Raw genomic sequence first — 54,247 nt, 5'->3', positions numbered from 1 at the left:
TCGCGCTTTGCGTCCGCCGTGAGCGCTGCCGACAGATTCACGGTGTATGGACCAGCGGCGATACCCAAACGCGTTTCCTCATTGCGCAGCGCAGCGTAGGCGCTTTGATACAACTTATGGTCAGGGTGTCCGGCATCGGTGATCGGAACCGGTAGCGCGGCATCCCGAGAACGATCGCCGTTGGCCGCACGGCTTTCCCCAACGGATTGTTGTTCCGGCACCTTGCGAAGCGCCTCCAGGGTCTTGGTTCCCACCACGCCATCGTCGTCTAGGCCATGCGCTTTCTGGAACTCCTTCACAGCGTGGCGAGTACCCGGACCGAAGTCACCGTCTTCGGTCAATGGACGGTCCTTGGCGTCGTGGAATCCATGCTTGTTCAGAAGTTCCTGTACTTCCTTGATCTCCTTGCCTTTTTCTCCCTGCTTCAGCAAACCATCATCGGTCGCCGAGTGCGAGCGTTTACCGCGGTGCAGTGCCTTTAGCGAATCCTGGATATCGTTGTCGCTGCTTTCCTGCGATGGATCGTAGGATGCGCTCATGACTTTCTTGTGCGCTCGCTCCAAGGCGTCGCCCCGTTCGGGCTTGTTGAAATTGTCTTCGTAAATGCCAGCGAGTTTTCCAGCATGGCCGGCGGCGAAGTAGGGGCGCTTGGCCTTGATCGCATTCACCGAATCCATGAACTGCTCATAGTCGCCGCCGTCGGCGAGCGTCTTTTCCAGCGTCGGCAGCTTTCCGGGTAGCTGATTCGCGGTCTTTGCCAGCATGCAGACGACTTCGAAGCGCTTGTCTTCGGGAATGTTCTGCCGATGCTTCTCGACGATATCGACGGCCTGTGCCGTCGCGTTGCGGACTTGCGGCAAGTCGATGTTCTGGTGAATCCACTGCTTGCCTTCCTTGGAAGACGCCCATTGATTGATCGCGTCGCGGGTATCGGTATCGATAAAGCGCAGATTCGGGCCGTGAGTCAGCAGGTCTTTGCGCAGTTGCGCCTGATCTTCGCTAAAGGGCAGGTTGTTCGCCTTGGCGTACGCCGCCGCGGCGTCCACTACGGCGTCTACATAGGTTTTTTCACCCGGCTGCAGTTTGCGGCCCTCGATGGCGCCCAGTGGCCAAGTGCCACGTTGGCCGAAATCGACTTGGACCGTGCCCAGGGAATATCCGCTTTGCGCGATAACGTTGTCGACATCGCCCCATCCGGGATCGGTGGCTTTCGAGGCGTTGGTGACGCCGGTTATGGACAGGTGATACGAGGAATTTCCGCCCTCGGTTCCCCGGCCCATAGCGAAATAAACAGCGCCGGTTACTTGATCGGGGTCCTTGAGGTCAATGTTCTTCCCTGACATGGCTTGTCCTGTTGAATCAGTCGCGAATGAGGTCTAGGTATTTCTTTAGTTGGTCGGCGCGCTCGGACAGTCGATATAGCGTGTATTCGCCGATCTGAAGATTGCTGGCTTGATCGGAGCCATAAAGGGAACCTTGCAGTACACCTTCTTTGGCGTGATAGGCCAGCCATGCCCGTTGTGCGGCGATGAGAGTCTGTTTCTGGCTGGTGCTCAGCGCCTTGGTGAGAGCTTGATAGTTCTCGTTGAGGCGCTTGTCCTGGTATTTCTTTTCTTCGGAGATGCAGTAACCGATCTCCAGCGTCGCACCCTCATGCTTCCTGGTGCATTCGACATAAGATTGACGAATGCCGGAGTGGCCTTGCGACGCGGCAACGCCTGTTCGCGTCTGTGCCATCACGGAAGAGTGAAACGCAGCCAGAAAAATCAGAGCGAGGATCGGCTTCGGTTTCATCATGGGTTCTCTGGTTTGAGGAGCGATGACGTGCCGCGGATTCAATCACGGAGTATGAGTTCGTGCTATCGGAAAAATCTGACCCGGATTAAGTCTGCTTGGAACGTGTTCTTGTTGTGGATGGGACGCTTATGTCCGTTGCGTAATGCATGGTTTTTGTTGAGAGCGCCCACAATTTCCAGCGAGCACGACGATGCTCCAACAAATTGTCGCGCGCCGCATACGAGCGCAACGGCAGCGCTCGCGGCTCGTCCGAAGGTCGATGTTTTCGGTTGTTCGGCCTGATTCGATCGCCCGGCCGTGGGCGGTTAAGATGGCTGCTATTCCTGCTTTTGGCCGCCGCCGAACAACTTGTTGGCGTTGCCCCAGCGGATTTTCTGCTTCTCTTCCGCGGTCAGATCGAGCTTTTCCAAGGCATCGCTGGCCTGCTTGAGCGAGAGCTGCGGATAGTCCGAGCCGAGCATCACGTTGTCGATGCCGACATTGCGGATCGTCCACACGAACTCCGGCTCGACCGGCGAATCGGCCACCAGCACCGCGGTGGCCGAGATGTCGAAGTGGATGTTGTCGAAGAAGAAATCCTTCGCCGTGCGGGCCAGGAACAGGCTGTTCCAGAAGCGGAAATCCAGGCCGCCCATGTGGGCGAAGATAAATTGCGTCTTGGGCAGTCCCACCGCCAGGTTGAACAGGTTCTGGCTGTCGCCCGGGACGATGTTGAAGTTGTCGAACAACACCGCCACGCCCAGTTCGCCGGCCAGTTTGCACAGCGCGCGCACTTGCGGGTCGGTGATGTCGAAGTGCTGCGTGTGCGGGTGTAGCTTGATCGCTTTCACGCCCAGTCCGGCCAGCCGTTTCAGCTCGTCGATGGCGATCTGTCCGTCCAGCGGATGCACCGAGGCGATCGGCATCAGCTTGGGGTAGCGCTTGGATAGCGCGATCAGCTCGTCGTTCTTGCGCCGGTTCTCTTGCGTTTCGCCCTTGATCGCCATGTAGATGCCGCTGTGGCGGGTGACCGGCTGGTGATCGGCTTCCAGTTGCGCGTAGTACTCCTTAAGCGACTTCTCGCCATGCCAGACGTGGACGTGGACGTCGAATACTTCGTCCTGGGCCAGGGCGAGCGGGGACAGGCAGGACAGCATCAAACCCAGGATGGCGTGCTTGATCATGGGGCGGGCCTCGTCGGATAGGCGCAGCGGTGGGCCGATGTCGCGGGCGGCAGCGAACCTTGCGGCGCGCGGGAGCGAGTCGGGCTGCGAGCCATATCGCATGTCTTTTCGCCCAAGGCAAATCCGATGCTGCGATGCGGCGCGAACGGGCCTGCATCTTGAATGCACGACGCCCCGCCGACCGGCCTGCCTGCGCGCGCTGACCGCACCCGGCCGTCTTCACATCATCGATGCGTTCGCGTTTGAACCAGTGCGTGCGGCGCGGCATTCGATGCGCCGGAGCGGGCGGGCCGCTCGACACGGCGCTAACCGCTACGTCGGCGAATCCTCGCCGCACGCACTCGTCCTTGAACGCCACAGCCGCAGGCCTCGCTGCTCCGCGCATCCCCCGCGAGGCCGCATCCCCTCCGAACCCGATCGCATCGGCTCCCGCCAGGGAGCGCAGAAGGAGTTTCGACATGCCTATCAATTTGTACCGCGGCGACAGCCGGCCCCCCGCCGACATCCAGGCCGCGGGCGGCTTCACCGCCTGGGTTCCGCTGACTCAGCCGCTGGCCGTGGCGCTGGTCAATCGCTGCATGGGCCAGCCGCCGCCGTACGCGCCGGTGGCGCTGCCGCCGCCGGCCGACACCACGCCGCTGCAGGCGGCGCTCAACAGCAACAACCCGATCAACCTGCTGACCTTGATGGCCGAGATCAAGAAAGGCAAAAGCCACGACACCGTGCACATCTCCACCGACGTCAGTCCGGCCGCGGGCGGCTACGGCACCAGTTACGTCTATCGAATGACCATGACCTTGAACTATCAGCGCAACGGACGCGGCGCGGTGATCCCGGTCGGCAACAATTCCGCGGTGCTGGCCTCGGCGGTAAGCACCAATCTGGTCTTCGACGGCGCCACCATGCCGGCCTCGCAGCTGATCGCCCTGACCGGCGTCGGCGCGGTCGGGCTGACCGAGGTGGCGTTCCTGACTTCGATTCCCTACGCGTACATCACCGACTATCAGGCGCCGGGCGGCAACGTGTGGTTGCCCATGCCGTAACGATGCGGTTCAGCGGTGGCGCCGGGCCGTTCCCATGGGCGATGGGAGCGGCCCGATGTCGCGCAGCCGGTTCGCTAGTTCTTCCCGTCCTCGCCCGTCACCCGCACCTCGCGCACCTCATCCGCGTTCGCATCGCGCGCCACGCCGCCGGCGGGCGTGGTGACCAGGCGGATGCGCACGCGCGTGCCGCGGATCGCTTCGGCGGGCAGGGGAACGGTGTAGGTGCCGGCGTCGCGTCCGGCGCGGATCGCGTGTGGCGAGATCACGCCCAGACTGCGGCCATCGTCGCCGAGCACTTCGATTTCCTGTCCGCCCGCCAACGCGCCCAGGTGCACTTCGAGATAAACGGCTTCGCCCGCGCGCGGCGGATGCGCGAGCGTCAGCGTGCGATAGCCGCCGGCGGCCGCGCACCCGCTCTGCGCGATCAACACCGCGAGAGCGAGAACGACGGCGCGCCGCGGCATGTCCGCTCAGCCGCCGGAGGTGATCGACACCGCGTGCACCGGCACCGGGTCGGCCGGTTGCATACCCGACGGCACCAGCCGGATATTCAGGCGCGTGCCGGCGTTTTCCGCGTTCGAGCTTGAGAACGCCTGCAAGGTCTTGCGCAGCGGGACGGCGAAGGTGGCCGAATGCGACATCGCCATGTTGGGCATGGTCGGGCCGAAGAACGCGATGGTGCCGGCGTAGTACGGGCTGCTGGCATCGACATGGCTGACGCCGGCCGGTGCGTTGACCAGCACGTCGAACTCGCGCGTTACCGCCAGGCCTTCGGGCCGGTCCATGGTGACTTCGGCGATCAGCGGCGCCGCCAGCGCGTCGCTGAGGTGGCGCTTGACCAGGGCCGAAGGCAGCACGACCGAAGCGGCATCGGCTTCGATGTTGCCCTTGATCGCGCCATAGCGGTTCGCGGACGAAGTCGATTTGATCCGCGGAATGATCGGCATGTCGCTGCCGAAGCCCGGACCATAGTCGTAGTCGAACGCGCTGGTGCTGACGTAGTCGCCGGCCTTGCTCGGGCCGACGAATCCGCCTTCGCCATCGACGTAGAACAGGAACGGCTCGTTCATGAAGGTCGCCAGATCGTCGCCGGTCGGCAGGATCGGTTGCCCGGCGGCGAGCTGTTTCTTCGTCCACAGATCCCACAGCCGGTCCATGTTGGAGTGGTGCAGATAGAAGATCGGGTCCACCGGCGAGAGGAAGTTGGTCATGTTGCCGTAGGGGCCCGGATCGATCGCGCCGACGCCGCCGATGTAGTTGTGCACCTTGTTGTGCGGAAAGCCTTCCAGGATCGAGAAGTTGGTCGAGCCGTCGGGCTGCACCAGATGGGTCGCGGTCTTGGAACTGGCGAAGCTGTTGCTGATGCTGGGATCGTAGAACAAGGTCGGCATCAGCCCGGAGCTGACGATATGCGGCGAGACGTCGTAGGTGGTCTTCGCGTCGAGCTTGGGATTGGAGCGCGACAGATAGCGCGCGCCGCAGGTGATGGCGTAGCTCTGGTTGCCCGACAGGCCGGCCTTGTGCGCGACGCTGTAGCCGGTGACATCGTTCCAGACATCGTCGAAGGTGGGGTAGCCGCGCGTTTGCAGCTGCGCGCGCTGCGCGCTGCTGAGCGAGTTCCAGTACTTCAGCATCGCCGGTTTGACGAATTCGGTGAACTTGAACAGATTGCCGGTGTAGGGCGCATAGGCGCTGTCGGTCGGCGTGAGCACGCCGTCGAACATGCCGGAGGGAATCTCCGGATGCCGGGTCCAGTCCCAGAACGGCATGGCGAAGCTGGCGTCGCCGCTGAGCTTGCGGATGGTGCGTTCGAAGTAGCCCACATAACCGCGATGCCAGACGTAGAACCACCAGTTGCCGTGCGGGCAATCCAGGAAGTGGGTGAAGGCGTTGCGGAACCAGTTGTGCGGGTGTTCGGCCGGGAGCGCGAGCATGGCCTGGACGCCGCGCGCGTAGCTGGCGAGCATGCGCTGGCCTTCGACGCTGGCGACATCGTGGCGGCGATAGCGCGCGGTCGGGTCCGAGCCTTTGGGGCCGGAGCCGGGACCGGCGGCCAGCAATGAGCCGAACGGCAGCAGCGAACCGCCCACGGCGGTGGTGGCGGTGCTCAGAAATTCGCGGCGTGTGTAGCGCATCGGGCTCTCCTTTGGGTACGTGGCGATCCTCAATCCCTTGCACGGACGGCGGGGCGCATGGTCCGCGTCGCCGCCTTGAGTGCAGGGCGGCGGCTGGATTCGTTGCGCGATCGAGCCCAGGCGAGCGCGCCGGTGGTGGTGAGCGCGCGTGAGCCAGATCTTCTATCCCCGTCGATCCGGATCGAGCGTTCTATGTGTGAACGGGTCGGCAGCCCGGTTTCGGACAGCCGCGGCGAGATAGATCCGGATTTGCAATTGAGGTCACACAATGCAGCGATGCACGCGGGCGCGAACACGGCAAGCGCTTCGTCGATGCGGACGGTGTCGGCGGGCGCTTCGACGCCGAAGCCCGCGCAAGCCTTACGCGCCGCGCACCGCGGTAGGTATGATCGTGCGCAAGGACCGGGCCGAGCGCCCGAAGGAGCGTCCGGGCCGGCCCGCCGAATGCGCGCCGGGTTCGGCATCGATGGATCAGGAGAAAGACCGCATGGATTCGAAACTGCAACAACTGATGGCCCGCAGCAATCTCCACGAGCTGATCGCGCCGCCCTCGCGCGAAGTCGATCTGAATCAGCCGGTGCAGCTGGCCGAACCGGTGGGCCTGGAGGTCGCGCGCTCCACCTCCGATCCGCTGCAGATCCATTTCGCCAGCGCCGACATCGTCGGCAAGCTGCAAGAGCCCGGCGTGCGCGGCGGTATGCGGCTGGTCGCGCTGCTGTGTTTCGGCGGGCCGATGCTGATGGTCGGGCTCGGGTTCTTGTACCTGACCTGGCTGACTCCGGAGCTCGGCTTGCGGATGCCGCACACGCTGACCGACGTGCTGCGTTCGCTGTTCGGCACCTTGGCCGCGGTCGCGACCGCCGGCTTCTGGCCGTATCTCATCTATCGCCGCCGCGCCGCGTAATCGCGGCGCCCATAACCCGTTTCGTGCCGGACAGGCCGCGGCCTGCCCGGCGCCTTGTCATGCCCGGCGCGGCTCAGGTGCCGCAGATCTGCGGCGTGCCTGCATAACCGCAGCACAGCGTGCCGTTGCTGTTGACCAGATTGCGGCCGCCGAAAGGATCGGAATAGCACTGGCCGAACTTGCTCATGTCGAAGGTGGCTTTGCGCCAGTTGCCGTTGGCCATGCGGCAGCTCGCCTGCAGGGTGCAGCCGTTCATGGTCACGTCGTTGCACGACTGCCAGAACGAGTACTGGGTGGTCTTCGGCGGCAGCGCGCAGGTGGTCGCGGTGGCTTTCGGAAACGCGTCGGTCAACTTCGCCGGCGCCTTGGACGGCGGTTCGGCGGCCGCGGCGATGCCGGCAAGGATCAACGGCAGCGATGCGAGGATCAGGGACAATCGGTTCATGGCGATTTCCTTGTAGGCGTGGAAACGAGCGCAGGCGACCATCGCTTGCGCTTGCTCGTGCGGCGCCCGCGCCGCGCGACTTGCGTGGCACGCTCGCGATCGCCGGCGCCGGTCGCTTGCGGCGAGCGGCTCTTGTGGCAACGGTGTATGGCGATCGCGAAGGACACGGCAGCGGCGCCATCGCGCGTGGATTGCCAACCTCGTCACAGGCCGAAGGCCGGCCGGTGCCGCGGCTGCGCTGCGCTTCACCAAGTCGCTGGGGCCGGGGGCGGGGCGGCTCGTCCGCGCCGGCGCGTGGTCGCGACGAACCGATCGCGATTTTTTTCCGACATCGTGTCGATCCGGCCGCCGCCCGTTCGTCGTCAAGACAGGAGCGGGGTTTACGCGCCGGCGCTGTCCGGCGGCCCGCGTTCCCCTTTCATGCCACCAGGAGACCACCGATGCGCTTTCTTTCGCTGATCCGGATCAACGAGGCCACCAGCCAGCCGCCCACCGAGCGCTTGCTCGCCGACATGGGCAAGCTGATGGAGCAGATGACCCGCGAGGGCGTGCTGATCGAGACCGCCGGGCTCAAGCCCAGCGCCGAAGGCGTGCTGCTGCGCCTGCGCGGCGGCAAGGTCTCCGCCACCGACGGCCCCTTCACCGAGGCCAAGGAAGTGATCGGCGGCTACGCCATGCTGGAAGCGAAGACCAAGGAAGAAGCGATCGCGCACACGCGGCGGTTCCTGGAAGTCCACGGCGAGGAATGGGACATCGAATGCGAACTGCGGCCCTTGCAGGACTACGGCCGCTGCGGCGAAGAAGCGGCGGCGGCCAACTGAATCGCCGCTGCGGCACGGGTCAGCGATTCGTCGCCGGCCCGTTGACTCCGGCGTATCCGTTCGCGCAGCCGGTGGTGCAGGTCGTCGCCAGCATGTTGTAGACGATGCGTCCGGCGTTGGTCTTTGAGCGGAAATGGCCGACGCCGTTGCTGGTGTCGCCGCCGCCGGCGTTGTACGGGCTGCCGTCGCTCCAGTCCCAGTCGTAGGCATAGGCGCTGCTGCCGGCGCCGATGTCCACCTGCGCCTTGAGGTTGCTCGCGGCGTTGAACAGCGCGCCGTTGGCGCATCCGGCCGAGTAGCTGGTGGTGAAGCACTGCACCTGATCGTAGGCGCCGGCGGTGATGCTGTAGAAGGCGATGGTGCTGTACATCGTCGGCATCGCGCGCAGGCTGTTGCTGCCGCTGCCGGTCCAGCGGTTGTAGCCGTAGTAGGCGACCCCGCTGCTGGGATACAGGCCGAAGGTGTAGTAGTCGTAAGGGAAGACGTAGGCCTCGGCGTTGCAGGTCGGCGCGTATGCCGACTGATAACCGGTGCTCAGACAGGTCTGTAACCCGCGCAGGCCGCCGCCGATGTTGACGAAGCGGCGCACGCTGGCCTGGTAGCCGTAGTACTTCACCATCGCCAGGCTCATCGACGAGCCCAGCGAGTGCGAGACGATGTCCACCTGGCTGCGGCCGGTGTAGGTTTTGACCTTGTCGATGAAGGTCTTGAGGATCTGGTACTTGGCCGGCTGGTGATAGTTGTATTGCGGCGAGCCGCGTTCGTCCGCGTCCAGGTAAGTGATGCCGAACAGTTCGCAATCGTTGTAGCCGCGCGACTTGAGTTCGTCGTAGACCGAGTACGCCGGCGTGGTGTAGCCGCTGACCGCCCCGGGCGGCATGTCGAAACTGATCGCGATGTCGCCGTTGCCGGCGACGAACACCACCGGCGTGCGCGTGGCGATGCAATCGCCGCCGCCGAATCCGCCGCTGCCCACGCCGGGATTGAAGCCGCCGGCATACTGGCTGGCGGCGCCCTGGCAGGTGTAGCCGTTGTTGGCGCCGCAATCCAGCGCCTGCGCGGTGGACGGCGCCAGCAGCGCGCCGCCGCCGGCCAGCGGCAACAGCGCGGCCAGCAGCGCGGCCGATGCGCGGCCGGCGCTGGCTTGCGGATTCGAAAGCGCGAGTGAAACCAACTTCAGCGTGTTGCGGAACATGAGTGCCTCCCCTGAGTGCCCGTTCGACGACAACGAAAGCCGGATCGGGCCGATGCTGGACCGGCCTGTCGCGCTTGGGTATTGCACCTATGGGCGATGGGGAAACGGTCGGCCGCCGTCACCCATCGCGATGTCCGCAGCGGTTTTCGCGCCCGCCTTATCCTCCCGCGTTCTTCAACGAAGCGCAGCCGCACGCTGAAGTGGCGGTGGCCGGAAGCAGGTCGAGCAGGGCGCGATGGATTTCCGCCTTGCATTCGAAGGCGACGTCCGACGGCGGCGCCTGGCCATCGGCGTAACACACCACGATCGAATCCTGCGTCGTGCATTCGGCCAGGTCCGGCATGCCGGTGTCGTATTGATGGAAGGATTGGTAACCGCCCGAGCGCTGGCCCAGGACTTCCGTCTCGCAGGTGAACGGCGGCGGAAACGCCGCGATCGGCGCGCTGCAACTCTCGCTCAGGCCCAGCACCACGGTCGCGGTGACCACGGTTCTCTGATTGACGATGGCGACATTGCAGGTGGCGGCCGCGCCGGCCGGAACCATCGCCCCGGCCAGCAGCAAGGCGATCGGCAACGCACGCAGGCGCGTGGAAAACAGCGAGGTGTTGACCCGTTTCATCGCAACTCTCCTTGGGGGCGCTCTTGCGAGCGGAGGAAGCGTGGTTGGTGGGCGGACGGCGAGCGCGGACGGGTCGCGCATGGAACGGGGAAGCGCCGCCGGATAAGCCCAGCCTATGCCCGGCCATACGCGCAAACACGTATCCAGTTATCGGTTTGAACATCGGTTGGATCGGCGCGGGTTAGCGTGGCCATACGTCGCGCCGATCGATGCGATGGATTCGATGAAGGCCGATTCCGGCGCGTTCATATCGGCGCCGTCGGCGCAAGGACGCCGGCCGCGCACCCGGGTGCGCGACCGGCGTCTAAGGTCGGATGGTTTCGACCCGATCGCTTGCTCAGGAATCGATCGCGCTGGCGCCGAACAACACGCCGTTGGCGCCGCCCGGCAGCGTGCACAGCACCGTGGTGTAGCCCCAATAGCTGACCGTCGGCAGCGAGGTGTAGTTGCTGTAGGTCGCGTCGCTGCGGGTGAAGCTGGTCGAGCTCAGGTAGGTGCCGTTGTAGTCATAGGCCGAGACGGTGCAGGTGGTGGATGCGCCGGCGTAGTTGCTGCCGTCCACGTAGTAGGCCTGGCCGGGACCTGTGACCGGATGACGCGCGATCGGGCAGATGACCGAGCGCGGACTGGCGTTGAGGTTGCGCACGCCGCTGGTGAGATAATCGATGTCCAACGCCTCCGACGCGTTGTAGTTCTTGCAGGCGGTGCCACTGATGTTGATGTTCTGCGCGGTGGCCGCCTGCGCGCTTGCCGGAACGGCGCTGCCCAGCGCGCCCACAACCAGGCTGAGGCCGAGAATCATTGCATTGGCTTTCATGTGTAACTCCGTGAGTTGAGTAGACGTTTCCCTGTCCTTCATCGCCGGCGTCGGTTCAGGGGGGCCGGCGCCGGGTTGAAGCTCGGTGCTGCGCGGCGATCGCGCTCAGCCGCGCGGGCCGCGCGCGGCGGCCGGGTCGGGCGCCATCAGATACAGCACGGTTTCGGTCTGGCCGCGGGCGTTGACCACGCTTTGCCCGACCATGCGCGGCAGCAGATCGCTTACCTGCTGCGACCACAGCGGAAGATTCTTGTTGACGCTGCCGCTGCCGTCGTCGCTGACCTGCACGCGGCAGGTAGTCGCGCGGCATTCCACGTTGCGCATCGCGCCGCGCATGGTGTCGTCATGGTTGATCGCGTCCCACAGCCGCGAGGTGGCGGCGGGCGCCCAGCGCGGATCGACCCGTTCCTGGCCGAATGCGGATTGCAGGCCGGCGACATAGGCGGCGTGGCGCCGGCTGTCTTCCTCGATCGCGCGCTTTTGATCGACCGGCGATGCATCGCCGTTCAAGCGCTGCGCGGCGCTCTGCGTGCGCAGCTTGTCGATCTGCGCCTGCAAGGCGGCGATCTGATCGGCCGTGCCGGGCGATTGCGCGGGATCGGCCGCCTGGGTTTGCGCGGGAGCCGCGGGGCCCGATTGCGATACGGCCTGACGGCTATCGGAATCGAGGTAAAGGAAAATCGCGAGGCCGCCCAATCCGAGCAGCGCGCCACCGATCCATGTGGGCGGAATAGTTTTCATGGATGACGATGTACCAGATCGTCGCCGCGAAGGCATGTCGCTTAAACAACGACACCGCCGACGCTGCGCAGCGCTTCGCTCCAGATCTTGGCGATCAGCTTGCGCCGCGAGTTCAGCCCGGTCTTGTGATAGATGCGCTGCCACAGCGTGCGCACGGTGGAGATCGAACATTCCAGCGATGCGGCGATCTGCTTGTCTTCGGCGCCGCGCGCGGCCGCGATGAGCACCGATTGTTCCATCGGGCTCAGCAGGCGGTAGGTAGTGCGGGCGACCTCGCGTAGCAGGTCGTCCCGGACCGTGTCGGGGTAGTGCGCAGAAGCCGATGACATCCGATGTCGGAAAACGCTGCGTGGGAGATGAAGCGAACGCAAGTTTCCGCGCAGGCAGGCCAATTCAAGGGGTTTCGCGTTTAGACGCGGTTAAAAAGCATGAAGGAGACGGCGCGCCGTCTCCTTCATGTTTTGCCGGGAGCCTTGCGGTGCAACGCATGCGGCGGCGTTTGAATGGCTTGCGCCCGATGAATCCACCGGCGTGGCCGGCCGTTCGATTTCGTTACGTTGCGCGTGCGAATCCGTCGACGCGCCGAGCCTGAACTTTGCCGATATTGGCGTTGGAATCGCGAGGGCTTCAGCGGCCGCGCCGCGGTTCAGGGTTTCGGCTGCGGTTTATCCACGGCCAGCGGCCGTACGTACTGCACCAGGCTGAGCAGCACCTTGCCCGGCTCTTCCCACTGGATCATGTGCGAGGAATGCTCGAACCACACGCCGTGCTTGTACGGCGCCTTGACCTGCTTGAGCCAGGCCTCGGTCGGCTGCGACGGCGTGGTGTAGTCGTGGCGGCCCATGAACATCACCACCGGGATCGGAAATTCGCGCACCCGGCTCATGTCCACGGCGAGGAACTCCGGCAGGATGCGGCCCAGCGAGAACACATTGCCTTCGTCCACCGCGGCGCGATCGCAATCCTCATACTCCGGCGACAGCGACGGCGCGCGATAGAAGTAGGTGGAATCGTCGCGATACGCGCTCAGGCCGCCGTAGTACTGCGCCCACTTGCGGGCGATGATGATGCGCTCGCGGGTGATCGGCTGGTCGCCGGGGTAGGGCGCGATGGTCTGCATTTCCTTGACCGCCTCGGTGTTGCCGTGCGCCTTGGCCTGCTCCATGCCGTAGTCGAAGCTGATGCGCTCGTTCTCGCGCACGTTGATGGCCTGGCCGATGCCGACATAGGCGTAGAACAGGTCAGGACGCTTCAGCGCGGCCTTCATGCCGACGATGGTGCCCCAGCTGTGGCCGGCCAGCACGACCTTGCGCTTGCCGTAGCGCTTGCGCACGTACTCGGCGATTTCGATGGCGTCATCGACGTAGCGGTCGATGTGGATGGTGTCGGCGTAGCTGTTCGGGTCCTGCCGGGTGTAGGTCCTGCCGGCGCCGCGCTGGTCCCAGTTGACGACGGTGAAGTATTCCTCGATCGGGCGCTGGAACTGCCACATAGTGGGGATCAGCGGCGATGCGGGGCCGCCGTGCGCCATCAACAGGATCGGATTGGCCTTGTCCTGGCCGCGCACGTTGATCCACTGGTCGATGCCGCCGATGCGCGCGGCATAGGCTTCCTGCACGCCGTCGGGCGCGAGGATGCGGCCCAGGTCGTTGACGATGGCGCGCGCGTCGGCGTACTTCGAGGTGTCCTTGCATTCGGCGGCGATGGCGGTGGAGCTGACGGACAGCAGCAGGGCGAGCAGGAGGTGAGCGGTCTTCATGGATTGGATCCCGAGCGAAAGGCCAGTTGCCGATGGCGGCGATGATACGGTCCGCCGGGCGGGCCCGGCATCGCGGATCATGTGGCAACTGATGCGTCGCAGGCGACGGCGGTTGCACCGGATGCGGGCCTGGATCGGAATTTTTTTCTGTGCTGTCGGAGCGGCGCCGCGCGCTCAGCGCACGCGAGTGAACTGCATGACCCAGTTGGTCGCCCAGGTTTTGCCCGCGTCGGCCGAGTAGGCCTGCTCCCAGTGCGCGGAGCGCGGCGTGATCCGCGACCAGGTGTAGCGGGTGCGGATCGGTTTGCCGTTGAGGGTGTCGTCGGAGTAAAACCGGCCGACGCCGTCTTCGAAGCGGCCGCGCACCGGCGGGTCCAGCGGCCCGGTCGGGCTGCGGCCGTCGAGCCACCAGATCGACCATTGCCTGCTGGCGCGATCGTAGGAACGCAGGCCGACGGCGCGGTAGCGCCCGCTGGGGGCGTCGAAGGCGTTGTCTTCAACGTTGCCGGCGCCGCCCATGACCTTGCGCGTGTTGCAGGTGCCTTCGAACTCCACCCAATGGTCGCTGCCGGGCTTGAGCACGCGGTGATGGACGCGCCATTCGCCGACCTGGAAGTCGAAATCGTGCAGGGCGGGGTCGTCGGTATCGGCGGGTTGCGCGCGCGGCGGGTCTTGCGAGGCCTGCGCGGTGGCAGCGAAGGCGAGCGCGAGCACGGCTCCGGCGGCGATGCGGCGGCGGATGCGGTTCATGCGGTGCTCCTATGGGCGCTGCGGCGACAGGGCGGGCGGTGAGGCTTGGAGGCTTTCCGTGTAACCGGTATTTATACGATCACAGGTTAAAATAACTGTCAACCTGTAAACATGTTTTTGCCGGTTTGGCCGACGCCCGGCCGGTTCCGCCGCCGAAAACGGGAAAGGCGGCCAATGGCCGCCTTTCCGTACACATACCCGGGAAGCAGATGCTTACGGCAACTTGGTGCCCTGGTCGGCGATGCCGAGCCATTTGAATCCGTCGTGGGTGTAGGTGACGCCGGTCAGGGCTTTCTGCCGATAGCCGATACGCGGAATCTCGTAGACGGTTTCGTACAGGATGTAAGCCGAGCGGCAGCCGTCGACGACGCGATAGCGCTCGGTCCAGCTCCACTTGGCTTCGCGGTTGGTGAAGTGGCTAGCCAGCGCGGTCATGATCGCGTCGATGCCGATGCGCGTGCCGCCGCTGTCGAACACGGTGATGGCGCGTTCGTCGTGGATGGCGCGGAAGGTCGCCGCGTCGTAGTCGCGGAAGGATTCCATATCGGTCTTCTGCGCGATTTCGAACTGGCGCGCGCAGATGCGATGCAGGATGTTCTGGCCCTGGTTCTGGCCCTGGTTCAGGCCTTGCGCCGATGCGTCGGCGACAGCTTCGCTGGCGACGGCGCCGCCGCTGGCGCATACGGCGAGGATCGAGCACACCAGCGGAAGCAGCGCACGCGCGCTGCGGGAATGTTTGGTAGTCATGGCCGTTCCTTGTTCACTGCGGAGGGTGTGCGCACGGTAGCCAAGGGCCATGCGCGGTGTTGTCCCCGAATCGCGGGGCCGGATGCTCGCCGGCGACAATTGGACTTATGCGCTGCGCAGGGCGCGCGTAAGCGCAAGCGCAGGCAAACGCGGGCGCGCGTTCGGCGGCCCGACGCGTAACCGGCGCGGCGAACGCGCGCCGGATCCGCGCCGCCGCGCGTGTTGCACGCGGCCGATCCGCCGCCGCCCGATTACGCAAAACCCGATGCTCACCGCTCAGCCGAGCGCCCGCCGAACCCGACTTTTATCGCGACCCGCATCACAACTCAGTCGCGGGATGACAGCCTCCACTATTGAGCCATGACGGCCCATGGCATTACCTGCGCAGCCCAGGCACGCGCCGGGACCGGAGCGGGGAGCGCTTCGGATCGCGCCCACCGGCGGCCGTCATGGCCGCCGCGGCGAGGATCGCTTCGCGTGCGCGGCTACACCTTTCATATCGCCACCATCCACGGGGATTTCGCAGTGGCCATCGACCGACGTAAACCGTTGTCCGTATTCCATCGCAGGCTGCGCGGGCTGTGCCTGCCGGCCGTTTTCTTGAGTTGCACCCTGATGCCGCTGGCCGTGTCGGCGCAGGCGCGGATCGGCGGCGAAGGCCAGGCCCACACCGGCCTGCTGTGGCCGGCCGAAGCGCCCGCCAATTACTGCAGCGCCGGCGTCATGCCGACGGGCCCTGCGACCTTGCCCGAAGGGGCGATCCTAGTACCGGCCGGCGACAACAGCCATTTCGATTTCAACCGCAGCGGCGTGACGTTCTGGTTCGAAACCGGCGAGCACACCTTCGGCGAGGACATCTACGGCCAGATCATCGCCCGCGCGGGCAACACCTATCTGGGCGCGCCGGGCGCGATCCTGGACGGCAAGAACAAGAATCTGTACGCCTTCACCAACGCGGTCGATAACGTTGTCATCCGCTATCTGACCATCCGCAATTTCGGCCGCGACCGCGACAACTTCGATCAGGGCGTGGTCAATCACGATGCCGGCGACCACTGGACCATCGAATACAACAACATCGTCAACAACGACGGCGCCGGCGTGTTTCTCGGCAGCGACAACCATGTGCGCTACAACTGCCTGAAGGACAACGGCCAGTACGGCTTCAGCATGTACAAGAAGCCGCTGCCCAGCGTCGAGCCGACCCCGGACAATCCGGTGCCGGGCCGCTCGGCCATCGTCGGCATCGAGCTGAGCTACAACGAGATCGCCGGCAACAACACCGACGACTGGGAAACCTCGACCAAGTGCGGCTGCACCGGCGGCGGCAAGTTCTGGGACGTGCGCGGGGCGAAGGTGGTCGGCAACTACGTCCACAACAACCGCGGCACCGGCTTGTGGGCCGACACGAACAACATCGACTTCCTGTTCGAGAACAATTACATCAAGGACAACGACGGCGTCGGCATCTGGTATGAGATCAGCTACAACGCCACCATCCGCAGCAACACCTTCATCAACAACGCCTGGGTGTCGGGCGGCTCCGACCGCGGCTCGCCGGCGCCGGCGATCTACCTGTCCGAGTCCGGCGGCGACTCGCGCCTGCAGTCGCAGATCAGCGGCTCCACCTCGCTGCGCATCTACGACAACTACTTCGAGAATAATTTCTCCGGCGTGTCGATCTACGAGAATGCCAACCGCTTCTGCAATTCCAACGGCAATACCAGCTCGGTGTACTGCACCCCGTTCGTGCATCCGGCGTTGATCGCCCGGCCCGATCCGGACCATCCGACCAAATACCCCGATCCGGTCAGCAACCTGCATCCGTGCTACACCCAGATCGGCACCGACCCGGTCCTGCAGCGCGATTGCCGCTGGCATGCGAAGAACATCGAAGTGACCAACAACGAGTTCTACTTCGATCCGGCCGTGGTGCCGTGCAACAGCTCCAGCTACTGCGGCGCGCAGGCGCTGTACGCGACCGGCGAAAACAACATGACCTGGTCGCCGTACACCGTGCAGCAGGTTCAGAGCGATGTGATGTTCAACAACAACAATCGCTTCGCGAACAATCACTACTACGGCCCGTGGCGCTTCGCCAAGCGCTACGGCGAGGCGATCAGCTTCAGCGCCTGGCAGGCCGCGCCGTATCATCAGGACGCCGGCAGCACCACCGACGGCTCGCCGTTCAATTTGCTCGATCCGCCGACCGCCACGCTGGAGTCATCGGCCGGCCTGTGGAACGCGTGGTACGGCAGCAGCATCGCCCGCGCCGATCAGGGCCACACCGGTACCCACAGCCTGCAGGTAGTCAGCAGYGGCTATTGGGGCGTGCAGGTCGCCAATCATCCCGGTTATCTCGCCGACAACGGCGCCAAGCGGGTGAGCCTGTGGGTCAAGCATGCGGCCGGCACTGCGTCGCTGCCGGGCAACTCGCGCCTGCGTCTGCGCTGGCTCAAGGAAGACGGTACGCCGGCCACCGGCGATGAGGACACCTCCTTCAGCGACGTGATGTTCGGCGCGGTCGGCGACGATTGGTCGCAGGTGACCGGCACCGTGCAGCCGCCGCCGCTGACCGCGAGCGTGTGGATCATGCTGCTGGGATCGTCCGACTCCGGCCATGAGGACGCGACCTTCTACGTGGACGATGTCGTGGTCGAAGACGCGCCGCAGTAAGCGCCGCGAAGGCGCCGCCCGCGCAGTCAGCTTGCGCGGGCGAGGGCGGATCGCCCGCGCCGGCAGGATCGATCTCGAAGACGGAGCAGCGGTTCGCGCGCTGCTCCTTTTTTTGTCCTGAAGCCCGTGCGTTTGACGTACTAACGAATGCCGCGTGCGAACCGGACCGGCCGCAACCGGCCGTGTCCCGCCGCAATCAGGCAACGCGCGTCACATTGCCTATCGCACGTTCTGCGTCGCATCGCGACGCCGGACGCGCTTGCCGCGCGCGACGTCATTCCGTTAACCCACGACGAGGCGAACCATGAGCCCGAGCAACGCGATGGCCCAACAACCGACTGCCGATGCGCAGCCGGTGTCCAATCCCACTCTCGATGCAACCTTGACCCTGGCCCTGGCGGCCGCGTCCAAGGCCGCCTACGACTATTACCAGGGCGTGCCGTATCAGGCGCCCGCCGGTTACACCCAGGTCGGCGCCTGGACCGGCTGGGATGCGATCTTGTTCACCGGTTCGGAAGAAAAATACGGGCTGGTGTTCCAGTCCGACAGCGACCCGGGCACCTGCATCTTCGCCTTCCGCGGCACCGACTCGGACCTGGACGCGTACGAGGACGTGCATTTCATTCCGACCGATTTCGTTCCCACCAGCGGCAGCATCAGCCCGACGCCGCGGGTGTCGTCGGGCTTCTACGGCATCTACGACGGCACCGGCGGCGGCATGACCCAGTCGATGCGGCAGCAGTTGTTCGCCCTGCTGCGGCAGTTCCCGACCACGCAGCTGTACGTGACCGGCCACAGCCTGGGCGCGGCCTTGAGCCAGTTGTTCTCGCTGGACGTCGCCATCAGCCAACCCACCACGGCGTTGAATATCAATTTCTCCAGCCCGATGGTCGGCACCGACGACTGGGCCACCGCATACGCCAGCAAGATCGCCGACAGCGACAGCGTGCGCGTCTACAACTACTGGGACTACGTGCCCTCGCTGCCGCCGTCGGCGTTCGACTACAACGCGGTCGGCAGCGGATTCCGCACCGCGTTCTATGTCGATCGCGAGTGGTTCCCGCATCTGCTGTCGCGCCACTCGCTGATGAATCTGAGCACGGTGCTGACCAACGCCCTGCCGGCGACGCCGCAGCAGTGGGCCGGCACGTTCCCGGATTACGTCGACGCGTCGCTGACCATGATCAGCACCGATCCGCCGGCCGGCGCGGACGTGCGTTGGGCCGATCAGGCCCAGGCGCAGATGGCGTTCGAGAACAGCGCGGCCGCGCGCGGCTGACCGCCGCGACGGCTACGCGGCAAGACGGGCGTCGCGCGCGGCCATCGCGCGCGGCGTCCTTCACTTCGGCGTGAACCGGAAAAACCCTATAGTGGCGGCCGTTTCCCGGGAGGTCCCGATCATGAACCAACGCGCTGTGTCGCCGCTGCTGTCGCTCGCCATGCTGGCCCTGGCCGCCTGCAGCACCCCCTCGGGCCCGACCGCGGACAACACCGCTCCGGCCCGACCGACCGCGATCGGCATGGCCAATCCGGCCTCGGTGCATTGCCAGAAAGTCGGCGGCAAACTCGAAATCCGCACCGGCAAGGACGGCGGCCAGTACGGCCTGTGCACGCTGCCCGATGGGCGCGTGTGCGAAGAATGGGCGCTGTTCCGCGACGGCAAGTGCGAGAAGCCGGCGGAGTAAGGCGTCCGGCGCGCGCTCGGGCGTGATGCGTTTGCAGGCGCGCGTGCGCGGCGAAACTTACGCCAGCGCCGCCTGCAACGCGGCGATTTCGCGCCGCAGCGCCTCATTCTCCACGGTCAATTCTTCGACCCGTTGACGCAAGGCCTGCAGCTCGGCGGCATCGCCGGCCGAAGCCGCATCGTTCGCCTTGGGCTCGCGCGGCTTGCGCTTGGATTCGCGCGCGCGCTTGGCTGCCTGCTTGAGTTCGTCGCCGCCGGCCATGGCCGCGGCGCGCTGCTCTTCGGCGGGCAGGGTGGCGACGGCGGCCGCGGCGTTGATCGAGATCGCGCCGGACTTCACCGCGGCCACGACTTCCGGCGTGGCCTGCTTCTGGATCTTCTCGATCAGCCCGACCTGATTGCTGCTCAGGCGCGCGGCCTTGGCCAGGTCTTCGCGGCTGTCGAACACGGTGGCGCCGGCGGGCGCGTCGCTGGACCACGGCGGCGCGCCGTCGGCGTCCTGATCGGCCGGTTCCGCCGCTGCCGGCGCGGTGTCGGGCTCCGGCGCCGCCGCCTCGGCCTGGGCGCGCTGCTCCTCGGCCAGCGCGCGCCGCGCGGCGAGGATTTCGCGCTTGCGCAGCGCCAGCACGCCGCGCTGGAAGTCGGAGACGCTGCGCCGGCCCAGGTGCTGGTCGATCATCCACAGGTGCACGTCGTCCATCGACTGGAAGCGGGTGTTCTGCACGGTCTGGAACGGCAGGTCGTGCTTGCGGCAGATGCCGTAGCGGTTGTGGCCGTCGATCAGCACGCTGCCCCACAGCACCAGCGCGTCGCGGCAGCCCTCGGCCAGGATGCTGGTTTCCAGCGCCTCGTATTCGTCCGGGGTGAGCGGATCGATGTAGGCCTTGAGCGATTCGTTGATCAGGATTTCCATGAAACAGGGCCAGCCGACAACAGTGGGGGCGGCATTGTAGGCAGTTGCGGGCGCGGCGTCAGGCGTTGACAGACGGGATTTGTTGCGCGGCGGGCGATTGGGGCTGCGCCGCGCTAGTCTTGGCAAGGGCGGACGAAGCCTGGACCGACAAGGAGCAGTCGCATGTTGTGGGCAAGCTGGATAGTGATGGCCGCGGCGGCGGGCACGGCCGCGCCGCCTCCGATCGCCGTGGGCGAGGTGCCCAGGGACTGGCTGGTGATCGATCCGCCATCGAGCGAGAGCGGATGGCAATGCGTGTACGATTCGCGCGTGCGCTGGACCGTGCGCACCGCGCCCGGCGGCCGTTTGAGCATCGCGCCGCGACAGCCCAGGACCAATCCGTCGGTTCGGGTCGATTTGGCCGACGGCACGCTGATCGGCACGGACCATGGCGAATTCGAGGGCACCATCGAATGGAAGCCCAAGGATCGCAGCGCCGGCTTCGTGATGAAAAATGTCAACGCGATCGCCTCTACGCAATTCGGCGGCGAGGTTTACATCCTCGAAGGCTTGGGCCACCTGGGCACCAACCGCGGGGTGATTTTTCGATTCGAACGGCGCGACGCGCGCAGTTGGCGGATACACCGTCCGGTAATCTTGAATGAGGCGCCCAGAGCCGCGGCGGACATCGACCACGGCCAATGGACCGTATTGACCCACATCGGCCTTATCCGGGCCGATCTGCACAAGCGCAGCCAGCAGACGGTCTATGAGAACAACAATTGGGCCTGGATACAGCCGGATTCGGTGCAGGCGCTCGGCGATTCGTGGTTGATCGGCGCGGGCCCAGGCGTGATCCGTCTGTCGCCGCTGGGCGATGGTTATGTCGAGCAATGGTGGGTGCCGCGGTCGTGCCGGTCGCTGGAGCCGGTGTGCGACTGCGGCAGCGATCCGCGCGCCGCGCTCGCATCGCCCAATCCGCCTGGATAGGGCAGGCCGCATCGTTGCAGCGAGCGATCACGCCACGCGTTTGTACCGAGACACCCAATTGGTCTCCCAGGTCTTGCCCTCGTCCGGCGAAAACGCCTGCTCCCATTGCAGCGAGGTCGCGGTGATCTTCGACCACACGCCGCGGACCTTGACCGGCTGGTCGCGCACGGTGTTCTTGCCGAAGAAAGTGCCGACGCCGTCGGCGAAGCCGCCGAGCATGGGCGGGTCGAGTTTGTGCGGGTTGCGCGTGTCCAGCCACCAGTCGGCCCAGGTCTTGCTCGCGGGGTCGTAGCTGCGCAGGCCCATGCCTTGGTACGGCAAGCCCGGGCGGTGCACGCTGCTTTCGTCCATGTTGGCCAGACCGCCGAACATCGGCTGCACTTTGCACACGCCTTCGAACTCCTCCCAATCGTGACTGTCGAGCAGGCGTTCCTTGAGGCGGCGATAGCGGACTTGCCAGGTGCCGAGGAAGAAGTCGAACGCGCGCGCGGGATCGTCGGCGGCCGCGGTGCCGGTGTTTGCCTCGGCGCTGGCGACGCCGGCCGGAATCGCGCCGGCGAAGGCGGCGAGCAGCGAGAGTTGCACGATGCGGCGACGATCGGGGTCTGGCGTCATGAACGGCCTCGTTGAGTGAGGATGAAGCGCGACAGGCTGGAAGATTCGATGGGATCCCGCACTGGGCGCGAACTAGCCGCCGTCGCGCACGCGCGTGTCCGTGCCGATCCAGTTCATTTCCCAGGTCTTGCCCGCATCGGCGGAGTAGGCTTGTTCGAACAGGCAGCGGTCGCGGGTCTCGCAACGGATCACGAAGCGCACGCGGATCGGTCGGTCGCCCAGGCGGTCGTCGCCGTAGAACTCGCCGCGCCCGCGTTCGAAGCGGCCGGTGATGGGCGCGGTCAGGGCGCCGTCGCGCAGGTTGGCGTAGTGGATCGTCCACTGCCGGTTCTGCGGATCGTACAAGCGCAGCGCCACGCCTTCGATGCGGCCGGCGGGGCCGGCGACATCGAGTTCGGCGACATTGGCGCGGCCGTCGTGAAGTTTGCGCACCACCGTCGTGCCCTGATATTCGACCCAGTCGTCGGAGCCGCTCAAGGGCTGCTTCAGGCGTTTGACGTGGCTGGTCCAGCGGCCGAATTCGAAGTCGAAACCGTTTTGTCCGTCGGCGGGCGCGTCGCCCGCGGCGGCGTGGGCGCGTTGCGCGGCGGTGGGAGCGATCGCCAGCAAGGCCGCCAGGCCGCCGGCGATCACGGCGAAGGTCACGCTGTTTCTTGCGCTCATCGAGCGGTGTTCCTTTCCGGCCGCGCGGGGAGCGGCCGCCGCTGCACTGTGTGGCGTAGGCCGGGCCCGCTCCAGGGCCAGTTAGGCGACGCGCTCCAGGCCACTTTGCGCGGGCGGCAATTGCGCGTGATCGCCGCTTCGCCGGAGAATGATCGCGACCGGGTTGATGCGCTCGGGCCGACTCTCACGCAGGATGCGACGCCGATGCCCACCGCACGCAAGACTCTTTCGATCCTCGCGCTGGCGGCGAGCCTGTGCACGGCCTGCGGCGAACGCCAGCCGCCGTCGCCCGCGCCGGTCCCGGCCCGCGCAGCGCCGGCGCCGGTGCGGATACCGCCGGGCGCGCAGGAATTCCAGACCGATCACTACGCCATCTTCAGCACCGCCCCGGCGCGACGCACGGTGCAGGTCGCGGCCGCGGTGGAGGCGCTGCACCGCGCCTACGGGCGCTTCTTCGATCTGCCGGCGGCCGCGGCGGATGCGCCGCGGCTCAAGCTGATCCTGTATCGCGACAAGCACGAGTTCTCGCAATACAACACCAGCATGCCCTGGGCCGAGGCCTATTACCGCAAGCCGTACTGCCACGCGTACTACGCCGACGGCGGCGGCAACCCGTATCACTGGATGCTGCACGAAGCCACCCACCAGTTGAACGCCGAGCGCGCCGGCATGGCGAATGCGAAATGGATCAACGAAGGGCTGGCGACGTATTTCGGCACCAGCCGGCTGGAGAACAATCGCTTGTCTGCCGGGCGGATCGATCCGGACACCTATCCGATCTGGTGGGTCGGCGACTTGCAACTCAGCGGCTCGCTGCAGCGCGATCTGGGCGAAGGCCGTTTGATCGAATTGCGCAAACTCATCGACGGCACCGGCCCGGACATCGGCGGGCGTTATCTCAACACCTACTACATCGAGTACTGGAGCCTGTCGCACTTCCTGTTCCACTACCAGGACGGCAAATACGCAAGCGCTTATCGTCAGCTGATTCGCGGCAGCGGATCGCTGAAGGAGTTCGAAGCGGCGCTGGGCCCGATTGAGGGCGTGCAACAGCAGTGGTACGACTATCTGCTGGAACGGCAGGCCGAATTGGCGCTGCAGAAAGAAGCGGTGCCGGCGACCAAGATCCAGCGCTGATCGGCCCGGCGTTGACACTGGCGGCGCGGGCGCTTTGAATCTGCGCACCCGGCCGATGCGGCATTCGCTCGCACAGGCCCGTTCAATACTGGAAACGCCATGGCGCACGCACGCATCAATCTCGGCGCACTGAAGGTCTTCGAAGCCGCCGCGCGCGCGCTCAGCCTCACCCGAGCGGCCGATGAACTCAATGTCACCCAGGCGGCGGTCAGCCATCAGGTGCGGTTGCTGGAGAATCAGCTGGGCGTGGAGCTGTTCCGCCGTCTGCCGCGCGGTCTGGCCCTGACCGACGAAGGGCTGAGCCTGCTGCCGGCGATCCAGGAAGCCTTCGACCGCATCGACGATGCCCTGGACCGCGTCGGCGACGGCCTGGCGCGCGAAGTGGTGCACGTCGGCGCGGTCGGAACCTTCGCCAGCGGTTGGCTGCTGCCGCGGCTGGCCGAGTTCGCGCGCCTGCATCCGTCGGTGGACGTGCGCGTGAGTACGCACAACAACCGCGTCGATCCGGCCGCGGAAGGCCTGGACTACGCGATCCGCTATGGCCGCGGCGCGTGGCCGGGAATGGAAAGCCGGTTCCTGATGAACGCGCCGGTCACGCCGCTGTGCACGCCGGTGATCGCCGCGCAACTGCGCCGCGCCGAAGACCTGCCGCGCTTCGCCTTGCTGCGCTCGTATTTCGTCGACGACTGGCGGCTGTGGTTCGAAGCGGCGCAGGCGGTGCCGAACGGCCCGATCAACGGGCCGATCTTCGATTCCTCGTTGACGATGGTGCAATGCGCGTTGCAGGGACTCGGCGTCGCGCTCGCGCCGGCCTCGATGTTCGCGCGCGAACTCGCCGAAGGCCGGCTGGTGCAGCCGTTTGAGACCATGCTGGACGCCGGCGGCTATTGGCTGACGCGATTGGCGCTGAAACCGGCGGGCGACGGCGCCACGGCGTTTTCGCAGTGGATCGAAAAGACCGCGGCCTGAGCGCTTATTGCGGCGCGGGCGCGAACACCCGCAGCCGGTGGCCGTCGGGGTCCAGCGCGACGAAACTGCGGCCGAAATCCAGATCGGTTGGCGCCTGAGCGATGCGCAGCCCGCGCTCGTTCCATTCCTTGTGGACGGCATCGACGCGGGCGTAGTCGCCGACCGGGAACGCCAGTTCGGCGCCGCCGAACGCCGGCTGCGCGGCCGGTTCCACCGTATGTCGCGACCACAGGCCGAGCTTCATGCCCGAATCGAGCACGAACAAGGCGAAGGTCGGCGAGGATTCGACCGGCGTCTTGCCCAGCAGCTCGCGGTAGAACGCGGCGCTGGCGTCGGGACGGTCCACGTAGAGCAGGACGAAGTTGCTATCGAGCATGGTGACGCTCCAGAGAAAGGGCGATGGAGCGGGCGAGTGCCGGCTCGGTGCCCATGCTAGGCAGCGGCACTGTCAGGGTTTGTCAGCAGTGATGCCGCGCCGTTCAACGCTTGCGCGGCTTGGCGGCGGGCCGCTCCAGCACGCGTTGCAGCAACCACGCCATCGTCGCGCCCACGCGCTCGGCATCGGCGCCGGCGTCGATCTCCAGCGCGGCGCGGTCGAACGCGGACGACAGCAGCTTCGCCAGAGCGGGGACATCGACCTGATGCTCGCCGAGCGCGGCGGCAAGGCCTTCGTGCAAGGTGTCGGCGGCGTTGGCATCGTCGATCGCGGCGATGTCGGCCAAGCCGAGCACGGCGGGGCCGTCGATCAGCAGCAAGCGGGTGCGGCCGGGCACGGTCATCGCGCGCAGATAGGCCTGGGCGCCGACGCTCAGCGCCGATTGCGGGTCCGGATCGTTCGCGGTGGCGGCGACGATCTCCTCGCGCACGCTCTGCGCCTCGCGCTGCAACACATGGCGGAACAGATCGCGCTTATCGATGAAGTGGTGATAGAGCGCGCCGCGGGTGATGCCGGCGGCGACCGCGACCTCGGGCGTGGAGGTGTCGCTGTAGCCCTTGCTCACGAACAGCCCGCGCGCCGCTTCGAGCAGGGCGTGGCGGGTCGCCTCGGTGCGCTCGCGGTTGCTGCGCGGGCCGGGGGAGGGCGAACGGCTCGGACGGGACTCTTGCATACATACAGCCTGTACGTTAATGTCGGTTTACATACAGACTGTATGTCACCCGGCCGAGGCCCACAACCGATGAAAGTCACCAGCTATTACCCCGTGATCATGACCGGCGACGTCGCCGGCACCGCTGCGTTCTACCAGCGCCATTTCGGCTTCGTCGCCTTGTTCGCCGCCGACTGGTACGTGCACCTGCAATCGGCTGGCGATCCGTCGGTGAATCTGGCGGTGCTGGACGGCGGCCACCACACCATTCCCGAATCCGGGCGCGGACGGGTCGGCGGGCTGCTGTTGAACTTCGAAGTCGAGGACGTGGACGCGGTCCACCAGCGGCTGCGCGAGGCCGGGCTGCCGCTGCTGCTGAGCCTGCGCGATGAGGCCTTCGGCCAGCGTCACTTCATCACCGCCGATCCCAACGGCGTGTTGATCGACATCATCCAGCCGATCGCGCCCAGCGCCGAATTCGCGGCGCAGTACGAGGCGGGCGCGTTGCCGACTTGATCGGTTGACCGATTCGGCGCGGCCGTCAGCCGGCGCGGCGCAAGCGCGCCCAGATCAACAGGCTCACGCCCAGCACGATCACCGCCGCGTCGATAACTAAAGCGATGCTGCTGCGCTGCACGCGGAAATAACTGCCCTTGGCGACATGAATGACGCCGTCGTGAAAGTGCAGGTACAGATCCACCGCCAGCAGCGACAAACCGCAGATCGACACTATCGCGCCGATCCAGATGGCCGCCAGGCGAAGGTGATCGGCTTGCGGCATCGGATCGTCGGCTCATCATACGAGGTGTCGGCCGATGCTAACGCGCGCCGCGGCGCCGGCTCAATCCGCGCTCACCACGCCCTTGGCGAGCGCGCCGGCTTCGTCGGCGAAAATCGCCATCGCCGTGTTCATGCGCTTGAAGCCGAGCCGGCGATAGAAGCCTTCCTTGCCGGGATTGGCGTACAGAATGATCTTGCGATGCCCGGCCGCGCGTTGGCGCAGATGCTCGACGATGGCCTTGCCCAGTCCCGTGCCCTGGTAATCCGGATGCACGGCGATATCGCACAGATACGCGCAATCCACGCCGTCGGCGAGGGCGCGGCCGGCGCCGATCAGGCGGCCGTGTTCGTAGACCAGACTGACGTAGCGGCTGTTGCCGAAGGTGGTGCGCAGATCCTCGGGACTCTTCTCGCCGAGCGGGGCGATGCGGTACAGCGCCGACAGTTCGTTCCAGTCGGTGTCGTCGATGCGCTCGATCCATTGCATGGAATGTTCTCCGTAAAGTTTCAGTACGTGGCGCGCTGGTTGAGCGCCAGGCTGCCCAGGATCAGCACGCCGGCCACGGCCATGCTCGCGGTCACCGGTTCGCCCAGCAGCAGCCAGGCCCAGGCGACGCCGAACAGCGGAATCAGGTAGGTCACCATCGACGTGCGCGCCGCGCCGATGCGCGCGACCAGGCGATAGAACAGCACGTAGGCCAGGCCCGTGCACAACACGCCGAGCATCAACGCCGCGGCCCAGGGACGCGCGCCGATCGCATGCGCCGGCCAGTTCGCGATCGCCAGCGGCAGCATCAGCAACGCGGCGCTGCCCAGCGTCGACGAAGCGACCGCCGCCGCCGGCAGGCCGGCCAGATGGCGGCGCACCAGATTCAAACCGACGCCGTACAAGAACGCCGCCGCGCAGCCCGCCGCCACCGCCCAGCCGATGCTGGCGCCGGCGGTCTTGCCCGCCGCCAGCACCGCGACGCCGGCGAAACCGCTCGCCAGCGCGAGCGCGCGCCGGCCGCCGATTTTTTCGCCGAAGAACATGAAACCGACCAGCGCGGTGAACAACACCGTCATCGCGCTGGTGATCGCGCCGATCCCGGCCGGCGCGCGCTCGGCGCCCCAGGCGAACAGGGTGAACGGCACCGCCGAGTTGATCGCGCCGATCAGCGCCAGCTTCGGCCACAGCCGCAGCGGAAACTGCGCGCGCGCTTTCCACAGCAGCGGCGCCAACACCAGCGCGCCCAGCGCCAGACGCAGCTCGACCAGCGCGATCGGCCCGAACTGCGGCGCGGCCACGCGCATGAACAGGAACGACACGCCCCAGATCGAGGCGAGCGCGCACAGCTCCAGGGGGCTGAGCCAGTGGCGCAGCCCGGTGCGGGGCTGGGACAGGCCGGCGGCGGCGGCGAGGTGGCTCATGGCGACTCCTGGGCTGATCCGATGGGATCAGCTTAGGGTGGCCGTGGACCCTGGGATGAGCCAGTTGCCGGGACTTGTATGGAACCAGTTTGGCCGGTCGTCCTCAGTGCCGGAGCGGCCGGGGCCGGGCTGACGAGAGATAGTCACGGCGGTAAATTTCGACGCGTGCTGTCGCGCATCCGCTATCGCGAGCAGGCCACGTAGCGGAAGGCCGAACTCGACAAAGCGCCGCGCTGATCAACGCGGCCGCACATGCAACTCAAACCGGCGCCCACGCGCGCCGGCCCGGCCTCAATGCCCGCCCGGCGGATACTTCTCGCCGTACTTCAACTCCACCGGCACGAACGTGGTCAGGTTGATCGGGCAGTTGAAGTAGTCCGAATGCGCGCACAGGAAGCTGTACATCGTGTTCAAGTTGACGGTCATGGTCTTCGGCGCGGCGCCGGGCTCGAACATGACTCCGACCGCGCGTCCGCCGCCGTAGCTGGTTTTCTTCGAGGTCTTGTCGGTCACGAACATCAGCACGTGATTGATCTTCGACCAGTCGCGCTCCTTGTTGAACGCGCGCAAGGTGTAGGTCTTGCCCTGGATCGGCAGTTGCACGTCGCCGATCCAGTACATCAGCCCGGTGTGATTGCGCGAATCCAGATGGCTCACGCCCACCGGCACATCCTTGCGGGTGAAGGTCGCGGTGACCACGCCCTTGGGATCGTAAGGAAAGAACGACATCCCCTTGTAGTGCGTGGCGACGCGGGCCGGGTTGTACAGCCAGACCTTGAGCGAATTTTCGTAGGCGGTGCCGCGCACGGTGAGGCCGCCGGGCAGTGCCTGCTGCTGATCCTTGGCCTTGAGCAGATCGGTGGCCGCCACGCCCGGGCCTTCGATGATCGCCTTGCCGTCGCGATAGCTGACGCGCACCTCGTCCTTGCCGCCGTCGTCCTTGGCCCAGCGCGTGTCGGCCGGTTTCTGGCCGGCGGGCAGATGCGCGCTGGCGCCGGCGGCGATGACGGTCACGTCCTGGATCGCGTACATCCCGGTCGGCCCGCTGGCCTGCTGGATCATCCCGGCGCGAAAGGCGTCCCAGTCCTGGCGCGGGTCGGCGTGCGCCGCGCAAGACAGTCCGAGCAACAAGGCCGAATACAGTAATGCGCGCATGAGCGAGTCTCGTGGAAGGGCGGGCGGACTGTGCCAGTAGCGGGCGCGGCGCGCCTGCCCCGAAAGTAGGGGGGCGCGAGGTGACAATTAAGCGCCGGTGGGCCGCGGCGCGTGTACTGCATTGTCATAAGCCGACGAACGGTGGCAGCGCGCGCCGACGACCTTCGTGGTCTCATTCGCCGTTGCGCGCGGGCCCCGACGTCGCACGCAGGCCCGCGGCGCGCTCCACCGCCTCGATCCCCGCCAGCATCCGCATCCGCGCCGCCGGATTGGCCGAATGCACGGCGATCCGCGGCGGCACGAAACCGCGCTCGATCACCGCGCGTTCGATCCAGACGATCACGTCGTAACCGGTGCCGCGCGCGTCGTCGCCGAGGTCGTGATCCAGACTCAGCTCGGCGACCTCACCGGTTTCCAGCAGCGCGATCGCTTCGTGTGGCCAATAGACGCGCCGCCAACCCGGCGGCGTCACGCGTTCGTCATCGAGATATACGCGCATCGTCCGCGGTCCCTGGCGAGAGTCGCCGCATCCTGACACCGCATCGATCGCATCGGCAAGATCGCCGCCGCGCGCGGGGCATGGCGAAAACTGCGGGCGCGGTCGGATTCCAGTGAGCGCTGTCGCACGAATCGGAATATCCGCGTTCACGGCGTGTCCTCCGTTGCCTGCCCGCGGGCGTTATCAGACGACACGGATGTCGTCTGCGGCGACATCCCTTGTTCGTTCCCGGTTGCTGTTTCGAATGCGCGCCGCATTGGCGCAGCGGTTTCGATACGGCGCCGATCCTGATCACGGAGCCGCGCATGTCCTCGTTGTTGTCGCCCGCCGAACTGGCCTGGTACGTCACCGGGCGTTTTTATCGTACCGGCGAAGGTTGGCTGGCCGACTACGGCTATTTCCTGCATCTGTCAGGCATCGTCGGGGATATGTTCGACGGCGAACCGGGCGAGGGCGCGGCGTATTTCACCTTCGCGGCCAAGCCGTTCAAGGCGCGCGCGGCCAGCAACGGCGCCTTGAACCTCGCGCTGGACCCGGTCGGGGAGTTCTCGGTGTATCTGCAGCGCGTCCCGGGCGGCGATTTCGACCGGCCCGAGTCGTTCGCGCAGGGCGAGCGCATCGCCACGTTCCGGCGTACCGGGCTGGTGGTCGGCAGCACGGTGAGCGCGCAGGTCGGCGGCGCCTCGGTGCCGGTGCTGGGCGACAACGTGTTCAGCGCCCGCCTGATCGACAGCCGCGCCTTCGAGTTCAACGGCGCGCACTACGACCTGGCCCGGATCCTGGGCCGTGGAGTCACCCAATTCGGTACCTCGGCCACGGTTCCCGTCGCATTTCCGGCACATGGAACGCATCCGCCCACGTACGAACTCGTATTGCCGTTTACAGGGTCGGCGATCGCCTTGGCCGGGAATCCCGGCGGCATCGTCGAAAGCGTGATTAGCAACTGATAAGTGCTGTTGATTGCAATCTAAAATACCGTTCTAGATGACCCTGGTCGAAGAATGCGCAGCGATCGATCACGCAGGCGATGCGGAGCCGTTACAGCGTCGTGCAGGCAGGGCTGGAGCATTCGGGAAGGAGGTGGGCGATGACCCGTTACTGGATCAAGGTCGGCGATACAACCAGCGGTGGCGGCACCGTGCTCAGCGGCGCGGCCTACGACCCGGCCGGCGGTCTGGCCTGGGCGCGCATCGGCGATTCGGTGCAATGCGGCGTGCACGGCATGACCACCATCGTGACCGGCGACAGCGAGCATCCGATCGACGGCCGCGCGGCCGCGCGCCACGGTGATTTCTGCGCTTGCGGCTGCATCCTGATTTCGCGCAGCCAGATTCAATGCATCGCCGAGATGGGTGGCGGTTTCGCCGCGGCGCGGGAGATGTAGCGCAGGTCCGGCGGCGCATGCGCGGCGCGGCGGCGCCGGCTAGACTCCGCGCGGGCGGCGTCGCCCGGGTTTCAGGATCAACCGCCGCATGGATCTGGCGTTATTCGATTTCGACGGCACCATCACCCATCGCGAAACCTTTCCGGGGTTCGTCCGCGCCAGCGTCGGCCGCCGCCGTCTGTGGTTGGGCAATGTCCTGCTCGCGCCGCATGTGATCGGCTACAGGCTGGGTTGGGTCTCGGGCCAGACGGTGCGCCGGCGCATCGTCTCGTTCGGTTATCGCGGCCGGCGTGAGCAGGAAGTACGCGCCGCCGCCGCGCGTTATCTGCATGAGGTGGTCGCGGCGCAACTGCGGCCCGAAGCGATGCAGCGCATCGCCTGGCATCGCGAACGCGGCGATCGCATCGTCGTGGTCACGGCCAATCTCGAACTGTTCGTTTCGGCCTGGTGCGACGCGCAGGGGCTGGAATACATCTGCTCGCATCTGGAAACCCGCGACGGCGTGCTGACCGGCCGCTATCTGGGCCGCGATTGCTGCGGCGCGGAGAAGCCGCGACGGGTGCGCGAGCGCATCGAGCTGAGCGACTACGGCAGCGTGTACGCCTACGGCGACACGGTCGAGGATCTGGACTTGCTGGCCTTGGCCGATCGCAAGTATTACCGCTGGCGGGAAGTGGCCTGAGCGCGGCGTCTGCGTGGTTGGGTTCGAAACGCGCGCGATCCATGCGCGCGAACAAAAGCAGAGCGCCGTCAGCCCGTCCGGGCGCGGGATGATAGGGGGCGCCGGCGCAGGCTGCGACGCTCTGCATGATGGAAAACGCGCGTGCATCGCCGTTGTGAATCGCGCCCACTTCGCCGCCGCGCAGCCGCGGCGGCGAATCCGGCGATCGGCTCAGCGCCGATAACGATTGGAACTGCCGTCCGCGCGCAAGGTTTCCAGCGCCGTCACCCGGCCGTCGTCGCCGCGCTCGAAGCGCACGCGTAGGCCCGGGTTGCCATCGACGAAGAACAGATCGCGCTGCAGTGCGATCAGCGTTTGCGGCGGGCGCTGGCCGTTGCGCAATATCAGTTGCCCGCCGTCGGCGCCGATCTGGATGCGATCGTATTGGCCCAGGTAATCGGTGGGAGCCGGTGTGTCGCGGTTAGGCGCGGACTGCGCGCGCAGCGCTTCCAGGGTCCAGCGCGCGTCCAGCGTGTCGGCGCCGGCCGGCGCCGCGGCGATTACCCGTTCCAGCGCCAGTTGCTGCGCGGTCTGCAGCGCCTCGCGCTGCGGCACCGCGACATCCGGGGCCACACCGCTGCCTTCCCAGTTCTTATGCGTGATCGGATTGGTCGGCGAGCCGCTGGCAACGAACACGCTGAAGCCGTCCTTCAACGCGATATCTCCGCCGGGATTGGCCGCGCCAGCGCTGGCCTCGCCGATCACTTTCGCCCGGCCCGCGCTTTGCAAGGTGTAGGCCAGCGCTTCGGCCGCCGAAGCGGTGCGCGGGCTGGTCAGCAGATACAGCGGCACTTGCAGGCGCGGGTCGCGATACCAGTCTTGCGGGGCTTCGCTGTCGCTGCGCATGCGCTCGCCTTCGCGCCAGCGGAAGGTGTTGTAGATGTCGGCGTTCTTGGCGGTGAAGGCGCTGGTCAGATAGCCGACCGCGGCCGGCGAGCCGCCGCCGTTCTCGCGCAGGTCGATGATCACCGCATCGGTGGCGACGATGAGCTGCAAGGCCGCCTCGAGCGCGCGCCGCGCCGGCGCGTTGGCATCGCCGAAGGCGAAGTCGGGAAGCTCGCGCAGATCGATATAGCCCAGATTGCCCGGCAGCACTTCGACCTTGCGCAGGCCGTAGTTGCCGCGGCGGCTGAAATCCACCGGCGCGGGTCCGGCAGTGGGCCCGGGTCCGGGACCGGGCCCAGCGCCCGGCGGCGGCAACCGGCGATGGCCTTGCGGCGCCGGGCCCGGTTGCGCCGGGTCGCGCCAGTTGACGCGGAAGTGCGCGTCCAGCGGATGCAGGCGATCGCTCAGCGCGGTGGCCAGATCGCGCGGGTCCGCATAGCGGTCGTAACGGCCCTGGGCGGCTTCGCCGCGCAGTTCCTCGGCGATGGCATGCGCGCGCTGCGCATCATAGAAATTGCGTTCGATCGCCGAGGCGACCTCGGCGACGGCCTCGCGCGGCGAGGGCAAGCCGGCCTGGGCGGCGCCGGCCAACAGCAACAGCCCCAGCAGCGAAGACAAACGGGACAACGACGGATGCATTGCCTTGCGCATTGGATTCTCCTGTGTGGACCCGTCGCGCGAGGGCGCGACGGGCGGCATTCGATCAGCCTTTCCAACACGGATGCGCGCAGGCGCCGGAGCGTCGCAACGCGGGCTCAGGCAAAGCTGCTGGAGGCGTCGTTGTACCAGGCGCCGGGCGAGGGCAGCACCGGGATCGTCTTCAGCGCCGACATCTTGACGCTGCCGCCGCCGAAATCGACCTCGCTCAGATCGACCTTCTGCACCGTGGGATTGAACGCGGAGCTGAAGTAATAGACCGCGTTGGTGTGATCGCGCGCGACCTGCCACATGGTCCAGTCGCCGACCGTGGGCGCAGCGGTGATGGAGGCCGGGCTGATCAAGGCGCTGGCGTAGGGCGTGGCCTGGATGATCTGCACCAGCGACAGCGCGGCGTTGACGATGGTCTGGGTGCTGTCGGTCGCGCCGGCGTCGGGCACGGTGGGCAGCCAGCCGGTGCCGTCGCTGGGCAGCTTGCCGTAGCCGATGCGGAAGGTCGCGGCCTTGACGAAGCGCGAGGCCGACATGATGTCGCCGGGCAGGCCGAGCAGGCCGGCGCCGACCGGCGGGCCGGAGGTGTTGGTGCTGGAGGTGCCGCTGCCTTCGACACTGAGGTTGACGTAATCGGCCAGATTGGTGCGCTGCCAGTCGTAGGTCGGCGAGTTGGTCAGCACGCCGTCCTGGGTCGCGCCGTTGTTGTAGCTGGGCGGATAGACGTTCATCGCGCCGTCGATGAATTCGATCACCACGCTGGCCCCGGTCGGGTCGGTGGCGATGAAATGCAGGGGCTTGTACAGATCCGAGCCCGGCGCCGCGCCGATGACGTTGATGCCGGCCAAGGCCGTGACCACCTCATCGACGGTGGCGAACTGGCTCATGATCCAGGCGCCCAGGTCGTAGTACTCCAGCGCGTTGCTGCTGGCGCTGGCGGCGTAGCTGGTGCCGGGCAACCACAGCGAGGCGCAGGACAGGCCGGCGCTGTTGATGCCATCGACGAAGCACGGGAACAGCGGCATGCCGGACGGATCGGCGAGGCCGACGAAGCCGTAGGTGCCGGTCCACTGCGTGGATCCGTTCGATATCAGCGGAAAAACTTGCTGCGCGGGCACCAGGTACATCGAGGTCTTCATCACCCCGGTCAGTTCCATGCAGCGCGAGGAGATGTACTGGGTGGCGCCGGCGCCGGTGGCGGGGATGTTCGGAACGGCCAACAAGAAATTAGTGCACATGCGTAGCTCCTGTCCTGGGCGATCGAAGAAGGGACGAATCGGTGCGGCGGAATGTCGCGGCCGCTGCGTTGCGTCGTGCGCAGGCTTGCGGTGCGATCGGCTGGTGATAACAGGCCGTCGCGATTGAGCGCGGCCATCAGGTAAGACCGTGCCGGAGGCGACGGCGGAATAAACAACGCGGCGACGGCGCGCATGCGGCCAGAGGCGGCTGACTTTCATGACTCGGGGCGGCCGGCGCCGGCGGTGGCGCTCGCCCCGGCCTGCGGCGCCCGGGCCACTTCCGCGATTCGCGGATCGGGTTTAGTGTTGCTTCCGGCACGCGCAATACGTGCCCGGGGCGGCCATGCTGCCCGCACGTCGGCCCGTAGCGGCCGGCTCGACTCACATCCAGGGACCGGTCGGCGCATGTTTCAATGTTTTTCGCACCCTTGCTTGTTGCTGGCCGGCATGGCGAGCGCCTGCGCGGCGGTGCTGCATCTGGGCGTGATCGTCGGCGGGCCGTCGTGGTACCGGTTCTTCGGCGCCGGCGAACGCATGGCGCAAATGGCCGAGGCCGGACGCGCGTATCCGGCGGTGGTGACGGTCGGCATTTCCGCGGTGTTGATGCTGTGGGCGGGCTACGCCTTGTCCGGCGCCGGCGCGATCGGCCCCTTGCCCTTGCTCAAACCCGCGCTGTGCCTGATCACCGCGGTGTACCTGCTGCGCGGACTGGCGGTGGTGCCGATGGCGGTGGCCTCGGTGCCGCAGCCGGCGACGCCGTTCTGGTATTGGAGTTCGGCGATCTGCCTGGCGATCGGCATCGCCCATCTGACCGGCCTGATCGGCGCCTGGTCGTCGCTGTAGAGCCCGCGCGCGGCGCGGCGGAATCCGGCAGTCAGGCACAGGCGGGCTGACACTTTCCGTTTAGGCTGGGCGCCCCTGAAAACGCATCGAGGACGCGGCCGTGATCAAGCAGCGTATCCAGCAGGCCGTGTTCGCGGCCGGTTTGACCTTGGCGACCGCGTTCGCCGCAATCGGTCCCGTCGCGGCGGCGGCGCCCGCGGCGCAGGCGGCATCGCTCGGCCATCCGCATCCGGATTACAGCCAGGCCTGGCCCGATTACCGCAAGCGCCAGGCGCGCGTGCCGCTGCGCTACGAAAGCCTCGGCCGTACCGTGCTCGACGGCGCGCAGAAGCGCAGCTACCGGCTGTACTCGCAACGCTGGCCGGAAAGCGGCGGCGCGGTCCCCGACGAATGGACCCATCAGGTCGATATCTATATCCCCGAGGTGGCGCGGCCCAAGTCGGCGCTGCTGGTGATCAACAACGGCAGCAACCGCGCCAACGGCAGCGACCCGGTGCGGCCGCCGAGCGATTTCGACGAAACCCTGGCGCTGGAAGTGGCCAAGGCCACGCACACCATCGTGATCAGCCTGTCGGATGTTCCCAACCAATACCTGACCCTGCCCGGCGAAGCGCCGAAGAAAGAAGACGTGCTGGTCGCCGCCACCTGGCGCCGCTTCATGGACGAACCGTCGGCGAGCAACGCCACGCTGCCATTGCATGTGCCGATGGCCGAAAGCGCGGTCAAGGCGATGGATCTGGCCGAGCGCGAGCTGAGCGCCTGGCGGGTGCGTTCGTTCGTCGTCACCGGCGCGTCCAAGCGCGGCTGGACCGCGTGGCTGACCGCGATCGGCGATCCGCGCGTGCAGGGCCTGGTGTCGTATGTGATCGACATGCGCATCCAGAAACTGATCGAACACATCCACAAGACCTACGGCGGCGGTTGGCCGATCGCGTTGCTGCCTTATCACGCCGAGGGCGTGACCACGCGTTACGAGCAGCCCGAGTTCGCCGAGCTGATGCAGATCGAAGATCCTTTCGCCTATCTGAGCACGCGTCATCGCCAGCGCCTGCGGATTCCTAAGTATCTGGTCAACGCCAGCGGCGACGACTTCTTTCCCGCCGATGCGCAGCGGCTGTACCTGGACGATCTGCCCGGCGCGACCAGTCTGCGCGCGGCGCCCAATTCCGATCACGGCGGCATTCGCCGGCATATTCGTGAAACGCTGATTCCGGCGCTGCAACGCTGGAACCGCCATCAGGCGCTGCCTTCGGTGGATTCGCGGCTGAGCGAACGCGACGGCCGCCTGAGCCTGCGTGCGCGCGCCTCCGAGCGGCCGGTCGCGGCCAAGCTGTGGGTCGCCGACAATGCCACCGGGCGCGATTTCCGTTTCGCCTGCGGCGTGCGTTATCGCGAACAGGCGGTGCAGGTGAATCGCAATGCGGTGGAGATCGCGCTGGAGAAGCCGGCCAGCGGCTGGTCGGCGGCGTTCGTGGAATTCTCTTTCGCCGACGGCTTCATCGCGACCTCGCCGGTGTACGTGTATCCCGAGCACGACTATCCGCAACAGCCGCCGCCGAACGGCACCGGTGCGTGTTTGATGGTTCCCCAGTAACTCGCTTCGTCGGCGTCCGCGCATCGCGGCGGTTCTCGCGCGGTGCCGTCGCTGCGCGCGCCGTCGCGAAGGAGTAGGCTGGCCGCCTCGACGGAGGAAGCGGCATGAACAAGACGATCGCGTGGCCGGCGATATGCGCACTGGCGCTGTCGATCGGCGCCTGCAGTGGCGGCGACGACAAGGCCGCGCCGGCCGCTGCTGCGGCTAACGCCGCGGGCGCTGAGCCTGCGGCCGCGTCCTCGTTCGATTTCGCCGCCTGGGTCGCCGCCAACGCCGATTGCAAGGGCGAATATTTTTCCGACGTGCAGGAACCGGCCTTCGCCCAGACCTTGCGCGACGCCGGCGTGGCGGTCAGCGCGGAAAGCTCGATCGGCGAAGTCGGCCCCGGCGGCGGCACGCTGACGCCGGGCCGGCCGATCCGCTTGCACGGCTTGCCGGTGCGGCGCGTGGACTACGACTTCGGCAGCGGTTCGACCTTCGCCGTGGTGGTCGATGCCAGCGCCGAACAGGCGCGCGCGGCGATCGGCGCCAAGCCCTTGCCGGAAATCTATCGCGAGTACTACAGCCTGGGCGTGGCGACCGCGCCGCCGAGCGAGGACGTGCCGATGCCGGATATCCAGTTCGTGCGCGCCGGCGAGCAGAAGGGGACGCAGGAAATTGGTTGCGCGGCGTTTGATATGTGATGGGTGAGGCGCGGGGTGGTTGCCGCGCGGTGATGCCGACGAATGCAGGCGGCCTTGGCAAGGGCAGGGCAAGACCCTGTGGAAAATCTCCAGGCTCGTCATTCCCGCGAACGCGGGAATCCAGGGCCTTTCGTGCGAGAACGTTTGAAGTCGCTGGATATTCGGCTTCGCCGAAGTAAAGCAGAGCCCGCGTTCGCGGGAATGACGTTCTTGGGGATGGCGCTGAAGTCTCGGAGTATTCAGCTTTGCTGCGCATCTGAAGCGGAGCGTTCGAACAGACCCCAAGCCCACTTAGACCCGAAACATCGCGCGCCCGGCCGCAACCTCGCGACCGGGCGCGCAAGCGTATCAACAGGTCTGGTTATTGCCCGGCGCGACGTTGAGGATCGCGGCGTAGTTGCGGTAGTAAGTGCCGCGGTTGAGCATCTGCTGGTGGCCGATGCCGGTGGCGTTGCATTCGATGCCGCCGTTGATCGCGCGGATGGTTTCGCCGAACGCGCGCAGGTTCACCATCGCCTGGTGCGGGGTGTTGCTGGCGCCGCCGCGTTGGGTCATCCAGTACCACAGCGCGGTCTGCCACGAGATCGCCGAATTGGTCGCGACCAAGTCCGGATCGTTGAGCAGGTTCAAGCCGAGCGCGCTGCCGGCGGAGGCGTAGTTGTAGTTCCAGCTCAGCTGGATCGGGCCGCGGCCGTAGTACTGCTTGTTGCCGCAGGTGCCGGCCGGCTGGCAGTAGTGATTCCAGTTGGCCTGGTTCAATTCGCGGATGTACTGCAACGCGCCGGTTTCCTGGTTGACGTTGGCCAGGAACGCCGCCGCTTCCTGGCGCGCGATGGTGTCGCCGCCTTCTTTCGCGAAGTTGGGATACGAGCGGATCGCCGCGACCAGTCCGGCGTAGGTGTAGAAGGGATTGCGGTTCGGGAACATCTGGTTGAACTGCGCTTCGGTCACCACGAAACCGCCGGTCGGCGGCGTGCCGTCGCAGGTGGTCGGCTGCCAGTACCAAGTGCTGATGGTCGGATCGGTGCCGTCGCTGCCGTTGGTGCCGACGTTGACCAGCTTGTAGTACTGGCCGTTGGGCGGATAACGCACGATGGTGCCGAGCGTGTAGTTGACCCCGCGCGTCCAGTCCACGGAATTGCAGGCCGCGGCGGGAGCGACGATGGCGGTGGCGCGCAAAGTGTCGGACGTGTCCGCCGCCGCGGCTTGCGGAGCGGCGAAGGCGGCGGGGGCACAGAGCAGGCCGAACAGGCCGGCGGCCCAGGCGCCAGTGCGGCGCGAGTGGATGGGTGCGTTCATTTCGTATCCTCAGGCAATGGACTCTCGGTCCCCCCGGGGTACGCATGCCGCACAACCGCGACGAATGCGTGGACTTGCGATTGGCGGCGATCTAATCGTTATGGAATAAGGTCTTCGTGCAGCGCGCCCGCGATGGAGCGCGGCCGTCCCATGCGCCGCGTTGCCGCGGCCGGTGCGATATCCGGACGCTGCCGCGTGTAGCGGCGTGGCGACGCTGGTGGGCGACCCGCGGGCGACTGTAACGATGCGGTAAAGATGAATCCGGGCAGCGGTCGCGAAAAAGGCCTCGGCCGCGCGATGCCTGCGCAATCCGGTGCGCGCGTACGCTGCCGGGGCGACCGCGGTCGCATTTGCGTTGCGATGCGGCAACCGTTTTCACCCGCGGCGCGGTATAAACCGCAGGACGCAACACGGCGGACGCGGCCACGCGGCCGTCGTCAACCGGCCCAGGGCGCCGCGCCCGAGGCCGCGCAGCAGCGAGGTGCAGCGATGAAGCGCAATGCGAACACGGCAATCGCGATGGCCACGGCAGTGGCGCTGAGCCTGATTCTGGGCGCCTGCGGCGGCCCGGGCGAACGCCAGGCCGCGGCCAAGCCGGCGCAGCCGGCCGGCGAGCCGCTGGACCCGGCCAAGACCGCCGAACGTCTGGTCAAGATGCGCAGCCAGGCGCTCGGCGGCGATCAGCAGGGCCTGCAGCAGAACCTGAAGGCGCTCAACGACGACGTCAATCGCTCGATCCGTCTGGCCGATCCGGCGCGCCGCATCGATCGCGAGAACGCGCGCATCGCCGCCAAGGGCGTCAAGGGCGTGCGTTCGGTGGTGTGGCTCGACAGCGAGAATCTGTTCGTGATCGTCAATCGCAACGCCGAGCGCAGCTACGGCACCATCGATTCGATCTGCGGCGAGCTCGAGCCTTTGGGCGATACGCTCGGCGTGGTGGTCAACGTGCAAAGCGGCGCGGCGCGCAACGGCGATGAACTCGAAATCCTCAGCCGCAACTGCCAGCTCAAGCCCGGCGAGCGCGCGATGATGCAGGCCAATCGTCAGGTCGATGCCTTGCCGCCGCAGGTGCGCGCGCAGCACCGCGCCAACGCCGACGCGGCCCTGCGCGCCGAACGCGCGGAAGACCGCCAGGAAAGCGATCGCATCATCCAGGCCGGCACGCCGGAGATGTAGGCACGGCAGCCCGGCCGCATCAGCGCTTGCGCCGGGTTCGAATCCGAAGCGGATGCAGGCTAGTCGCGCGCCGACAGGTGTGCGCGGGCGCGCGATGACCGACAATGCCCGTCCCACATCCCTGAGGTGAACCCATGATCCAGCGATTCGACGTCGGCGCGCGCCTGTCCGAAATGGCGGTCTATAACGGCGTGGCTTATCTGGCCGGGCAAGTGCCCGACAGCGAGGACCTCGACATCGCCGGCCAGACCCGCGAGACCCTGGCCTCGATCGACGCGCTGCTCGCGCGCGCCGGCACCGACAAGAGCCGCATTCTGATGGCGCAGATTTTTCTCACCGACATGGCCGATTTCGCCGGCATGAACGCGGTATGGGACAGCTGGGTCGTTCCCGGCCACACGCCGCCGCGCGCGACCGTGCAGGCGCCGCTGGCGAATCCGAAGTTCAAGGTGGAAATCGTGGTGACGGCGGCGGTCGCGAGCGAGTAAGCGCCGCGCCGCCGATGCGGCGCGAAGGTTTCGCGCCGCATCTTTCATGCCTGTTTTTCGCATCTTCGACCGCGCCATCCGATCCACGTTTGGATCGCACCGTCGCCGGTTTCGCTGACTAGCGCAGCGATATTTTCGATCGACATCCGCCGCGAAATTTTATTCGCGTCGATGCGCGCGCACGCGTCGAACTCCGCATCGATCGACGCAATCGTCTGATCTTTCGCCCGCGCCGGTTCATGTACCTCTTCGAAGTTCTGTGATCGCCCTCAACGATCATTTAGAAGCGCCGTTCGTATTCGCATGGACGCGGTCGCCCGCGCGGGCGCAGTGTCGGCGGGCGTCTTCGCGACGCGAGCAGCACGGACGTTGCCGTCCGGTGTTTTCCAAGATCGCACCCACCGAGCCGTCGCCCGCACGGGCGGCGTTTGTCGAACCTTTCTGGAGAGAACCGCATGAACCGTCGCCGCATCCCGCTCACGGCCCTGGCCGTGGCGCTCGCTATTACGCCGTTGCTGTCGCTCGCGCAGGCCGCGCCCGCCGCGCCCGCGAGCGGTTTCGAACTCGATCTGGGCGGATTGCGTTTCGATCCGCTCAAAAGCAAACCCGTGCAGGCTGCCAGCGCCTGGGGCCGCACCCGCGCCGACGGCGAAGACTGGCGTCTGGTGCAATTCAAGGGCCCGGTGCAACAAGCATGGCTGGACGAATTACGTCGCGCCGGCCTGGAACCGGTGCAATACCTGCATCCGTACACCTATATCGCCTGGGGCAAGCGCGATGCACTCAACCGTCTGGCCGGGCAAGCCGAGGTGCGTTGGAGCGGCGACTTCCTGCCGGCGTATCGCGTGCAGCCGGAACTGCGCAAAGCCGCGACCGGGCCGGTGCAGGTCAGCGTGATCAGCCATCGCGGCAGCGCTGAAGTCGGCGCCAGCCTGAGCAAGATCGGCGTGGCCGACATCGGCGCCGGCAGCAAGATTCTCGATCGCAGCCTGCAGACGCAGACCGTGCAGATTCCCGCTGACCAGATCGCCGCGCTGGCGCAGACGCCGGGCGTGTACAGCGTGCAGACCGTGCCCACCGACGGCGGCCTGCGCGGCGAGATGAGCAGCCAGATCAACGCCGGCAACGTCAATGCGAGCAATCTGGCCGTGCCCGGTTATCTGAGCTATCTCAGCGGCCTGGGCGTGAACGGCACCGGCGCGATCATCGCCAACGTCGATGGCGGCATCTATCACACCCATCCTGATCTGGCCGCGCGCATGACCACCTGCACCGGCACCACCTGCGGCGGTTCGGCCAGCAGCGCGCACGGCACCCACACCGCGGCGATCATGGCCGGCGACGGCGCTTCCAACGCGCGCGCCACCGCGTCCACCGGCAGCTTCCTGCGCGGCCTGGGCGTCGCGCCGGGCGCCAAGCTGGTCGAGCAAGTGTATTCGCCGACCTACACCCAGGCCGGCGGCATGTTGGCGTTGATGACGCAGTCGGTGCGCAACCGCGCGACCATTTCCGGCAATAGCTGGGGCCCGTCGGGAACGCCGCGCGGCTACGACGGCGACACGCGTCAGGTCGATGTCGGCGTGCGCGACGCGGACCCGAATGCGCCCGGCGATCAGCCGCTGAACTACGTGCTGTCGTTCATGAACGGCAACGGCGGCACGCAGAGCCAGGGCTCGCCGGACGAAGCCAAGAACACTTTCACCATCGGCTCGACCAAGGGCCAGACCTCGGCGACCGTGCAGATCGCCGCGATCAACGATCTGTCCAGCAACACCGCGCACGGTCCGGCGCGCGACGGCCGCCGCATTCCGGGCATGGTCGCACCGGGTTGCTCGATCGATTCGGCCAACAGCGCGACCGGCCACGGCCTGATGTGCGGCACCAGCATGGCCTCGCCGCAAGTGGCCGGCGCCAGCGCCTTGTTCACGCAGTACTACCGCAGCCGCGCCGGCGTCGATCCGAGCCCGGCGCTGACCCGCGCGGCGTTCACCGCGGTGGCGCAGAACCTCGTCGGCAAGCTCGACGCCGACGGCGTCACCTTGACTACCGCGCCCGACGCCAAGCAGGGCTGGGGACGGATGCTGATCGAACCGGTGCTGCGTCCGGCGCAGACGGTGCAGTACATCGACCAGAGCCACGTGTTCAACAACTCCGGCGAAAGCTGGACGCGCACGTTCACCGCCGCCGATCCGAGCAAGCCGGTGCGGATCATGCTGGTGTGGACCGACGCCCCGGGCCACGGCCTGGGCGGCACCACGCCGGCCTGGAACAACAATCTGGATTTGCGCGTGACCGCGGGCGGCAACACTTATCTCGGCAACGTGTTCGCCGCCAGCGGCTGGTCGGCGACCGGCGGCGCGGCGGATGCGCGCAACAACAACGAGGGCGTGTTCCTGCAGCCGGCGCAGCATGGCGGCAGTGTGAGCGTCGTGGTGCGTGCGACCGATATCAACTCGAATGGTCTGCCGAATTCTGGCGACGATACCGATCAGGATTTTGCGCTGGTTTGCTACAACTGTGCGGCTAGTTTGTAAGCGGCGTTGACGACAGAAAAGCGCTCTAAGCCCCTCTCCCGCTTGTGGGGTGAGGGGACGCTGCTTGCGAGCCACTGGCTCGCGCGTCCGCGAACGCCCAAACGCTATGCGTTTGGGCCGGGGTGGGGTTGGGGTGAGGGTGTGGGTAGCGGTGAGGCTTCATGCAAGAGTATTCGCGCCTACGGCGCTCAGCCCTCACCCCAGCCCTCTCCCGCAAGCGGGAGAGGGAGTTCAACAGCTTCGCCGGGCAAAGAAGTCATCACTTCGTAGCATCAGGTCTTGATGTCGCTACCGTCCACCCCTCACGCCGCCAACACCTGCTCCCGCCGCCGCGCCGCCTCCATGAACGCCATCAACACCGGCCGTCCCGGCAGCAATTCCGGAAAACGATGATCGTGAAACTCCGGATGCCACTGCACGCCGACCACGAAGCTGTCGCCGTTGCCGCGGATGCATTCGGGAATGCCGTCCTCCGACCAGGCCTCGACTTCCAGCCCCGCGCCCAGATCCTTCACGCCCTGGTGATGGATCGAGTTGACCCGCGGATCGGCCACCTGCGGATACAGCGACGACAGCCAACCGTCTTCGCGCATGCGCAGCGAATGCGCGTGTTCGTCGTATTGCGCCGGAATATAGTGCTGCGCGCGCGTCGCGCCGCCGCCGACCAGATCCTGGTACAGACTGCCGCCATGGGCGACATTGATCAGCTGCATGCCGCGGCAGATGCCCAGCACGGGCTTGCCCGCATCGACGAAGGCGCGCAGCAGATTGAGTTCGAACCGGTCGCGCTCCGGATCGGTGGTCATCAGCAGTTCGCTGGGACGCTCGCCATAGGCCACCGGATCGATGTCGGCGCCGCCTTGCAGAATCAAGCCGTCCAGCGAACGCGCGTAATCGCGCACCGACAGATCGGTGGCCTGGACCGCGCCCTGGGCATCGACGGTGGGAATCATCACCACGATCGCGCCGCTGGCCATCACCCAGTGCGCCATCGACTGCTCGAGGTATTGCAAAGTCTTGTTGCGGAAACCGTATTCGGGCGGCAGGTTGCGCATCAGGCGCGGCGACAGGCCGATCAGCAGTTTGCGGGCGGGCGAGGGCATGACGGATATCCGTAAGGGCGGGTGTCAGACGGTGGAGTCGATGGCGACGGTGGTTTCCAGCAACCAGTCCACCACGGCCTTGAGCGCGTTGGCGCGGCTGGCGCCGCTCTGGCGATGCTGGCGGTACAGCGCCAGCTGAGTGTGCGCGCTGGTGCCGCGCGCGACGATGTCGTCCAGGCCCGCCAGCGCCTGCGTGCAATCCAGTTGCCGCGCGTCTTCCGCGCACAACTCGCGCAGGCGCTGCAACTGTGCCAGCGCCGGCTCGGTGTTGCCCTGTTCGTCGATGAAATCCGCCTGCAGGCCGAAGCGTTTCGCGCGCCAGCGGTTCTCGTCGATGATGCGGCGGGTGGCGGCGTTGCACGGCGGCGCCTGCGCCGGGCGCTGCGACAGATGCCGCATCAGACAGCGGTACAGGGCCGCGATCGCCAGACTGTCGTCCAGGCGCGTGCAGGCGTCGGCGATGCGCAGCTCGACAGTGGGAAAATTCGGCGACGGACGGATCGCCCACCACAGCGAACCTGCATCGGCGATCGCGCCGGCGCGCTGCAGCACCGCGGCGAAGGCGTCGTAATCGGCTTCGTCTTCGAAGAAGTCCGGAATGCCGGTACGCGGCCATTCGTCGTACATGGCCTGGCGGTAGCTCATCAGGCCGGTGTTGCCGCGGTCCCAGAACGGTGAGGACGTGGACAGTGCCAACAGTAGCGGCAGCCACGGCATCGCCCGGTTCATCACCTGCACCCGATCGACGCCGTCGGGCAACTGCACGTGCACGTGCAGGCCGCAGACCTGGCTGCGGCGGGCGACGATCTGGAAGTCCTCCACCAAGCGCCGATAACGTGGCTTGTCGGTCTGGGCCTGCTCGCGCCATTGCCCGAGCGGATGCGTGCCGGCGGCGAGCAAGGCCAGCCCGTGCTCGTGCGCCAGTTCCGACAGGCCGTGGCGCAACTCGCCCAGCTGGCGCCGGGCCTGAGCGATGTCGCATTGCACCGGCGAAGCGATTTCGATCTGTGCTTGCTGCAGCTCGCTTTCGATCGCGTCGCCTAGTTGTGCGCGGGCGCGCTTGAGCAGACGGGCCGGGACTTGCGCGGCGAGCAGGCGGCTGTGCGGACGCACGAGGAAGAATTCCTCCTCGATGCCGAAGCTGTAATCGCACAGCGCGCTCATGGCCGCCGGCCCCGGGACTGCGAACGGTGTGGGTTCGTCATGCGCCCAAGGTAGCGTTCCGGATGTAAGCGCGAGTTGAAGAGCGCGCGGGCCGGGCGTGCACGGCGGTGAACTCTGCCGCAACGGCGGGCGGATGCGGGCGGGCTTTGCTGCAGTTGGCGCGATCAGTCCGCCGCGGCGCCGTGGCCTTGCGCGAGTGCGGCGACGAAATCGACGAAGGCGCGCAGTTTCGCCGCCGGCAGATGCCGCGAGGGATACAGCGCGTACAGCGGGAACGCTTCGCCTTGCCAGTCCGTCAGCACCTGCGTCAGCTGGCCGCTGTCGATGAAGCGCTGCACGCCGATCGCCTTGACCCGGGCGATGCCGGCGCCGGACAGGCAGGCGCCGAGCATGCTGCCGAATTCGTTGACGGTGAGGCGGCCGTGCACTTTCACGCTGACGCGCTGGCGTCCGCGCCGATATTCCCAATCGGTCAGCGGTTGGCCGCTGAGCGAATCGCGCATCTGGATGCAGGCGTGATCGGCCAGTTCGCTCGGCGCGGCCGGCGCGCCGTGGCGTTCCAGATAAGCCGGCGCGGCGATGGTGATGGTGCGGGTGCGCAGCAGTTCGCGCGCGATCAGCGACGACGATGGCGGTGTGCCGAAGCGCACCGCCAGATCGAAACCTTCGCCGACCAGATCGCCGAGTTGCTCGCGCGTGACCAGATCCAGTTCCAGCCGCGGATGACGGTCGAGAAACGTGGACAAGTGCGGCGCCAGCATCATCCGGGCGAAGAACGGATCGACGTTGACCCGCAGCCGGCCGCGCACCGCCGCTGAGGCGTCGGTGGTCTGGCCGACCGCGTCCTCGATCCCGCTCATCAACGGACCGACCTGCGCGTACAGGCGCCGGCCTTCGTCGGTGAGGGTCATGGCGCGGGTGGTGCGATCGAGCAGGCGCACGCCGATGCGCGATTCCAGGCGCGCGATCGCCCGGCTCACGCCGGAAGGCGTCAGGCCCAGGCCATCGGCGGCGCGGGCGAAGCCGCCGGCCTCGACCACGGCCGCGAGCACGCCGATATTGGCCAACAGACGTCCGTCAACGCTCATGGATGTGGCTCCGACAGCGGTTCAGATGGCGATCCGCGGATTGATGACTGCATAGCATCAATGTTGTGAGTCTGGCGCGCTTCAGTCAATCGGTCGCGCTGCCTATCATGCCGCCACCGCAGCGCTCAGGTCTTGCTGCGGCGTAGCTACGCCGTCGCCGGCCGGTTCGAACCGCGCGCCTCGTCGCCACCTTTCTGCACGCAACGCGCCCGAATTCGCAAGGACATCTCATGTACGCCATCACTGGAATCAGCGGCCGCGTCGGCGGCGCCGCCGCGCGCGAACTGCTGGCCGCGGGCCGGAACGTGCGCGCCGTCGTGCGCGATCTCGACAAGGCCGCGCCGTGGCGCGAGCTGGGTTGCGAATCGGCCCAGGCCGAATTGCACGACGCCGACGCCCTGGCCGCGGCCTTCGCCGGCGCGGAGGCCGTGTTCGTGCTGCCGCCGCCTGATTTCGATCCCGAGCCCGGCTTCCCGGCTGTGCGCGAACGCGCCGCCGCGATCTGCGAGGCCTTGCGGCGCGCAAAACCGAAGCGCGTGGTGTCGTTGTCCACCGTCGGCGCCCAGGCCGCGCACAGCAATCTGCTGAGCCAGCACACGCTGATGGAGCAGGCGCTGGCGGAACTGCCGATGCCGGTGTGCGTGCTGCGGCCGGCGTGGTTTCTCGACAACTGCGCCTGGGACATCGAGACCGCGCGCGACAGCGGCCGCTACGAGAGTTATCTGCAACCGCTGGAGCGGCCGATCGCGATGGTCGCCAGCGTCGATGTCGGCCGCGTCGCCGCGCAACTGTTGATGGAACCGGCGCAACACTCGCGCGTGGTCGAGCTGGAAGGGCCGCGACCGGTGTCGCCGCGCGATATCGCCGCGGCTCTGGCGCGCGCTTTGCAGCGCGATGTGGCAGCGCACGTGCTGCCGCGCGATCAATGGCAGGCGCGGTTCATCGCGCAAGGCATGAAGCATCCCGAACCGCGCATGCGCATGCTCGATGGCTTCAACGAGGGCTGGATCGACTTCGAGTCCGCGCCGCCGTCGCGCCGCCGCGGCCAGACTGGCCTCGACGCCGTGCTGCAAGCGCTGGTGTGAAGCCGAGCAACGCAAAGCGCACCGCATCGTCGCGACGATGCGGTGCGCCGGGTTGCGCGGATCGTCACGACCCGCGCGTTGCCGCAATTGTGCGGATCAGTCGATGGTGACCGCCGAAACCGGACGGGTCGAGTTGACGGTGATGGTCGAGGGGCTGGCGCTGGCTTCCACGCGCACCGCGATCAAGCCCAGGCCGCCGACCGAGACGCTGCCGCCCAGGCCCAACTGCGCGGCCTGGTGGGTCACCGTCACGTGGTTGGTGCCGGCGCCGCTCGCAGCGGCCTGGTTGAGCACCAGCGCGCCGCCGACCGGCACTTCCACCGGCAGGCCGAGCACGACCAGACGCAGACGGCCGCCGACCGGCACAGTGAAGTTGCGCGGAATCGGCGAGGGCAGGGTGATGACGTTGCCGCCGGCGATGCGCACGTCGGCGACGGTCGAGGTGGCCTGGCATTGCAGACGGGTGTCGCCCGACAGCGAATCGCACGACAGGCTGCCGCGCAGGCCCTGCGCGGTGACCAGGTTCTGCACCAGGCTTACGCCGGCGGCTTCCGAGAAACCGTCGAGCGCGGTCGCGCCGGTCAGGTTGGTGTAGTCGGCGCGCTGATGCACGGTGTCGAGCTTCACCACGTTGACCAGACCGAGCAGACTCAGGTCGATGCCGACCGCGCTCTTGTCGTCGTTGCCGGCGGCGGTGACCTGCGCTTGTCCGGCGCAGGGCAGCGGCAGCGTGGTGTTGATGCCGAGCACGGTGACGGTCACGCTGCCGCTGACGGCGCAGGCCTTGACCGCGGCCGAGGCCACTTCCGAGCTTTGCGCGGCGGCGTTGTTGGCGGCGAAGGTCAGGCCCAGGGCGCAGACGATGGCGCTCAGGCGGGCGGAGCGGAGGGTGCGTTGATTCATGGTGTTTACCTGCTCAGTTGAGTGATGAAGTCGCGGATGAAATCCGTCGAGGTATTGGCTTGCTCAAGTCGTTGTCGCTCGATGCCGGCATCGCGCAGCCGCCGTCCACGGCGAGGGGAGCCGTGATCGGGCCGATTGCTTGAATGCCGCGGATAAACCCCTGGTACGCGAAGCGGCCGTGGCCGTTCCGCCAACTGCAGTCAGGACGCAAGCCTCGCGATGGCGGGCTTGGACGCAAAGTGTGGTGACACGTGATTCGTTCGGATTGTGAGCCGCATCCGTTGCGCCGGGGCGCCGGTGTTCGGGGGTGACCGATGCCTCGTGGTTGGTGCGGGCAAAGAGTAGAAAACCGCCGGTGCGCGAAACCTTGATGCTTCGCGCATTAGTCGCCGGGCTTAAGTCCGTTTTGCCGATCTGCGATGGATTCGTCGCTGCGCTTGTGCGCGCGGATCGGTTGCAACTCTATCCGTGCTTGCAATTCGCTCGGCGAAGCGCATGCGGTTGTGCGCGAGATCGATTCGCGGGCGTGATGCGCGGCTGGGTTTGGCGATCGCATCGCCGCGCATCTGAACGTGTTTTGTTTTCGCTGTTTCCGCAGCGGAAGTTTAATTTCGCGCGGATGCAAAAATACTGGGGCGCATGGTCGCGATGCGCATTTGCTTGTTGTGGGAGGGAGCTTCAGCCCCGATGCTTTTCGATCCGCAGTGGGAAGACTCTCAGCGTCGGATCGAAAAGCATCGGGGCTGAAGCCCCTCCCACAAAAGACCTCGACGCCGCTGATCAGCTTTGCGCGAACGCCTCGCGTTCTTGCGCGCTCAATGCCGGCATCACCGCCCGCCCTTGCGCCGCCGATTCGACAGCGGCTTCCAGCACCGCCATCAACGCCACCGCCTGCGCGGGCGCGACCGGATTCGGGCCCTGGCCGCGCAAGGCGTCGCGCACGGCCATGTAATAACGACGCTGATCGCCCGGCGGCGTCGGCACGCGGCTGACCGCGCCGTGTTCGTCGTGCCACAGCTGCGCGTCGTCGTCCTCGCCCCAGCCGTCGGCGCCGGGCACGATCCCGGCCAGCAACTGCGCTTCTTGTTGATCGGCGCGCGGCTTGATCAGGCTACCGCGGCTGCCGTGCACGATGAAGCGCGGGCTGCCGCCGGCGACCAGCATGCTGGCGTGAAGCACGACCCGGCGCCGGCCGTATTCGAACACCACATGCGCCCAGTCGGCGACGGCGGCGCCGTCGCGCTGCACCGCCAGGCTGGCGATCACGCGCTCGGGCAGGCCGAACAACTGCAAGGCCTGATCGGCCAGATGCGGGCCCAGGTCCCACCACACGCCGGTGCCGGGGCCGGCCTGTTCGCGCCAACGTTCGCGCACCTGCGGGCGGAAGCGGTCGATATGCGATTCCAGATGCACCACTTCGCCGAGACGGCCGTCGTCGATGGCCTGCTTCACCGCGAGATAGTCGCTGTCCCAGCGGCGGTTCTGGAACACCGACAGCAATCGGCCGTGCTGCGATGCTAATGCCGCCAGTTCGCGCGCTTCGGCCAAGTCCAGGGTGAACGGCTTATCGACCACCACGTGCTTGCCGGCGGCGAGCGCGGCGCGGGCGAGCGGGGCATGGCTGTGGTTGGGCGTGGCGATCACCACCAGATCCGCGCGCGCGTCGGTGACCGCGGCGATCGGGTCGTCGATCACGATCGCCTGCGGGTGATCGGCCTGCACCTTGGCGGCGTCGCGCGAGCCGACCAGGCTCAGCGTCAGCCCCGGCGTGGCCGCGATCAGCGGCGCGTGAAAGGTCTTGCCGGCGAAGCCGTAGCCGACCAGTGCGACGCGGATGGAGGCATCGTTCATTGTGCGGACTCGTTGGGGGGAACTGGCACCTTGCCGGATCGCGCCGGCCGCGGCCAGAGGGCGCGGCACGGCCTGTGTGCGCAATGTGCGCAAAAGCTTTGCGCGGCCGGGCCTGGATGGAGTATCAATTCACCGTCCCCTGTCCGGAAACCTCGATGACTCCTGCCGCCGCGGCACCCGCCAACTCTCCCACCCGCGTGTTGTTCGCGAGTTTGATCGGCACCACCATCGAGTTCTTCGATTTCTACATCTACGCCACCGCCGCGGTGTTGGTGTTTCCGAAACTGTTTTTCCCCGCGGTCGATCCCACCACCGCGACCTTGCAATCGCTGGCGACCTTCGCCCTGGCGTTCTTCGCCCGGCCGGTGGGCGCGGCGGTGTTCGGCCACTTCGGCGACCGCATCGGGCGCAAGGCGACCTTGGTCGCGGCGTTGTTGACGATGGGCTTGTCCACGGTCGCCATCGGCCTGCTGCCCACTTACGCCAGCATCGGCATCCTCGCGCCGGCCTTGCTCGCGCTGTGCCGTTTCGGCCAGGGCCTGGGCCTGGGCGGCGAGTGGGGCGGCGCGGTGCTGCTGGCGACCGAGAACGCGCCGCCGGGCAAACGCGCGTGGTACGGCATGTTTCCGCAGTTGGGCGCGCCGATCGGGTTCTTTCTGTCCACCGGCATCTTCCTGTTGCTGACCGACACCATGGGCGATGAGGCCTTCTTCGCCTGGGGCTGGCGCATTCCGTTCCTGGCCAGCGCGGCGTTGGTGTTCGTGGGCTTGTGGGTGCGCCTGCGCATCAGCGAGACGCCGGCGTTCCAGAAGGCCATCGACCGGCACGAGCGGGTCAGGCTGCCGATGATCAAGGTGTTGATGCAGCATCCGGGTGCGTTGATCGCGGGCACCTTCGCCGCTTTGGCGACCTTCGTGCTGTTCTATCTGATGACGGTGTTCGCGCTGAGCTGGGGCACCTCCAAGCTGGGCTATTCGCGCGAACAGTTCCTGCTGCTGCAACTGGGCAGCGTGGTGTTCTTCGCTGTGACCATTCCGCTGGCGGCGCTGTTCGCCGACCGCCGCGGCCGGCGTCTGGCGATGATCCTGTCGACGCTGGCGGTGATGGTGTTCGGAGTCTTGTTCGAGGCATTGTTCTCGAGCGGAAACGCCTGGGGCACCTTGTTGTTCCTGGGCCTGGGGCTGGCGATCATGGGCCTGACCTACGGCCCGCTGGGCACGATCCTGTCGGAGATGTTTCCCACCTCGGTGCGCTACACCGGCGCCTCGCTGGCGTTCAATCTGGCCGGCATCCTGGGCGCCTCGCTGGCGCCGTCGATCGCGACGTGGCTGGCCAGCACCTACGGCCTGGCCTATGTCGGCTATTACCTGAGCGCGGCCGGCGCGCTGACCTTGATCGCCTTGCTGATGGTGCGCGAGGGCGACCCGGCGGTTTGACGGCGAGGGCGCGCAGGCGTGGAGAACGCCTGCGCCGCCGCTACGGGCGCGTGCCTTTGGCGGCCTGAAGCTTGGCCAGCAGAGCGGCCTTGTCGGCGACCTCTTCCGCGCTGAGCGCGTAATTCAGCGCTTGTTTGCCCTCGGTTTCGAAATAACCGCGGCGGTAGCGCGGCAGATCGTCGCCGCCGACATAGCCGGTCTGCACCAGCGCGTAGAACAGGCGCTCGTCCGGATCGCGGGCTAGGCTTAGATCGTAGAGCCGCACCCGCTCGCTCTGGCCGGGGTAAATCAGCCAGATCTTTTCCGGTGTTTCGCAATAAGCCCGGGTCACCGCCTGCTGCTGCGCGTCGGTCATCGCGACGGTGCCGTCCTGGTCGGTCTCGCCGCGCGCCAGCGCGATGCCGCCGTCGTTCTCGAATCCGTACAGACCCTCGGGCGTTTGCGAACTCAACGCGAACGCCCATGGCGTGAACGCCAGCGCATGGCCGCCCGGCCCGGGCGTGTCGGCGAGGCGATAGGCGATGGTGTCAGGGCAGGCGTAGGGCGGCCGCGAGGCCTGCGGCGCGTGGGCGCAGCCGGCGGCGATCAGTACCGTCAGCAGCGCGCAGACCCGCGCCGGAACAGCCGCGGAAGCGGCGATGCGCATGGGTTCGGTCACGTTGCGTCCTTGCCGGATTTGGCCTGGATTTCCAGCTGGGTCAGATACAGGCGCAGATCGAATTCGAGCTGATGGTAGTCGGCGCTCATGTGAGTGCACAGCTGGTAGAAGCTCTTGTCGTGCTCGCGGTGCTTGATGTGCGCGAGCTCATGCACCGCGATCATTTCCAGGAACTCGGCCGGCGCATCGCGGAACAAAGTCGCGATGCGGATCTCGCGCGCGGCCTTGAGCCGGCCGCCGTGCACGCGCGAAATCGCGGTATGCGTGCCCAGCGCGTGTTTCACCACGTGCAGCTTGTTGTCGTAGATCACCTTGTTGAGCGGATCGGCCTTGCGCATGTAGCGCTCTTTGATATCGACCACGTATTCGAACAAGGCCTTGTCGTCGCGCACCTCATGACCGGCGCTGTAGCGATCGCGCAGCATCTGCTGCAGGCGCCCGCTGTCGATCAGCGCGCGCACCTGGCTCAGTACGCGTTCGCCGTAACCCTGCAGATAGCGCAGTTCATCCATGTGGGCACGATACGGCAAACCCGTCCGGGGACGCGAGACTGGGGTTGATGGCGGTCTCGGTCCACGCATGAGGTTAGAAATTCCTGCGCAGAAGAAACCGCCCAGCCCAGGCAGAGGAACCTCCAGTCATAAACGCCGCCCGCTCGACTTGAGCTAGACCAAACCCCGCCATACTCTTGCCCGGATACATCACCCTGCGGGCTTTGCGACATGCATTATCTGGACCAGGACGTTCGATGCCTCACGCAAAGCCAGTTCAGCGTCGGCATAGGCAGCGCGAACTTTCTCGCGGCCATGGCCGCGGCCGGAACCGAATACGCGCGCGAACTGGCCGAGTACCCGCGCACGCAGCACGAGGCCTTGGCGAACCACTACATGAGCCTTCGCGGCATGGCCGCGCTCGATCTTTTCCTGCTGCGCGATCTGTTGTCCGAACACGGCCCGCGCGGAGCGATATTCGGCGCGTGGTTCGCCGCATTGTCGCCGCATGCCTCGTATCGCCAGCCCTTGCTGGATACGCTCGATCCGCAACACCGCCAGCATGCGCTTCATCTGGCGCTGCAGGCGATCGACGAGCTGGACGGCGCCGCGCCGTCCGAGTCGTCGATCGTTCTGGCGCAGATCCGTGCTTCGCTGGAGGCGCTGCCTAAGCCCGAATGTCAGCTGAGACTCGCTCCGTCGCCGGAACAGATATTGCATCTGGAAGCAGAGCGGCAGCGCATCGCCGATATCTATCGCCGCGACGGCGCTCAAGCCGCGCGCAGCGGTTTGAGCGGAACGATGCTCGCTTATTTCCAGATGGAGCATCGCGAATGGCGCCGGCTGGGTTGCCCCAGCGTCGAGCGCTATATGGCCGTTGTCGAGGCGTCGCCGGCGTGACGGCCGCGAACGACTATTCGAGCCTGCGCTCGTTGCTTGCGCGGTTTCTCGACGGCGACAACAGCCGGGTCCTCCTGCACGAGCTTGAGGGCGAACTCGCGGATTTGTTCTACGAGGAAGACGACACCCCCGGCGAACGCTTGCTCCACTCGATGGCGCTGTATCGGCCCGGCGGCGGTCCTTACCTGCTTGGCGACGAAGAAATGATCGGCGACGTTCGCCGCTTTCTCGTTTGGCTGGATCGCAACTTCCCGCCTTAGTCGAGCGGCCTGCGGATAAAAGCTCGCCGAACTTTACGACGGATACGCGGCGCACCGGACGCGACTGATCGCAGCCTTGAAGCAGGCGGGCGTGACCGGCCTGGAAGACGGCGCGCGCCAATGAGCGGCGCGCTCAAAAACTCGACAACCCGCTAGCCTCGCTGAAGCGATACCAGACCTTGCGCCACGCCGATTCGTCGGCGTAGGCGGGGTAGTCGGTGCTGATGTTGCGGCCGCCGCCGTTGCTCCAGCTTTGTTCGAAATACGCCGCGGCCTCGCGCGCGACCGGGGCATCGGCTTCGGCGACCACGCGGGCGCTGC

58 protein-coding genes (2 of these 58 running past the window's edge) are annotated in these 54,247 nt (G+C 66.7%); 23 read left to right on the top strand and 35 right to left on the bottom strand.

Annotated features, from left to right (window positions below; all coding sequences use genetic code 11):
* From AB4Y92_RS02150 to AB4Y92_RS02140, 3 genes are all read right to left on the bottom strand, one after another.
* Positions 1-1,343, bottom strand: the 5' portion of a protein-coding gene (locus AB4Y92_RS02150) for a peptidoglycan-binding protein (RefSeq protein ID WP_441818146.1). It extends 265 nt beyond the left edge of the window; only the first 1,343 of its 1,608 coding nucleotides appear in the window; it begins with the start codon at positions 1,341-1,343; the stop codon falls past the left edge of the window.
* A gap of 16 nt (positions 1,344-1,359) precedes the next feature.
* On the bottom strand, positions 1,360-1,797 hold the full coding sequence (locus AB4Y92_RS02145; RefSeq protein WP_441818145.1) for a lysozyme inhibitor LprI family protein: 438 nt from the start codon (positions 1,795-1,797) through the stop codon (positions 1,360-1,362).
* A 317-nt stretch (positions 1,798-2,114) separates the two neighbouring features.
* The gene (locus AB4Y92_RS02140; protein WP_441818144.1) at positions 2,115-2,960 is read right to left on the bottom strand and encodes an amidohydrolase family protein; all 846 of its coding nucleotides are present in this window, start codon (positions 2,958-2,960) and stop codon (positions 2,115-2,117) included.
* 458 nt (positions 2,961-3,418) lie between these two features.
* Here AB4Y92_RS02140 and AB4Y92_RS02135 point away from each other — a divergent pair, with 458 nt between their 5' ends.
* Positions 3,419-4,003, top strand: a complete 585-nt coding sequence (locus AB4Y92_RS02135; protein WP_441818143.1) for a hypothetical protein — start codon at positions 3,419-3,421, stop codon at positions 4,001-4,003.
* A 74-nt stretch (positions 4,004-4,077) separates the two neighbouring features.
* Here AB4Y92_RS02135 and AB4Y92_RS02130 read toward each other — a convergent pair whose 3' ends face one another.
* Both AB4Y92_RS02130 and AB4Y92_RS02125 read right to left on the bottom strand, forming a co-directional pair.
* On the bottom strand, positions 4,078-4,467 hold the full coding sequence (locus AB4Y92_RS02130; RefSeq protein WP_441818142.1) for a hypothetical protein: 390 nt from the start codon (positions 4,465-4,467) through the stop codon (positions 4,078-4,080).
* A gap of 6 nt (positions 4,468-4,473) precedes the next feature.
* Entirely contained in the window at positions 4,474-6,138 is a 1,665-nt protein-coding gene (locus AB4Y92_RS02125; RefSeq protein ID WP_441818141.1) for a tyrosinase family protein, read from the bottom strand.
* A gap of 487 nt (positions 6,139-6,625) precedes the next feature.
* Here AB4Y92_RS02125 and AB4Y92_RS02120 point away from each other — a divergent pair, with 487 nt between their 5' ends.
* Complete coding sequence (locus tag AB4Y92_RS02120) at positions 6,626-7,042, top strand: hypothetical protein (protein ID WP_441818140.1); 417 nt, start codon at positions 6,626-6,628, stop codon at positions 7,040-7,042.
* 73 nt (positions 7,043-7,115) lie between these two features.
* Here AB4Y92_RS02120 and AB4Y92_RS02115 read toward each other — a convergent pair whose 3' ends face one another.
* Positions 7,116-7,487 carry a hypothetical protein gene (locus tag AB4Y92_RS02115; protein WP_441818139.1) on the bottom strand — a complete coding sequence of 124 codons (372 nt, stop codon included), beginning with the start codon at positions 7,485-7,487 and terminating at the stop codon, positions 7,116-7,118.
* A 440-nt stretch (positions 7,488-7,927) separates the two neighbouring features.
* Between AB4Y92_RS02115 and AB4Y92_RS02110 the strand changes: the two genes are divergently transcribed.
* Positions 7,928-8,308 (top strand): YciI family protein, encoded by a 381-nt coding sequence (locus AB4Y92_RS02110; protein ID WP_441818138.1) that lies wholly within the window; start codon positions 7,928-7,930, stop codon positions 8,306-8,308.
* A 19-nt stretch (positions 8,309-8,327) separates the two neighbouring features.
* Here the strand turns inward: AB4Y92_RS02110 and phaZ7 are convergent, their stop codons facing one another.
* From phaZ7 to AB4Y92_RS02070, 8 genes are all read right to left on the bottom strand, one after another.
* Complete coding sequence (gene phaZ7, locus AB4Y92_RS02105) at positions 8,328-9,503, bottom strand: extracellular native short-chain-length polyhydroxyalkanoate depolymerase PhaZ7 (RefSeq protein WP_441818137.1); 1,176 nt, start codon at positions 9,501-9,503, stop codon at positions 8,328-8,330.
* Between the two features lie 157 nt (positions 9,504-9,660).
* Positions 9,661-10,122, bottom strand: coding sequence for a hypothetical protein (locus AB4Y92_RS02100; RefSeq protein WP_441818136.1), 462 nt, complete (start codon positions 10,120-10,122; stop codon positions 9,661-9,663).
* A gap of 337 nt (positions 10,123-10,459) precedes the next feature.
* Positions 10,460-10,939: a hypothetical protein gene (locus AB4Y92_RS02095; RefSeq protein ID WP_441818135.1), complete on the bottom strand. Its 480-nt coding sequence runs from the start codon at positions 10,937-10,939 to the stop codon at positions 10,460-10,462.
* 105 nt (positions 10,940-11,044) lie between these two features.
* Positions 11,045-11,680, bottom strand: a complete 636-nt coding sequence (locus AB4Y92_RS02090; protein WP_441818134.1) for a hypothetical protein — start codon at positions 11,678-11,680, stop codon at positions 11,045-11,047.
* Positions 11,681-11,721: 41 nt separating this feature from the next.
* The gene (locus tag AB4Y92_RS02085) at positions 11,722-12,009 is read right to left on the bottom strand and encodes a response regulator transcription factor (protein ID WP_441818133.1); all 288 of its coding nucleotides are present in this window, start codon (positions 12,007-12,009) and stop codon (positions 11,722-11,724) included.
* Between the two features lie 317 nt (positions 12,010-12,326).
* Positions 12,327-13,439: an alpha/beta fold hydrolase gene (locus AB4Y92_RS02080; RefSeq protein ID WP_441818132.1), complete on the bottom strand. Its 1,113-nt coding sequence runs from the start codon at positions 13,437-13,439 to the stop codon at positions 12,327-12,329.
* Positions 13,440-13,613: 174 nt separating this feature from the next.
* Positions 13,614-14,189 carry a hypothetical protein gene (locus AB4Y92_RS02075; RefSeq protein ID WP_441818131.1) on the bottom strand — a complete coding sequence of 192 codons (576 nt, stop codon included), beginning with the start codon at positions 14,187-14,189 and terminating at the stop codon, positions 13,614-13,616.
* Positions 14,190-14,402: 213 nt separating this feature from the next.
* Positions 14,403-14,936, bottom strand: coding sequence for a hypothetical protein (locus tag AB4Y92_RS02070; protein WP_441818130.1), 534 nt, complete (start codon positions 14,934-14,936; stop codon positions 14,403-14,405).
* A 477-nt stretch (positions 14,937-15,413) separates the two neighbouring features.
* Between AB4Y92_RS02070 and AB4Y92_RS02065 the strand changes: the two genes are divergently transcribed.
* The 3 genes from AB4Y92_RS02065 (at position 15,414) to AB4Y92_RS02055 (ending at position 19,297) form a co-directional block, all read left to right on the top strand.
* Positions 15,414-17,612: a right-handed parallel beta-helix repeat-containing protein gene (locus AB4Y92_RS02065; protein WP_441818129.1), complete on the top strand. Its 2,199-nt coding sequence runs from the start codon at positions 15,414-15,416 to the stop codon at positions 17,610-17,612.
* Between the two features lie 304 nt (positions 17,613-17,916).
* The gene (locus tag AB4Y92_RS02060) at positions 17,917-18,891 is read left to right on the top strand and encodes a lipase family protein (protein ID WP_441818128.1); all 975 of its coding nucleotides are present in this window, start codon (positions 17,917-17,919) and stop codon (positions 18,889-18,891) included.
* A 121-nt stretch (positions 18,892-19,012) separates the two neighbouring features.
* Complete coding sequence (locus AB4Y92_RS02055) at positions 19,013-19,297, top strand: putative hemolysin (protein ID WP_441818127.1); 285 nt, start codon at positions 19,013-19,015, stop codon at positions 19,295-19,297.
* A 57-nt stretch (positions 19,298-19,354) separates the two neighbouring features.
* Here the strand turns inward: AB4Y92_RS02055 and AB4Y92_RS02050 are convergent, their stop codons facing one another.
* A complete protein-coding gene (locus tag AB4Y92_RS02050; protein ID WP_441818126.1) occupies positions 19,355-20,209 on the bottom strand; it encodes a plasmid replication/partition related protein in 855 nt (284 codons plus the stop codon).
* A gap of 162 nt (positions 20,210-20,371) precedes the next feature.
* On the opposite strand from AB4Y92_RS02050, the gene AB4Y92_RS02045 reads away from it, so the two are divergent.
* The gene (locus AB4Y92_RS02045) at positions 20,372-21,178 is read left to right on the top strand and encodes a hypothetical protein (protein WP_441818125.1); all 807 of its coding nucleotides are present in this window, start codon (positions 20,372-20,374) and stop codon (positions 21,176-21,178) included.
* Positions 21,179-21,205: 27 nt separating this feature from the next.
* Here AB4Y92_RS02045 and AB4Y92_RS02040 read toward each other — a convergent pair whose 3' ends face one another.
* Together AB4Y92_RS02040 and AB4Y92_RS02035 are read right to left on the bottom strand one after the other, a co-directional pair.
* The gene (locus AB4Y92_RS02040; protein WP_441818124.1) at positions 21,206-21,793 is read right to left on the bottom strand and encodes a hypothetical protein; all 588 of its coding nucleotides are present in this window, start codon (positions 21,791-21,793) and stop codon (positions 21,206-21,208) included.
* 72 nt (positions 21,794-21,865) lie between these two features.
* Positions 21,866-22,456: a hypothetical protein gene (locus tag AB4Y92_RS02035; protein WP_441818123.1), complete on the bottom strand. Its 591-nt coding sequence runs from the start codon at positions 22,454-22,456 to the stop codon at positions 21,866-21,868.
* A 204-nt stretch (positions 22,457-22,660) separates the two neighbouring features.
* Between AB4Y92_RS02035 and AB4Y92_RS02030 the strand changes: the two genes are divergently transcribed.
* Together AB4Y92_RS02030 and AB4Y92_RS02025 are read left to right on the top strand one after the other, a co-directional pair.
* The gene (locus tag AB4Y92_RS02030; protein WP_441818122.1) at positions 22,661-23,593 is read left to right on the top strand and encodes a hypothetical protein; all 933 of its coding nucleotides are present in this window, start codon (positions 22,661-22,663) and stop codon (positions 23,591-23,593) included.
* Between the two features lie 99 nt (positions 23,594-23,692).
* Positions 23,693-24,562: a LysR family transcriptional regulator gene (locus AB4Y92_RS02025; RefSeq protein ID WP_441818121.1), complete on the top strand. Its 870-nt coding sequence runs from the start codon at positions 23,693-23,695 to the stop codon at positions 24,560-24,562.
* A 4-nt stretch (positions 24,563-24,566) separates the two neighbouring features.
* Here the strand turns inward: AB4Y92_RS02025 and AB4Y92_RS02020 are convergent, their stop codons facing one another.
* Positions 24,567-24,938, bottom strand: a complete 372-nt coding sequence (locus AB4Y92_RS02020) for a VOC family protein (protein WP_441818120.1) — start codon at positions 24,936-24,938, stop codon at positions 24,567-24,569.
* 103 nt (positions 24,939-25,041) lie between these two features.
* Entirely contained in the window at positions 25,042-25,671 is a 630-nt protein-coding gene (locus AB4Y92_RS02015; RefSeq protein WP_441818119.1) for a TetR/AcrR family transcriptional regulator, read from the bottom strand.
* A 69-nt stretch (positions 25,672-25,740) separates the two neighbouring features.
* On the opposite strand from AB4Y92_RS02015, the gene AB4Y92_RS02010 reads away from it, so the two are divergent.
* Entirely contained in the window at positions 25,741-26,166 is a 426-nt protein-coding gene (locus AB4Y92_RS02010; protein ID WP_441818118.1) for a VOC family protein, read from the top strand.
* A 25-nt stretch (positions 26,167-26,191) separates the two neighbouring features.
* Here AB4Y92_RS02010 and AB4Y92_RS02005 read toward each other — a convergent pair whose 3' ends face one another.
* The 5 genes from AB4Y92_RS02005 to AB4Y92_RS01985 all read right to left on the bottom strand — a co-directional run bounded on the left by AB4Y92_RS02005 (position 26,192) and on the right by AB4Y92_RS01985 (position 29,494).
* A complete protein-coding gene (locus AB4Y92_RS02005) occupies positions 26,192-26,431 on the bottom strand; it encodes a hypothetical protein (RefSeq protein ID WP_441818117.1) in 240 nt (79 codons plus the stop codon).
* A 60-nt stretch (positions 26,432-26,491) separates the two neighbouring features.
* Positions 26,492-26,917, bottom strand: a complete 426-nt coding sequence (locus AB4Y92_RS02000) for a GNAT family N-acetyltransferase (RefSeq protein ID WP_441818116.1) — start codon at positions 26,915-26,917, stop codon at positions 26,492-26,494.
* A gap of 20 nt (positions 26,918-26,937) precedes the next feature.
* Positions 26,938-27,840, bottom strand: coding sequence for a DMT family transporter (locus AB4Y92_RS01995; RefSeq protein ID WP_441818115.1), 903 nt, complete (start codon positions 27,838-27,840; stop codon positions 26,938-26,940).
* 291 nt (positions 27,841-28,131) lie between these two features.
* Positions 28,132-28,995, bottom strand: coding sequence for a DUF1684 domain-containing protein (locus tag AB4Y92_RS01990; RefSeq protein ID WP_441818114.1), 864 nt, complete (start codon positions 28,993-28,995; stop codon positions 28,132-28,134).
* Between the two features lie 172 nt (positions 28,996-29,167).
* Entirely contained in the window at positions 29,168-29,494 is a 327-nt protein-coding gene (locus AB4Y92_RS01985; RefSeq protein WP_441818113.1) for a cyclic-phosphate processing receiver domain-containing protein, read from the bottom strand.
* 305 nt (positions 29,495-29,799) lie between these two features.
* Between AB4Y92_RS01985 and AB4Y92_RS01980 the strand changes: the two genes are divergently transcribed.
* The 3 genes from AB4Y92_RS01980 (at position 29,800) to AB4Y92_RS01970 (ending at position 31,560) form a co-directional block, all read left to right on the top strand.
* Positions 29,800-30,441, top strand: a complete 642-nt coding sequence (locus AB4Y92_RS01980; protein WP_441818112.1) for a hypothetical protein — start codon at positions 29,800-29,802, stop codon at positions 30,439-30,441.
* Positions 30,442-30,581: 140 nt separating this feature from the next.
* Entirely contained in the window at positions 30,582-30,878 is a 297-nt protein-coding gene (locus AB4Y92_RS01975) for a PAAR domain-containing protein (protein ID WP_441818111.1), read from the top strand.
* Between the two features lie 88 nt (positions 30,879-30,966).
* On the top strand, positions 30,967-31,560 hold the full coding sequence (locus AB4Y92_RS01970; protein ID WP_441818110.1) for an HAD family hydrolase: 594 nt from the start codon (positions 30,967-30,969) through the stop codon (positions 31,558-31,560).
* Between the two features lie 210 nt (positions 31,561-31,770).
* On the opposite strand, the gene AB4Y92_RS01965 is transcribed toward AB4Y92_RS01970, so the two are convergent.
* Together AB4Y92_RS01965 and AB4Y92_RS01960 are read right to left on the bottom strand one after the other, a co-directional pair.
* Complete coding sequence (locus tag AB4Y92_RS01965; protein WP_441818109.1) at positions 31,771-33,135, bottom strand: S41 family peptidase; 1,365 nt, start codon at positions 33,133-33,135, stop codon at positions 31,771-31,773.
* A 104-nt stretch (positions 33,136-33,239) separates the two neighbouring features.
* Positions 33,240-34,370 carry a linear amide C-N hydrolase gene (locus AB4Y92_RS01960; RefSeq protein WP_441818108.1) on the bottom strand — a complete coding sequence of 377 codons (1,131 nt, stop codon included), beginning with the start codon at positions 34,368-34,370 and terminating at the stop codon, positions 33,240-33,242.
* 432 nt (positions 34,371-34,802) lie between these two features.
* On the opposite strand from AB4Y92_RS01960, the gene AB4Y92_RS01955 reads away from it, so the two are divergent.
* The 3 genes from AB4Y92_RS01955 to AB4Y92_RS01945 all read left to right on the top strand — a co-directional run bounded on the left by AB4Y92_RS01955 (position 34,803) and on the right by AB4Y92_RS01945 (position 37,490).
* Positions 34,803-35,213 carry a hypothetical protein gene (locus AB4Y92_RS01955; RefSeq protein ID WP_441818107.1) on the top strand — a complete coding sequence of 137 codons (411 nt, stop codon included), beginning with the start codon at positions 34,803-34,805 and terminating at the stop codon, positions 35,211-35,213.
* 100 nt (positions 35,214-35,313) lie between these two features.
* Entirely contained in the window at positions 35,314-36,807 is a 1,494-nt protein-coding gene (locus AB4Y92_RS01950; RefSeq protein WP_441818106.1) for a PhoPQ-activated pathogenicity-related family protein, read from the top strand.
* 104 nt (positions 36,808-36,911) lie between these two features.
* Positions 36,912-37,490: a hypothetical protein gene (locus AB4Y92_RS01945; protein WP_441818105.1), complete on the top strand. Its 579-nt coding sequence runs from the start codon at positions 36,912-36,914 to the stop codon at positions 37,488-37,490.
* Positions 37,491-37,838: 348 nt separating this feature from the next.
* Here AB4Y92_RS01945 and AB4Y92_RS01940 read toward each other — a convergent pair whose 3' ends face one another.
* Entirely contained in the window at positions 37,839-38,789 is a 951-nt protein-coding gene (locus tag AB4Y92_RS01940; RefSeq protein WP_441818104.1) for a glycoside hydrolase family 19 protein, read from the bottom strand.
* A gap of 489 nt (positions 38,790-39,278) precedes the next feature.
* Between AB4Y92_RS01940 and AB4Y92_RS01935 the strand changes: the two genes are divergently transcribed.
* From AB4Y92_RS01935 to AB4Y92_RS01925, 3 genes are all read left to right on the top strand, one after another.
* Positions 39,279-39,965, top strand: a complete 687-nt coding sequence (locus AB4Y92_RS01935) for a hypothetical protein (RefSeq protein WP_441818103.1) — start codon at positions 39,279-39,281, stop codon at positions 39,963-39,965.
* A gap of 134 nt (positions 39,966-40,099) precedes the next feature.
* Positions 40,100-40,453 carry a RidA family protein gene (locus AB4Y92_RS01930; RefSeq protein ID WP_441818102.1) on the top strand — a complete coding sequence of 118 codons (354 nt, stop codon included), beginning with the start codon at positions 40,100-40,102 and terminating at the stop codon, positions 40,451-40,453.
* A 455-nt stretch (positions 40,454-40,908) separates the two neighbouring features.
* Entirely contained in the window at positions 40,909-42,987 is a 2,079-nt protein-coding gene (locus AB4Y92_RS01925; RefSeq protein ID WP_441818101.1) for a S8 family serine peptidase, read from the top strand.
* 302 nt (positions 42,988-43,289) lie between these two features.
* Here AB4Y92_RS01925 and AB4Y92_RS01920 read toward each other — a convergent pair whose 3' ends face one another.
* From AB4Y92_RS01920 to AB4Y92_RS01910, 3 genes are all read right to left on the bottom strand, one after another.
* Positions 43,290-44,090 (bottom strand): gamma-glutamyl-gamma-aminobutyrate hydrolase family protein, encoded by an 801-nt coding sequence (locus tag AB4Y92_RS01920; protein WP_441818100.1) that lies wholly within the window; start codon positions 44,088-44,090, stop codon positions 43,290-43,292.
* Positions 44,091-44,114: 24 nt separating this feature from the next.
* On the bottom strand, positions 44,115-45,254 hold the full coding sequence (locus AB4Y92_RS01915) for a carboxylate-amine ligase (RefSeq protein WP_441818099.1): 1,140 nt from the start codon (positions 45,252-45,254) through the stop codon (positions 44,115-44,117).
* 164 nt (positions 45,255-45,418) lie between these two features.
* On the bottom strand, positions 45,419-46,342 hold the full coding sequence (locus AB4Y92_RS01910) for a LysR family transcriptional regulator (protein ID WP_441818098.1): 924 nt from the start codon (positions 46,340-46,342) through the stop codon (positions 45,419-45,421).
* Between the two features lie 230 nt (positions 46,343-46,572).
* On the opposite strand from AB4Y92_RS01910, the gene AB4Y92_RS01905 reads away from it, so the two are divergent.
* On the top strand, positions 46,573-47,427 hold the full coding sequence (locus tag AB4Y92_RS01905) for an NAD(P)H-binding protein (RefSeq protein WP_441818097.1): 855 nt from the start codon (positions 46,573-46,575) through the stop codon (positions 47,425-47,427).
* 96 nt (positions 47,428-47,523) lie between these two features.
* Here AB4Y92_RS01905 and AB4Y92_RS01900 read toward each other — a convergent pair whose 3' ends face one another.
* Positions 47,524-48,330: a hypothetical protein gene (locus tag AB4Y92_RS01900; protein ID WP_441818096.1), complete on the bottom strand. Its 807-nt coding sequence runs from the start codon at positions 48,328-48,330 to the stop codon at positions 47,524-47,526.
* A gap of 780 nt (positions 48,331-49,110) precedes the next feature.
* On the bottom strand, positions 49,111-50,181 hold the full coding sequence (locus AB4Y92_RS01895) for an oxidoreductase (RefSeq protein ID WP_441818095.1): 1,071 nt from the start codon (positions 50,179-50,181) through the stop codon (positions 49,111-49,113).
* Between the two features lie 155 nt (positions 50,182-50,336).
* Between AB4Y92_RS01895 and AB4Y92_RS01890 the strand changes: the two genes are divergently transcribed.
* Positions 50,337-51,617, top strand: coding sequence for an MFS transporter (locus AB4Y92_RS01890; RefSeq protein ID WP_441818094.1), 1,281 nt, complete (start codon positions 50,337-50,339; stop codon positions 51,615-51,617).
* A gap of 40 nt (positions 51,618-51,657) precedes the next feature.
* Here the strand turns inward: AB4Y92_RS01890 and AB4Y92_RS01885 are convergent, their stop codons facing one another.
* Together AB4Y92_RS01885 and AB4Y92_RS01880 are read right to left on the bottom strand one after the other, a co-directional pair.
* Positions 51,658-52,275, bottom strand: a complete 618-nt coding sequence (locus AB4Y92_RS01885) for a hypothetical protein (protein WP_441818093.1) — start codon at positions 52,273-52,275, stop codon at positions 51,658-51,660.
* The gene (locus AB4Y92_RS01880; RefSeq protein ID WP_441818092.1) at positions 52,272-52,787 is read right to left on the bottom strand and encodes a YgjP-like metallopeptidase domain-containing protein; all 516 of its coding nucleotides are present in this window, start codon (positions 52,785-52,787) and stop codon (positions 52,272-52,274) included. Before AB4Y92_RS01880 ends, AB4Y92_RS01885 begins: the two co-directional genes overlap by 4 nt.
* 210 nt (positions 52,788-52,997) lie before the next feature.
* Here AB4Y92_RS01880 and AB4Y92_RS01875 point away from each other — a divergent pair, with 210 nt between their 5' ends.
* Together AB4Y92_RS01875 and AB4Y92_RS01870 are read left to right on the top strand one after the other, a co-directional pair.
* Positions 52,998-53,666, top strand: a complete 669-nt coding sequence (locus AB4Y92_RS01875) for a hypothetical protein (RefSeq protein ID WP_441818091.1) — start codon at positions 52,998-53,000, stop codon at positions 53,664-53,666.
* Positions 53,663-53,926, top strand: a complete 264-nt coding sequence (locus AB4Y92_RS01870; RefSeq protein ID WP_441818090.1) for a hypothetical protein — start codon at positions 53,663-53,665, stop codon at positions 53,924-53,926. The genes AB4Y92_RS01875 and AB4Y92_RS01870 overlap by 4 nt, the downstream gene beginning before the upstream one ends.
* 133 nt (positions 53,927-54,059) lie before the next feature.
* Here AB4Y92_RS01870 and AB4Y92_RS01865 read toward each other — a convergent pair whose 3' ends face one another.
* Positions 54,060-54,247, bottom strand: partial view of a phospholipase D-like domain-containing protein gene (locus AB4Y92_RS01865; protein WP_441818089.1) — the 3' end only. It continues 1,318 nt past the right edge of the window; 188 of the gene's 1,506 nt are visible here — the last part of the coding sequence; the start codon falls outside the window, past its right edge; the stop codon is at positions 54,060-54,062.

Source organism: Lysobacter sp. TAB13, assembly GCF_052113885.1.
Classification (GTDB): Bacteria; Pseudomonadota; Gammaproteobacteria; order Xanthomonadales; family Xanthomonadaceae; genus Lysobacter; species Lysobacter gummosus.
This window is presented reverse-complemented; position numbering and strand designations above follow the sequence as displayed.

Bases quoted from the DNA above. Each gene is read 5' to 3' on its own strand.
- AB4Y92_RS02145 (WP_441818145.1), bottom strand. From the start codon at position 1,797: ATGATGAAACCGAAGCCGATCCTCGCTCTGATTTTTCTGGCTGCGTTT.
- AB4Y92_RS02140 (WP_441818144.1), bottom strand. From the start codon at position 2,960: ATGATCAAGCACGCCATCCTGGGTTTGATGCTGTCCTGCCTGTCCCCG.
- AB4Y92_RS02135 (WP_441818143.1), top strand. From the start codon at position 3,419: ATGCCTATCAATTTGTACCGCGGCGACAGCCGGCCCCCCGCCGACATC.
- AB4Y92_RS02130 (WP_441818142.1), bottom strand. From the start codon at position 4,467: ATGCCGCGGCGCGCCGTCGTTCTCGCTCTCGCGGTGTTGATCGCGCAG.
- AB4Y92_RS02125 (WP_441818141.1), bottom strand. From the start codon at position 6,138: ATGCGCTACACACGCCGCGAATTTCTGAGCACCGCCACCACCGCCGTG.
- AB4Y92_RS02120 (WP_441818140.1), top strand. From the start codon at position 6,626: ATGGATTCGAAACTGCAACAACTGATGGCCCGCAGCAATCTCCACGAG.
- AB4Y92_RS02115 (WP_441818139.1), bottom strand. From the start codon at position 7,487: ATGAACCGATTGTCCCTGATCCTCGCATCGCTGCCGTTGATCCTTGCC.
- AB4Y92_RS02110 (WP_441818138.1), top strand. From the start codon at position 7,928: ATGCGCTTTCTTTCGCTGATCCGGATCAACGAGGCCACCAGCCAGCCG.
- phaZ7 (WP_441818137.1), bottom strand. From the start codon at position 9,503: ATGTTCCGCAACACGCTGAAGTTGGTTTCACTCGCGCTTTCGAATCCG.
- AB4Y92_RS02100 (WP_441818136.1), bottom strand. From the start codon at position 10,122: ATGAAACGGGTCAACACCTCGCTGTTTTCCACGCGCCTGCGTGCGTTG.
- AB4Y92_RS02095 (WP_441818135.1), bottom strand. From the start codon at position 10,939: ATGAAAGCCAATGCAATGATTCTCGGCCTCAGCCTGGTTGTGGGCGCG.
- AB4Y92_RS02090 (WP_441818134.1), bottom strand. From the start codon at position 11,680: ATGAAAACTATTCCGCCCACATGGATCGGTGGCGCGCTGCTCGGATTG.
- AB4Y92_RS02085 (WP_441818133.1), bottom strand. From the start codon at position 12,009: ATGTCATCGGCTTCTGCGCACTACCCCGACACGGTCCGGGACGACCTG.
- AB4Y92_RS02080 (WP_441818132.1), bottom strand. From the start codon at position 13,439: ATGAAGACCGCTCACCTCCTGCTCGCCCTGCTGCTGTCCGTCAGCTCC.
- AB4Y92_RS02075 (WP_441818131.1), bottom strand. From the start codon at position 14,189: ATGAACCGCATCCGCCGCCGCATCGCCGCCGGAGCCGTGCTCGCGCTC.
- AB4Y92_RS02070 (WP_441818130.1), bottom strand. From the start codon at position 14,936: ATGACTACCAAACATTCCCGCAGCGCGCGTGCGCTGCTTCCGCTGGTG.
- AB4Y92_RS02060 (WP_441818128.1), top strand. From the start codon at position 17,917: ATGAGCCCGAGCAACGCGATGGCCCAACAACCGACTGCCGATGCGCAG.
- AB4Y92_RS02055 (WP_441818127.1), top strand. From the start codon at position 19,013: ATGAACCAACGCGCTGTGTCGCCGCTGCTGTCGCTCGCCATGCTGGCC.
- AB4Y92_RS02050 (WP_441818126.1), bottom strand. From the start codon at position 20,209: ATGGAAATCCTGATCAACGAATCGCTCAAGGCCTACATCGATCCGCTC.
- AB4Y92_RS02045 (WP_441818125.1), top strand. From the start codon at position 20,372: ATGTTGTGGGCAAGCTGGATAGTGATGGCCGCGGCGGCGGGCACGGCC.
- AB4Y92_RS02040 (WP_441818124.1), bottom strand. From the start codon at position 21,793: ATGACGCCAGACCCCGATCGTCGCCGCATCGTGCAACTCTCGCTGCTC.
- AB4Y92_RS02035 (WP_441818123.1), bottom strand. From the start codon at position 22,456: ATGAGCGCAAGAAACAGCGTGACCTTCGCCGTGATCGCCGGCGGCCTG.
- AB4Y92_RS02030 (WP_441818122.1), top strand. From the start codon at position 22,661: ATGCCCACCGCACGCAAGACTCTTTCGATCCTCGCGCTGGCGGCGAGC.
- AB4Y92_RS02025 (WP_441818121.1), top strand. From the start codon at position 23,693: ATGGCGCACGCACGCATCAATCTCGGCGCACTGAAGGTCTTCGAAGCC.
- AB4Y92_RS02020 (WP_441818120.1), bottom strand. From the start codon at position 24,938: ATGCTCGATAGCAACTTCGTCCTGCTCTACGTGGACCGTCCCGACGCC.
- AB4Y92_RS02015 (WP_441818119.1), bottom strand. From the start codon at position 25,671: ATGCAAGAGTCCCGTCCGAGCCGTTCGCCCTCCCCCGGCCCGCGCAGC.
- AB4Y92_RS02010 (WP_441818118.1), top strand. From the start codon at position 25,741: ATGAAAGTCACCAGCTATTACCCCGTGATCATGACCGGCGACGTCGCC.
- AB4Y92_RS02005 (WP_441818117.1), bottom strand. From the start codon at position 26,431: ATGCCGCAAGCCGATCACCTTCGCCTGGCGGCCATCTGGATCGGCGCG.
- AB4Y92_RS02000 (WP_441818116.1), bottom strand. From the start codon at position 26,917: ATGCAATGGATCGAGCGCATCGACGACACCGACTGGAACGAACTGTCG.
- AB4Y92_RS01995 (WP_441818115.1), bottom strand. From the start codon at position 27,840: ATGAGCCACCTCGCCGCCGCCGCCGGCCTGTCCCAGCCCCGCACCGGG.
- AB4Y92_RS01990 (WP_441818114.1), bottom strand. From the start codon at position 28,995: ATGCGCGCATTACTGTATTCGGCCTTGTTGCTCGGACTGTCTTGCGCG.
- AB4Y92_RS01985 (WP_441818113.1), bottom strand. From the start codon at position 29,494: ATGCGCGTATATCTCGATGACGAACGCGTGACGCCGCCGGGTTGGCGG.
- AB4Y92_RS01980 (WP_441818112.1), top strand. From the start codon at position 29,800: ATGTCCTCGTTGTTGTCGCCCGCCGAACTGGCCTGGTACGTCACCGGG.
- AB4Y92_RS01975 (WP_441818111.1), top strand. From the start codon at position 30,582: ATGACCCGTTACTGGATCAAGGTCGGCGATACAACCAGCGGTGGCGGC.
- AB4Y92_RS01970 (WP_441818110.1), top strand. From the start codon at position 30,967: ATGGATCTGGCGTTATTCGATTTCGACGGCACCATCACCCATCGCGAA.
- AB4Y92_RS01965 (WP_441818109.1), bottom strand. From the start codon at position 33,135: ATGCGCAAGGCAATGCATCCGTCGTTGTCCCGTTTGTCTTCGCTGCTG.
- AB4Y92_RS01960 (WP_441818108.1), bottom strand. From the start codon at position 34,370: ATGTGCACTAATTTCTTGTTGGCCGTTCCGAACATCCCCGCCACCGGC.
- AB4Y92_RS01945 (WP_441818105.1), top strand. From the start codon at position 36,912: ATGAACAAGACGATCGCGTGGCCGGCGATATGCGCACTGGCGCTGTCG.
- AB4Y92_RS01940 (WP_441818104.1), bottom strand. From the start codon at position 38,789: ATGAACGCACCCATCCACTCGCGCCGCACTGGCGCCTGGGCCGCCGGC.
- AB4Y92_RS01935 (WP_441818103.1), top strand. From the start codon at position 39,279: ATGAAGCGCAATGCGAACACGGCAATCGCGATGGCCACGGCAGTGGCG.
- AB4Y92_RS01930 (WP_441818102.1), top strand. From the start codon at position 40,100: ATGATCCAGCGATTCGACGTCGGCGCGCGCCTGTCCGAAATGGCGGTC.
- AB4Y92_RS01925 (WP_441818101.1), top strand. From the start codon at position 40,909: ATGAACCGTCGCCGCATCCCGCTCACGGCCCTGGCCGTGGCGCTCGCT.
- AB4Y92_RS01920 (WP_441818100.1), bottom strand. From the start codon at position 44,090: ATGCCCTCGCCCGCCCGCAAACTGCTGATCGGCCTGTCGCCGCGCCTG.
- AB4Y92_RS01915 (WP_441818099.1), bottom strand. From the start codon at position 45,254: ATGAGCGCGCTGTGCGATTACAGCTTCGGCATCGAGGAGGAATTCTTC.
- AB4Y92_RS01910 (WP_441818098.1), bottom strand. From the start codon at position 46,342: ATGAGCGTTGACGGACGTCTGTTGGCCAATATCGGCGTGCTCGCGGCC.
- AB4Y92_RS01905 (WP_441818097.1), top strand. From the start codon at position 46,573: ATGTACGCCATCACTGGAATCAGCGGCCGCGTCGGCGGCGCCGCCGCG.
- AB4Y92_RS01900 (WP_441818096.1), bottom strand. From the start codon at position 48,330: ATGAATCAACGCACCCTCCGCTCCGCCCGCCTGAGCGCCATCGTCTGC.
- AB4Y92_RS01895 (WP_441818095.1), bottom strand. From the start codon at position 50,181: ATGAACGATGCCTCCATCCGCGTCGCACTGGTCGGCTACGGCTTCGCC.
- AB4Y92_RS01890 (WP_441818094.1), top strand. From the start codon at position 50,337: ATGACTCCTGCCGCCGCGGCACCCGCCAACTCTCCCACCCGCGTGTTG.
- AB4Y92_RS01880 (WP_441818092.1), bottom strand. From the start codon at position 52,787: ATGGATGAACTGCGCTATCTGCAGGGTTACGGCGAACGCGTACTGAGC.
- AB4Y92_RS01875 (WP_441818091.1), top strand. From the start codon at position 52,998: ATGCATTATCTGGACCAGGACGTTCGATGCCTCACGCAAAGCCAGTTC.